General features: G+C 50.2%; 59 protein-coding genes, 1 pseudogene and 1 riboswitch (2 of these 61 cut by a window edge). Of the genes and pseudogenes, 17 read left to right on the top strand and 43 right to left on the bottom strand.

The annotated features are described in order from the left end of the window. Positions 1-737: the 3' portion of an SDR family NAD(P)-dependent oxidoreductase gene (locus tag AF331_RS16905; RefSeq protein WP_053429243.1), read on the top strand. Its footprint begins 25 nt before the window's first position; 737 of the gene's 762 nt are visible here — the last part of the coding sequence; its start codon lies beyond the left edge, outside the window; it ends in the stop codon at positions 735-737. Between the two features lie 47 nt (positions 738-784). Here AF331_RS16905 and AF331_RS16900 read toward each other — a convergent pair whose 3' ends face one another. Further along, the gene (locus tag AF331_RS16900; protein ID WP_053429242.1) at positions 785-2518 is read right to left on the bottom strand and encodes an ABC transporter ATP-binding protein; all 1734 of its coding nucleotides are present in this window, start codon (positions 2516-2518) and stop codon (positions 785-787) included. 134 nt (positions 2519-2652) lie between these two features. On the opposite strand from AF331_RS16900, the gene AF331_RS16895 reads away from it, so the two are divergent. Genes AF331_RS16895 through AF331_RS16885 form a run of 3 tightly spaced genes read left to right on the top strand, consistent with a single transcriptional unit; the run spans position 2653 to position 7432 of the window. Next, on the top strand, positions 2653-4095 hold the full coding sequence (locus AF331_RS16895) for an ABC transporter permease (protein ID WP_082347020.1): 1443 nt from the start codon (positions 2653-2655) through the stop codon (positions 4093-4095). 13 nt (positions 4096-4108) lie between these two features. After that, positions 4109-5614, top strand: coding sequence for an ABC transporter permease (locus AF331_RS16890; protein WP_053429241.1), 1506 nt, complete (start codon positions 4109-4111; stop codon positions 5612-5614). Positions 5615-5638: 24 nt separating this feature from the next. Continuing rightward, complete coding sequence (locus AF331_RS16885) at positions 5639-7432, top strand: ABC transporter substrate-binding protein (RefSeq protein ID WP_053429240.1); 1794 nt, start codon at positions 5639-5641, stop codon at positions 7430-7432. Between the two features lie 47 nt (positions 7433-7479). Here AF331_RS16885 and AF331_RS16880 read toward each other — a convergent pair whose 3' ends face one another. The 13 genes from AF331_RS16880 to AF331_RS16820 all read right to left on the bottom strand — a co-directional run bounded on the left by AF331_RS16880 (position 7480) and on the right by AF331_RS16820 (position 16481). After that, positions 7480-8181 carry a hypothetical protein gene (locus AF331_RS16880; protein ID WP_053429239.1) on the bottom strand — a complete coding sequence of 234 codons (702 nt, stop codon included), beginning with the start codon at positions 8179-8181 and terminating at the stop codon, positions 7480-7482. Beyond that, a complete protein-coding gene (locus AF331_RS16875; RefSeq protein WP_053429238.1) occupies positions 8178-9047 on the bottom strand; it encodes an ATP-binding cassette domain-containing protein in 870 nt (289 codons plus the stop codon). The genes AF331_RS16880 and AF331_RS16875 overlap by 4 nt, the downstream gene beginning before the upstream one ends. Positions 9048-9178: 131 nt before the next feature. After that, positions 9179-9736 carry an isochorismatase family protein gene (locus tag AF331_RS16870; protein WP_053429237.1) on the bottom strand — a complete coding sequence of 186 codons (558 nt, stop codon included), beginning with the start codon at positions 9734-9736 and terminating at the stop codon, positions 9179-9181. A gap of 37 nt (positions 9737-9773) precedes the next feature. After that, on the bottom strand, positions 9774-10175 hold the full coding sequence (locus tag AF331_RS16865) for a DUF5360 family protein (RefSeq protein ID WP_053429395.1): 402 nt from the start codon (positions 10173-10175) through the stop codon (positions 9774-9776). Between the two features lie 5 nt (positions 10176-10180). Then, a complete protein-coding gene (locus AF331_RS16860) occupies positions 10181-10543 on the bottom strand; it encodes a DMT family transporter (RefSeq protein WP_053429236.1) in 363 nt (120 codons plus the stop codon). Between the two features lie 424 nt (positions 10544-10967). Beyond that, positions 10968-11381, bottom strand: a complete 414-nt coding sequence (locus AF331_RS16855) for an NUDIX hydrolase (RefSeq protein WP_053429235.1) — start codon at positions 11379-11381, stop codon at positions 10968-10970. 1 nt (position 11382) lies between these two features. After that, positions 11383-12642 carry an MFS transporter gene (locus AF331_RS16850; RefSeq protein WP_053429394.1) on the bottom strand — a complete coding sequence of 420 codons (1260 nt, stop codon included), beginning with the start codon at positions 12640-12642 and terminating at the stop codon, positions 11383-11385. Then, complete coding sequence (locus AF331_RS16845; protein ID WP_053429234.1) at positions 12639-13262, bottom strand: TetR/AcrR family transcriptional regulator; 624 nt, start codon at positions 13260-13262, stop codon at positions 12639-12641. The genes AF331_RS16850 and AF331_RS16845 overlap by 4 nt, the downstream gene beginning before the upstream one ends. A 91-nt stretch (positions 13263-13353) precedes the next feature. Then, complete coding sequence (locus tag AF331_RS16840) at positions 13354-13812, bottom strand: GNAT family N-acetyltransferase (protein ID WP_160316578.1); 459 nt, start codon at positions 13810-13812, stop codon at positions 13354-13356. A 19-nt stretch (positions 13813-13831) separates the two neighbouring features. Beyond that, positions 13832-14671, bottom strand: coding sequence for an alpha/beta fold hydrolase (locus tag AF331_RS16835; RefSeq protein ID WP_053429232.1), 840 nt, complete (start codon positions 14669-14671; stop codon positions 13832-13834). Positions 14672-14891: 220 nt separating this feature from the next. Next, positions 14892-15359, bottom strand: a complete 468-nt coding sequence (locus AF331_RS16830) for a hypothetical protein (RefSeq protein WP_053429231.1) — start codon at positions 15357-15359, stop codon at positions 14892-14894. Beyond that, positions 15356-15733, bottom strand: coding sequence for a beta/alpha barrel domain-containing protein (locus AF331_RS16825; protein ID WP_053429230.1), 378 nt, complete (start codon positions 15731-15733; stop codon positions 15356-15358). The genes AF331_RS16830 and AF331_RS16825 overlap by 4 nt, the downstream gene beginning before the upstream one ends. A gap of 181 nt (positions 15734-15914) precedes the next feature. Then, the gene (locus tag AF331_RS16820; protein ID WP_235576423.1) at positions 15915-16481 is read right to left on the bottom strand and encodes a helix-turn-helix domain-containing protein; all 567 of its coding nucleotides are present in this window, start codon (positions 16479-16481) and stop codon (positions 15915-15917) included. Between the two features lie 116 nt (positions 16482-16597). Between AF331_RS16820 and AF331_RS16815 the strand changes: the two genes are divergently transcribed. Continuing rightward, positions 16598-17566 carry a DMT family transporter gene (locus tag AF331_RS16815; RefSeq protein WP_053429228.1) on the top strand — a complete coding sequence of 323 codons (969 nt, stop codon included), beginning with the start codon at positions 16598-16600 and terminating at the stop codon, positions 17564-17566. Positions 17567-17596: 30 nt separating this feature from the next. Here the strand turns inward: AF331_RS16815 and AF331_RS16810 are convergent, their stop codons facing one another. Further along, on the bottom strand, positions 17597-18022 hold the full coding sequence (locus AF331_RS16810; RefSeq protein WP_053429393.1) for a MarR family winged helix-turn-helix transcriptional regulator: 426 nt from the start codon (positions 18020-18022) through the stop codon (positions 17597-17599). A gap of 14 nt (positions 18023-18036) precedes the next feature. Further along, on the bottom strand, positions 18037-18993 hold the full coding sequence (locus AF331_RS16805) for a ring-cleaving dioxygenase (protein WP_053429227.1): 957 nt from the start codon (positions 18991-18993) through the stop codon (positions 18037-18039). Positions 18994-19128: 135 nt separating this feature from the next. Between AF331_RS16805 and AF331_RS16800 the strand changes: the two genes are divergently transcribed. Continuing rightward, positions 19129-20112 (top strand): ring-cleaving dioxygenase, encoded by a 984-nt coding sequence (locus AF331_RS16800; RefSeq protein ID WP_048014567.1) that lies wholly within the window; start codon positions 19129-19131, stop codon positions 20110-20112. 296 nt (positions 20113-20408) lie between these two features. On the opposite strand, the gene AF331_RS16795 is transcribed toward AF331_RS16800, so the two are convergent. Continuing rightward, positions 20409-20957, bottom strand: a complete 549-nt coding sequence (locus AF331_RS16795; protein WP_053429226.1) for a hypothetical protein — start codon at positions 20955-20957, stop codon at positions 20409-20411. A gap of 121 nt (positions 20958-21078) precedes the next feature. After that, positions 21079-21387, bottom strand: a complete 309-nt coding sequence (locus tag AF331_RS16790; protein WP_053429225.1) for a 2Fe-2S iron-sulfur cluster-binding protein — start codon at positions 21385-21387, stop codon at positions 21079-21081. A 180-nt stretch (positions 21388-21567) separates the two neighbouring features. Between AF331_RS16790 and AF331_RS16785 the strand changes: the two genes are divergently transcribed. From AF331_RS16785 to AF331_RS16775, 3 genes are all read left to right on the top strand, one after another. Beyond that, on the top strand, positions 21568-22167 hold the full coding sequence (locus AF331_RS16785; RefSeq protein WP_053429224.1) for a nitroreductase family protein: 600 nt from the start codon (positions 21568-21570) through the stop codon (positions 22165-22167). Between the two features lie 1088 nt (positions 22168-23255). Then, positions 23256-23573, top strand: a complete 318-nt coding sequence (locus AF331_RS16780; protein WP_048007138.1) for a winged helix-turn-helix transcriptional regulator — start codon at positions 23256-23258, stop codon at positions 23571-23573. 24 nt (positions 23574-23597) lie between these two features. Further along, on the top strand, positions 23598-24233 hold the full coding sequence (locus tag AF331_RS16775; protein WP_053429223.1) for an NAD(P)H-dependent oxidoreductase: 636 nt from the start codon (positions 23598-23600) through the stop codon (positions 24231-24233). Positions 24234-24377: 144 nt separating this feature from the next. On the opposite strand, the gene gdh is transcribed toward AF331_RS16775, so the two are convergent. The 8 genes from gdh to AF331_RS16735 all read right to left on the bottom strand — a co-directional run bounded on the left by gdh (position 24378) and on the right by AF331_RS16735 (position 34221). Further along, on the bottom strand, positions 24378-25163 hold the full coding sequence (gene gdh / locus AF331_RS16770) for a glucose 1-dehydrogenase (RefSeq protein ID WP_053429222.1): 786 nt from the start codon (positions 25161-25163) through the stop codon (positions 24378-24380). Between the two features lie 45 nt (positions 25164-25208). Continuing rightward, positions 25209-26069 carry a RhaT/GlcU family sugar-proton symporter gene (locus AF331_RS16765; protein WP_048007141.1) on the bottom strand — a complete coding sequence of 287 codons (861 nt, stop codon included), beginning with the start codon at positions 26067-26069 and terminating at the stop codon, positions 25209-25211. A gap of 526 nt (positions 26070-26595) precedes the next feature. Next, the gene (locus tag AF331_RS16760; RefSeq protein WP_053429221.1) at positions 26596-27735 is read right to left on the bottom strand and encodes a glycerate kinase; all 1140 of its coding nucleotides are present in this window, start codon (positions 27733-27735) and stop codon (positions 26596-26598) included. 19 nt (positions 27736-27754) lie between these two features. Next, positions 27755-29020, bottom strand: a complete 1266-nt coding sequence (locus tag AF331_RS16755; protein WP_053429220.1) for a GntP family permease — start codon at positions 29018-29020, stop codon at positions 27755-27757. Positions 29021-29146: 126 nt separating this feature from the next. Beyond that, a complete protein-coding gene (locus AF331_RS16750) occupies positions 29147-30205 on the bottom strand; it encodes a CdaR family transcriptional regulator (protein ID WP_053429219.1) in 1059 nt (352 codons plus the stop codon). Positions 30206-30218: 13 nt separating this feature from the next. After that, a complete protein-coding gene (locus AF331_RS16745) occupies positions 30219-31820 on the bottom strand; it encodes a putative polysaccharide biosynthesis protein (RefSeq protein ID WP_053429392.1) in 1602 nt (533 codons plus the stop codon). A 66-nt stretch (positions 31821-31886) separates the two neighbouring features. Continuing rightward, a complete protein-coding gene (locus tag AF331_RS16740; protein ID WP_053429218.1) occupies positions 31887-32633 on the bottom strand; it encodes a class I SAM-dependent methyltransferase in 747 nt (248 codons plus the stop codon). 340 nt (positions 32634-32973) lie between these two features. Then, entirely contained in the window at positions 32974-34221 is a 1248-nt protein-coding gene (locus AF331_RS16735) for an MDR family MFS transporter (protein WP_053429217.1), read from the bottom strand. A gap of 98 nt (positions 34222-34319) precedes the next feature. Here AF331_RS16735 and AF331_RS16730 point away from each other — a divergent pair, with 98 nt between their 5' ends. The 5 genes from AF331_RS16730 (at position 34320) to AF331_RS16710 (ending at position 38907) form a co-directional block, all read left to right on the top strand. Continuing rightward, positions 34320-35966 carry an ABC transporter substrate-binding protein gene (locus tag AF331_RS16730; RefSeq protein WP_053429216.1) on the top strand — a complete coding sequence of 549 codons (1647 nt, stop codon included), beginning with the start codon at positions 34320-34322 and terminating at the stop codon, positions 35964-35966. 83 nt (positions 35967-36049) lie between these two features. Beyond that, positions 36050-36427: a DUF3221 domain-containing protein gene (locus AF331_RS16725; RefSeq protein ID WP_053429215.1), complete on the top strand. Its 378-nt coding sequence runs from the start codon at positions 36050-36052 to the stop codon at positions 36425-36427. A gap of 85 nt (positions 36428-36512) precedes the next feature. After that, the gene (locus AF331_RS16720) at positions 36513-37379 is read left to right on the top strand and encodes an ABC transporter permease subunit (RefSeq protein ID WP_053429214.1); all 867 of its coding nucleotides are present in this window, start codon (positions 36513-36515) and stop codon (positions 37377-37379) included. Next, entirely contained in the window at positions 37376-38383 is a 1008-nt protein-coding gene (locus AF331_RS16715) for an ABC transporter permease (RefSeq protein ID WP_053429213.1), read from the top strand. Before AF331_RS16720 ends, AF331_RS16715 begins: the two co-directional genes overlap by 4 nt. Positions 38384-38397: 14 nt before the next feature. Continuing rightward, positions 38398-38907 carry a GNAT family N-acetyltransferase gene (locus AF331_RS16710; RefSeq protein WP_327205425.1) on the top strand — a complete coding sequence of 170 codons (510 nt, stop codon included), beginning with the start codon at positions 38398-38400 and terminating at the stop codon, positions 38905-38907. A gap of 44 nt (positions 38908-38951) precedes the next feature. Here the strand turns inward: AF331_RS16710 and AF331_RS16705 are convergent, their stop codons facing one another. From AF331_RS16705 to kdpF, 7 genes are all read right to left on the bottom strand, one after another. After that, positions 38952-39599 (bottom strand): prolyl hydroxylase family protein, encoded by a 648-nt coding sequence (locus AF331_RS16705; RefSeq protein ID WP_152915683.1) that lies wholly within the window; start codon positions 39597-39599, stop codon positions 38952-38954. Positions 39600-39837: 238 nt separating this feature from the next. After that, entirely contained in the window at positions 39838-40029 is a 192-nt protein-coding gene (locus AF331_RS16700) for a hypothetical protein (protein ID WP_160316577.1), read from the bottom strand. A gap of 91 nt (positions 40030-40120) precedes the next feature. After that, positions 40121-41239, bottom strand: coding sequence for a KdpD-like non-kinase potassium sensor (kdpDN, locus tag AF331_RS16695; RefSeq protein WP_053429210.1), 1119 nt, complete (start codon positions 41237-41239; stop codon positions 40121-40123). A 22-nt stretch (positions 41240-41261) separates the two neighbouring features. Then, a complete protein-coding gene (gene kdpC / locus AF331_RS16690; RefSeq protein ID WP_048007153.1) occupies positions 41262-41831 on the bottom strand; it encodes a potassium-transporting ATPase subunit KdpC in 570 nt (189 codons plus the stop codon). Between the two features lie 24 nt (positions 41832-41855). Next, positions 41856-43940 (bottom strand): potassium-transporting ATPase subunit KdpB, encoded by a 2085-nt coding sequence (gene kdpB / locus AF331_RS16685; protein ID WP_053429209.1) that lies wholly within the window; start codon positions 43938-43940, stop codon positions 41856-41858. 16 nt (positions 43941-43956) lie between these two features. After that, on the bottom strand, positions 43957-45624 hold the full coding sequence (gene kdpA, locus AF331_RS16680) for a potassium-transporting ATPase subunit KdpA (protein WP_082347018.1): 1668 nt from the start codon (positions 45622-45624) through the stop codon (positions 43957-43959). A 16-nt stretch (positions 45625-45640) separates the two neighbouring features. Then, on the bottom strand, positions 45641-45709 hold the full coding sequence (gene kdpF / locus AF331_RS23205) for a K(+)-transporting ATPase subunit F (protein ID WP_353852463.1): 69 nt from the start codon (positions 45707-45709) through the stop codon (positions 45641-45643). 389 nt (positions 45710-46098) lie between these two features. Then, positions 46099-46235, bottom strand: a riboswitch (cyclic di-AMP (ydaO/yuaA leader). 232 nt (positions 46236-46467) lie between these two features. On the opposite strand from kdpF, the gene AF331_RS16675 reads away from it, so the two are divergent. Next, positions 46468-46833 carry a Na-translocating system protein MpsC family protein gene (locus tag AF331_RS16675; protein WP_053429208.1) on the top strand — a complete coding sequence of 122 codons (366 nt, stop codon included), beginning with the start codon at positions 46468-46470 and terminating at the stop codon, positions 46831-46833. 39 nt (positions 46834-46872) lie between these two features. On the opposite strand, the gene wrbA is transcribed toward AF331_RS16675, so the two are convergent. The 3 genes from wrbA to AF331_RS16660 are packed head-to-tail and all read right to left on the bottom strand — an operon-like array spanning position 46873 to position 49117. After that, a complete protein-coding gene (wrbA, locus tag AF331_RS16670) occupies positions 46873-47535 on the bottom strand; it encodes an NAD(P)H:quinone oxidoreductase (RefSeq protein WP_048007156.1) in 663 nt (220 codons plus the stop codon). A gap of 33 nt (positions 47536-47568) precedes the next feature. Continuing rightward, entirely contained in the window at positions 47569-48162 is a 594-nt protein-coding gene (locus AF331_RS16665; RefSeq protein ID WP_053429207.1) for a flavin reductase family protein, read from the bottom strand. 16 nt (positions 48163-48178) lie between these two features. Further along, the gene (locus AF331_RS16660) at positions 48179-49117 is read right to left on the bottom strand and encodes a ring-cleaving dioxygenase (protein ID WP_053429206.1); all 939 of its coding nucleotides are present in this window, start codon (positions 49115-49117) and stop codon (positions 48179-48181) included. Positions 49118-49843: 726 nt separating this feature from the next. On the opposite strand from AF331_RS16660, the gene AF331_RS16655 reads away from it, so the two are divergent. Both AF331_RS16655 and AF331_RS16650 read left to right on the top strand, forming a co-directional pair. Then, a complete protein-coding gene (locus AF331_RS16655; RefSeq protein ID WP_053429205.1) occupies positions 49844-50797 on the top strand; it encodes an ABC transporter ATP-binding protein in 954 nt (317 codons plus the stop codon). Further along, positions 50794-52311 (top strand): ABC transporter permease/substrate-binding protein, encoded by a 1518-nt coding sequence (locus tag AF331_RS16650; protein WP_053429204.1) that lies wholly within the window; start codon positions 50794-50796, stop codon positions 52309-52311. Before AF331_RS16655 ends, AF331_RS16650 begins: the two co-directional genes overlap by 4 nt. Before the next feature lie 141 nt (positions 52312-52452). Here AF331_RS16650 and AF331_RS23050 read toward each other — a convergent pair whose 3' ends face one another. From AF331_RS23050 to rfbA, 7 genes and pseudogenes are all read right to left on the bottom strand, one after another. After that, complete coding sequence (locus AF331_RS23050) at positions 52453-52587, bottom strand: hypothetical protein (protein WP_268787059.1); 135 nt, start codon at positions 52585-52587, stop codon at positions 52453-52455. An 87-nt stretch (positions 52588-52674) separates the two neighbouring features. After that, positions 52675-54270, bottom strand: coding sequence for a glycosyltransferase (locus AF331_RS16645; RefSeq protein WP_082347033.1), 1596 nt, complete (start codon positions 54268-54270; stop codon positions 52675-52677). Then, positions 54253-54918, bottom strand: a pseudogene (locus tag AF331_RS23200) (class I SAM-dependent methyltransferase); the annotation flags it as partial. The gene AF331_RS16645 and the pseudogene AF331_RS23200, both read right to left, overlap by 18 nt. 66 nt (positions 54919-54984) lie before the next feature. Then, the gene (gene rfbD, locus AF331_RS16640) at positions 54985-55806 is read right to left on the bottom strand and encodes a dTDP-4-dehydrorhamnose reductase (protein WP_235576430.1); all 822 of its coding nucleotides are present in this window, start codon (positions 55804-55806) and stop codon (positions 54985-54987) included. Between the two features lie 5 nt (positions 55807-55811). Then, positions 55812-56798, bottom strand: a complete 987-nt coding sequence (rfbB, locus tag AF331_RS16635) for a dTDP-glucose 4,6-dehydratase (RefSeq protein WP_235576422.1) — start codon at positions 56796-56798, stop codon at positions 55812-55814. Then, positions 56791-57333 (bottom strand): dTDP-4-dehydrorhamnose 3,5-epimerase, encoded by a 543-nt coding sequence (gene rfbC / locus AF331_RS16630; protein WP_053429201.1) that lies wholly within the window; start codon positions 57331-57333, stop codon positions 56791-56793. Before rfbC ends, rfbB begins: the two co-directional genes overlap by 8 nt. Continuing rightward, on the bottom strand, positions 57330-57671 hold the 3' portion of the coding sequence (rfbA, locus tag AF331_RS16625; protein ID WP_053429200.1) for a glucose-1-phosphate thymidylyltransferase RfbA. 525 nt of this gene lie beyond the right edge of the window; only the last 342 of its 867 coding nucleotides appear in the window; the start codon falls outside the window, past its right edge; its stop codon occupies positions 57330-57332. The genes rfbC and rfbA overlap by 4 nt, the downstream gene beginning before the upstream one ends.

The following is a 57671-nucleotide window of genomic DNA, read 5'->3' as shown; positions in this document are numbered from 1 at the left end:
CAAGCTCCGGCATCGGCTATGAGGCAGCTCTGGCATTTGCAGCTCGGGGGAAGAATCTGATTCTTGCCGCCAGAAGGAAAGAGAATCTTGAAGAGTTGAAGGATCGCATCCTGAAAGCCCATCCTGACCTGGATATCAAACTTTTCTCCACCGACCTATCCGTCACCTCCAACGCTCATTCCTTCTATGAAGAAATCAAGTCATTTGAACTGGAGACATTTGTGAATAATGCCGGTTTCGGTAATTTCGATCCCGTCGGCGAGCAAAATCTGGACAAGATCGAACAGATGATGAGACTCAATATCGAAGCCCTCACGATCCTCTCCACCCTGTACGTCCGCGACTTCTCACATGTGGAAGGAACGCAGCTCATCAATATTTCATCAGGCGGCGGCTATACGATCGTTGCCGATGCGGTCACCTACTGTGCCACAAAATTCTATGTGAGTGCCTTCACGGAAGGACTTGCGAGAGAGCTATCCGAATCCGGTGCGAAGATGACAGCGAAGGTTCTTGCCCCTGCCGCTACGGAAACGGAATTCGCCCAGCGTTCCATTGATTCCGATCAGTTTGACTACGAAACATCCGTACCTCAGTACCATACTGCGAAGGAGATGGCGCATTTTCTCCTCGATCTGTATGATGGGGATCATGTTGTTGGGATCGTGAACGGCGAAACCTATGAATTTTTCCTTCGTGATCCGATCTATCCATACGTATCAAGAACTAGAAACTAACATCAACAAAAGGGTGTCCCGAAACGTCGGGACACCCTTTTGTTGATTTATGCGCCTGCTTCCACCGGCACTGCCACCCAGTGGCCTTTGGACACTTCCACAAGCTCCGATGCTTGCAGCCCGTAGTGATCTGCATCCGTTTGTTCCTCCAGAAGGACTCGCTCCTTCTTCTTCTCGATCGTTGGATCCGGAATCGGGATGGCAGACAGCAGGGACTGAGTGTACGGATGTTGAGGGTTGGTGTACAGTTCCTCGCTTTCGGCAAGCTCGACGATCTTCCCGGCATACATCACGGCCACCCGGTCACTGATATGCTTCACCATGGATAAATCATGAGCGATGAAGAGGTATGTGAGCCCCAGACGCTTCTGAAGATCTTGAAGAAGCTCCACGATCTGTGCCTGAATCGATACATCAAGGGCCGACAAAGGCTCATCGCACACGATGAACTTCGGTTCCACGGCAAGTGCCCGTGCAATGCCGATCCTCTGGCGCTGTCCACCGGAGAACTCATGGGGATAGCGCTTCGCGTGGTCCCGCTGGAGCCCGACCAACTCAAGAAGTTCCTCCACTCGTCGCTTCCGGTCCTGTTTCGTTTTGCACAGCCCGTGAATATCAAGTGCCTGGCCGATGATGTCCATTACTTTGAACCGGGGATTGAGTGATGCATAGGGATCCTGGAAGATCATCTGCATATGCCGCCTCATCGCTTTCATCTCACGCTTCGTCATGCCGTTGACCGACATTCCTTCATATGTGACGACGCCTCCGGTCGGTTCATTCAACCGCAAGATCGCCCGACCCGTCGTTGACTTGCCTGAGCCAGATTCTCCCACAAGCCCCAAAGTTTCGCCTTCACGGATGAAGAAGGAGATATCATCCACCGCCTTCAAGGTATGGCCTTTTCCAAGGTCGAAATGTTGCCGCAGGGACGATACGTCAAGAAGTGGCGGCTTATCTGTTGAATGATCCTTTTTGGGTTTTTTCGGTTCATCGAGACGCGGCAGGGCATTCAGGAGCTTCTTCGTATACGGGTGCCTTGGTGAGGCAAAGATTTCTTCTGTTGTCCCCCGTTCCACGATTTCTCCTTCTTTCATCACCACGACAGCGTCACACATACCGGCCACCACCCCAAGGTCATGGGTGATGAGGATGATGGACGTTCCGAACCTCTCCTGCATATGTTTCATGACATTCAGGATCTGCTTCTGGATCGTGACATCCAGGGCCGTCGTCGGCTCGTCGGCAATCAGGAGGGTCGGTCTGCAGGCAAGGGCGATGGCGATCATCACGCGCTGGCGCATCCCACCGGAGAACTCATGGGGATATTGACTATACCGCTCCTCGCTATTGCGTATGCCCACCTGTTTCAGGATATCGATGGCTTCCTTCTTCGCCTGTTCCCGTGTCAGGTCCTGATGTTTCATGAGGCTCTCGGCAATCTGGTTCCCGATCCGGATCGTCGGGTTGAGGGATGTCATAGGGTCCTGAAAGATCATGCCGATGTCACGACCGCGTATGGACTCCATCTCCTTCTCGGTCTTCTCCGCGAGATTCTCCCCGAGGAACGTGATCTCCCCTTCCTTCATATACGAGGGTGGCGATGGCAGCAGCCTCATGATCGACCGTGCCGTCACGCTTTTCCCGCTGCCCGATTCCCCTACAATGCCAAGGGTCTCGCCTTTTTTTACTTCAAAACTCACACCGCGCACTGCATCGAATTCTTCTTCCTTTGATTGGAATGAGATATGCAAATTGTCTACTTTAAGAATTGATTCCACTATTTCCACCTGCCAGGACGATTTGTTAAATTTTCTAAAGTTTACATTGATTTTTCAAGAATGTGTATTTAAAATATACTAAACAGATCGGAATTATGCAATTTGAATTTTCATAAAGGAGGGCAACGCTTCACATGGAAACGGTGAAAGCTACTGGCACCTATGCACCAACCCCGATGTTCCAAGATACCTATCAAAAGATGCAGCGACGGAATCTTTATCACATCTTCATTCTGATTCTCGGATTACCGGTCCATCTCGCCGTCTTTTTCCTCTACCTTCACAGGAAGAGAAACGACCCTTATCAGAAACTCCTTCACGAAATGAAGCAGGGACTGATCGAAGAAGGAGTAAAAGCCACTTACTTAAAACGCGCAGAAGAAGAACTTCAAAAAAAGAACATCTTCTTCAATCAACGGGCATCATCATCAGCCATCAGAGCGAAGGCAGAACGCCTCGCCCAGGAAAGATTGGATGAAACCGCTGAAGAGCGGACGGTTAAACAGCTCACCCTGCAGGACGAAGGGAAGATCACGTATAAAGAAACCTTCGGGTCCCTACTCCAGAACCCGACGTTCTTGATCCTGTCTGCTTTGCCTGGTCTCCCTATGTATCTACTACTGCTCTTATACAGCAATCATTTTGTAAAATACATATTCGAACGCCTCGTCATGAGCTTATTCGTCATCGTAGGGGTCGCATTCCTTGTCTTTACCATCCTGTATCTTTCCCCGTTCAATCCGGCAGCGAACATACTCGGGGAGACCGCGACAAAGGATCAGATCGCTGCATTCAATGCCATTCACGGTTTGGATCAGCCTTATCTCGTCCAGCTTTGGAACACGATCAAAGGAATTGCCACCTTTGACCTCGGCTCTTCTTTTACAGGAAATGAAGAAGTCGCCTCGAGCATCGGGAGGAAGTTCCCCATCACCCTGACACTGGCCATCATTTCATTGATCATGGCGATTGTGATTGCCATTCCGATCGGGATCGTTTCTGCTACGAAGCCTCGATCATTCTTTGACTATACGTTTATGTTCGTGGCGTTGATCGGCCTGTCCATCCCGAACTTCTGGCAGGGGCTGATCTTCATCCTGAACTTCTCGATCAAATGGAAGTGGTTCCCGGCAACCTACACCCCGGGCAACTGGCTGTCGATCGTGATGCCGGCCGTCGTCCTCGGAACCGCTTTGACTGCATCGATTGCACGGATGATGAGGTCCTCCACCCTGGAAGTGATCAACGAGGACTATATCCTGACGGCAAAAGCGAAAGGATTGAACAAGCGGCAGGTGCTCTGGAAACACGCAGTGAGTAACGCCATGATCCCCGTCATCACGGTCATCGGTCTCCTCTTCGGTGGAATGCTCGGAGGTGCCGCCGTGACCGAGAAAGTCTTCAACATCAGCGGGATCGGAAGCTACATCGTCGATAAGCAGTTCATCCCCGATATTCCCGCCATCATGGGAGGGGTCGTCTATATTGCCATCACAATCTCCCTCGTCAACCTATTGATCGATATCCTGTATGCGTTCTTCGATCCGAGGATCCGATCAAAGATGAAACAATACTAAAGCAGGTGCATGTATGACAACCAACGTGGAAGTACCGCATTACAAAAAGAAATTCGCACTGAAAATATCATCTGAATATACACAGTCCACCTTCACATGGGTGCTGTCCCTGGCCATCACGCTCATCTTCCTATTCAACAGTTTCGACCTGTCAGATGGGTCCATGAAGCCGGTGGCATTCACGTTCTTCGCGGCCTATGCGTTCTTTACCATCGTGCAGCTGGTGATCACACGGCTGATCAAGCGGGACCTGAACAGGGACGGGGTCATCCGGAAAAGTACGAGGCGCCTCGGCTATCTCCAGCTCCTAAGCCTGTTGACGGCCAATGTCTTCACCGTCAGCGCCGCCTTCCTTCTGATCAAGGAAAAGAAATCTCCCGAATACACATTCTCGGTTTATATGATTATGACGCAGATCTTCGTCATTGGCGTATCGGCTCTGAATCTATTCAAACCGTACGTAGCGGATACGTTCCTCCTGGGGATTTTCCTGCTACTTGCCATCACCGTGTTCCACCTCGCCGTCCTATGGATGGTGATCACGTTCGGTGAACGCCTGCCGAAATGGACCGGCGTTGTGGCGGTTCTATTGATGCTCACGGGATTGACGGGCAATCTATTCGCGATATTCCTCGGGTGGAACCTCCTCATGAAGTCCCGTGGAGGACACCATCCCGTCACCGGTACATGGTACCGGGTGTGGGATAAGGTGACCGGCAATATGACATCCATGCTCGGGTTGTTCTTCATTGTCTTCCTGTTCTCGATTTCCGTCTGCAGCTACCTGACGTTCGATTATGCCCTCGCCGTAGAGAATAATTACTCGGCGATCCTGCAGACGCCGAATCTTGCCTACCCCCTCGGAACCGATGATTATGGAAGGGATCTGTTCTCCAGGATCATCTTCGGGGCGCGGATATCCCTTATCGTCGGGTTCCTTTCAACGTTGATCCCGTTCATCCTCGGCGGCATCCTCGGGGCGATTTCGGGCTATTACGGTCAGCGGACCGACAATATCATCATGAGGCTCCTGGATGTCCTCTATGCGATTCCGGGGATCCTCCTCGCCATCGTCATCATCGCGGCATTCGGGTCCAACACGACGACCCTTGTCCTTGCACTGAGTGTCGGATCGATCCCGACCTATGCCAGGACAATGAGAGCCAATGTGCTCATGGTATCAAACTATGAATATGTCGATTCCGCCCGCGCACTGGGCACAGGGAATCTCGAAATCATCTTCCGGCATGTGGTGCCGAACTCACTGGCGCCCATGATCGTCAAATCGACCCTCACCATCGGGGGGGCGGTGATCGCCACGAGCAGCCTGAGCTATCTTGGACTCGGTATCGAGCCGCATATACCCGAGTGGGGAAACATCCTGAAGATCGGCAGCACGTATCTTGAAACACATTCCTATCTCGCCATCTATCCGGGTCTTGCCATCATCCTCCTTGTCCTCTCCTTCAATTTCCTTGGAGACGGACTTCGGGATGCCCTTGATCCGAAGTTAGACTAAAACCAACACCTTAGGAGGTCATTCATTTTGAAAAAATCCATTTTCGCCGTGTTCCTTGCGCTTGTCCTGTTTGCTGCAGGCTGCGTGAACACAAAATCAGATGTAGCAGAAGACAGCAAGAACGATGGGAAGAAGCCGACCATTGAAATCCTCGGCATGAGTTCAAGCGAATCCGATATCAATATCCTTCGCGACCAGCTTGTGAAAAACGGCTTCGATGTGAAGCTGAATGTTCAACCGGACTATGGAAGCTTCAAATCCCAGCAGGATGCAGGGAACTATGACGTCGCCCTCTCCAGCTGGACGACGGTGACAGGTAACCCTGACTATGCCGTACGTTCCGTCTTCAAATCCGGTGGAGATTACAGCACCATCGCCGATGAGAAGGTCGACAAGCTGATTGATGAAGCAAGTATGCAAACGCCTGAAGAATTCACCAAAACGTACAAAGAACTGGAAGACCGCCTTGTATTCGAAAAAGCGTATATCGCACCGCTCTATATCTCATACAAAGCACAAGGAATCAACAAGGACGTTCTGAACACCGATACCGTCCGCCTTTCCAAATCCCGTGCCCTGGCGTGGGAAACGATCGACTTCAATGACGAAGCGAAACGTGCTAACGATCCACTGATCATGCAGCAAAGCATCCCGACCCTGACGTCCCTTGACCCAATCAAAGGGAATGACGGATCCATCAATACGATCAACACGAATATGTATGTAAGGCTTGTGAATCTGACCGATGATGACAACATCACGGCTGACGGTTCCCTCTCCCGCAACTACACGATCGGCGAAGGAAATTCAGAGTACTACTTCCTGCTGCGCGATGATATCAATTTTGCCAAAGTGACAGACAAAAAGGCCGTCGATTCCGGTGAGCGCGTCGGTGCCGACGATGTCATCTTCTCCCTGAACCGTGCAAAGGATAAGGATTCCGTTCCTGATCACCGTACGTACACCCTCCATGAGCATATCAAGGATGCAGAAGTCGTGACCGACCTGAAGGAACTTGACGGGAAGACCAATGACGGAAAAACGATCCGTGAAAGCCTGGAGAATGGCCTTGATCAAAAAATCTCAAGTCTTGTAGACGATAAAAACGACGCAGATAACGGAAGCGGAAAATACCAGGTCGTGAAAATGACAACGACTGAACCATTCCCTCAAGTATTGAACTACCTTGCCCATCAATCGGCCGGGATCGTATCGAAAAAGCAAGTGGAAAGCATCAACACGTATGATGTCGCATCCTTCGATGTGAAGAAAGACATCCCGTACGGTGACCAAAACACCGTCACGGAAGGCGACAAATACGATAACAGCCTTTACGCAAGCGGACCATACATCATGACGTACAAAAACGATTATGAAGCCGTCTTCCAGAAGAACCCTGCCTACATGAAAGGCACTGAAAACGAAGCGAAGATCAGCAACATCAATGTCCGCTTCATCGCAGAAGCCGACAGCGCCCTGTCCGCCCTCCGTAACGGGGAAATCCATTTCTACTACGGAGTCCCTGAAACGAAATACGAAACAGTCGAAAAAGACGACAAACTGAAGCTGCAGCGCATCGAAAGCAACGGCGTATCGTACCTGCTCTTCAATTCCAAAGGCCGTGACGTTTCCAAAAGCGACGACCTAAGAAAAGCCGTCCTGTACTCCATCAACCAGGATGAGTTCATCGACTACTACCAAGGCAACAAAATCAAAGCCGTCTCCACCGTCAGCCCCCTTGTCGACACAGGCAACGAGCTGAAGGCCGACAGCGATAAAGTGAAGGAATTCCTGAAGAAATATAACGAAAGTAAGTAACAGGAAAGAGCCTGCCGGAATTGGATCCGGCAGGCTCTTTCTTTGATTCATTTTCGTTTCCGGTACAGCAGGATAAAGTAAACGCCTATGAGCATGACGCTATAGAAAAGGATCCACCCATAGTTTGGGTAAACAGACGCCGATATGGAAGACAGATCATCGCCCATACCCATGATATCCAGCGAGCGATAGAGGGGTGGAAGGAACCACATCACCACCGGGGCAAGCCATTTCCCCATAGATGCCAACGCGAGTGTGAGGATGAGCACCGAGAGCGTACCCCACCATGTGTTCAACGGATTCCTCATCCATTCCCTTGTGAAGAGGGCCGACAAGGAGATGGATAAGACGCTCAGTGAGAAGTGGGCAAGCACCCCCATAATGATATGATATTGATTCACCCCTTCTCCAAACCCTCCGATGACCAAAGGATACCCGACCGACAGGATGCTGAGGATGAAGCCATTAAGCAGGGCAATGATATAAAGGGCTGCATGATAGCGCCATACCGGCCTCGCATGCATGAGCGTCACTTCTTTTTGACCCTCGTCCTCCGCATGGAAGATGGTGATCGTGATCCACCCCATGATGAAGAACAGGGCGATGGACGTAAAGGAATAGCTGTCCAAAATTGGATTGGGCGTATACGTGTAATTCAGCATCAGAACGAATAGGTATATGAATAATGGCGGTATAGATTTAAAGGTACGCAGATGAACAAGGAAGGAATAGCGGAACAGTGCCGTCATGACCGGACCCCCCCCTTTTCCATGATCATGGACGGGTATGCCCCTACTTCTTTGATGGACGCTCCTCTTTGCAGAAGTGCCAGGAGCACCCCGTCCAGTTCATCCTCACCCAGCATCGCTTCCATGCGCAACCGGTCATCGGTTAGTTCGAGTGATTTTTTCATTTCAAGAAGAGGAGTTACATGATCCAGTTTTGTTGAATGAATATCAAAGACAATCCTGAATTTCCCCCTGAGTAAACGCTCCTCTTTCACCAGTCCCTTGTCTTTTATAACAAAGATCTGATCGGCAAGCCTGCTCAGCCTTCTGGATTCATGACAGGTGAAGACGATTCCCACCCCGGTTCCTTTCAACTGCCCAAACAATTCCTCTAACTCCTGCTGTGCACGGGCATCAAGTCCGGACAGGGGCTCATCCATGATAAGGAGATGCGGCTCTTCCAACATGGCCTGCATGATGAGGACCTTTTGCTTCATCCCTTTGGAAAAGGTGGAGATACGCTGATTTTTGACGGACTCCAGCCGAAAATCTTCCAGGAGCCTGGTTATCCGCATTTGAAGCAATCCATCTTCCATCCCGCGGATCTTCCCCATATGAGTCAAGTATTCTACCGGAGTGAATGGAATGCTCCCCGGCGTGATTTCCGGCACATAACTAATAGTCAGAGGCATCACGTCATGATAGATGGTTCCATCATCCACCTTGCTCATGCCAGCTACCAATTTCAATAATGTACTCTTACCTGCCCCATTGTCTCCCCGGAGCATGACGATTTGATTGCTGTACAAAGAGAATGATATCCCTCTTAATACTTGGTGATGTTTATACTTTTTTGAGATATTCACAGCCGTAAGCAGTGCAGACACGCTCTCTACCCTCTTTCACTTCTTTTGGAAATATATTCTTATTCATTATTACAGAAATACCCATCTGTTTCCATAAAAAAAGCGACTCCCTTCCCATTTAGAAGGAGTCACTTATTTACTGTATGCCCGGATTATCTGTACTGATCATGCGCCGGGATGAACAGATCCTCTTCCGATCTCCTGACCATGGCAAAATGCTCGACGTTATAATGGCCGTGAAGCGTCGCATTATGATGCGCAATGATCTTATCCGCAGGGAGTGCTTTCGAGTCAGAAGTGGTGTGACCATCTCCAACAAGTGTCACGTCAAATCCGTTGACCGTCGCTGTCCGGACCGCCGTATCAATGCAGTACTCCGTCTTGCAACCCATCACCACAAGGTGACCGATGCCGGCATCCTTCAAATGGGCGAGAAGCGGGGTACCGTGAAAAGAATTCGTCGCTGCTTTATCAAAAATCACAGCGTTCTCGGGTACATAGATCTCCTTGTGGATCTCAAATCCAGGACCCTTTCCTTCCGCCACATCCACATCGCGGATGAAGACCATATCAACCTGTTCCTCTTGCGCTTTGGCAATCACCTGATTGATTGTGGAGATGACCCGCTCCTTTTCCCAGACCGGCACCTCGACTTCGCTACCGTCCATGAGATCTTGCTGACAATCGATGATTAATAATGTCTGTTTCAACTCATCTTCCCCTTTATGTATGGCATCCTTATCCCTTCTATATTATCATACTATTCGGATATCTTTCTTTGTTTTTATGAGTCCCGGGGATGAACAGGAAGGGGTAGAGTAGTAGATACAGATTAAATCCCCACCATGCCGCATCAAAGTCCTTCATCCATGCCCAGAACGAAACCGCCTGCAGACCGGAACAGCTGGTGAGCACATGGGAAATCAGGGCAATGCCCTTCCAAGATGGATAGCCTCTCTTCAGCAGATAGAGACTGGTTAATCCGGTTGCGGAAATCAAAAGATCCAGTGGGAGGAACGACCAGTTCCAGGCCACGATATGGGGATCATCATAATCCTTGAACGCCCATTCCTTTGGAATCCACCCCATGAATGTCACGAGCCAATAGATGATGAACCCGATGTCTGTGATGAGGAAAAAACCTTTCATGGCCCTCAACTGTTCGTTTCCTCCCCAATCTGCGGAGCATCTGCCGTACTGTGACCACCTGCCACATTCAGGATCACGACTCCCGCTATGATCAAGATGATCGCCACCGCCTTCAGCCAGGTGATGGTCTCACCGAAGTAAAATATCCCGATGAAAGTGATGATCACAATCCCCATCCCCGACCACACGGCATACGCAAGGGATACGTCCAAGCCCTTCAAAGCAAGCGTCAAAAATGACAAACTCGCAATATAGAAAACCATCAATAAAATGCTCGGTCCCACTTTCGTAAAGCCCTCCGACGCCTTCATGCTCGACGTCCCCGCGACCTCGAACAATATGGCCGCGATGAGATAGATCCAGTGCATGATAGATCACTCCTTTTGAATAGGGGGGTGTTTGTGCCTGGCACCTTTCGCCTCTTTTGTGCCTGGCACCTTTTCCTCTTTTTGTGCCTGGCACCTTTCGCCTCTTTTGTGCCTGGCACCTTTCGCCTCTTTTGTGCCTGGCACCTTTCACCCTTTTTGTGCCTGGCACCTTTCGCCCCTTTTGTGCCTGGCACCTTTCGCCTCTTTTGTGCCTGGCACCTTTCACCCTTTTTGTGCCTGGCACCTTTCTCCCTTTTTGTGCCTGGCACCTTTCACCCCTTTTGTGCCTGGCACCTTTCACCCCTTTTGTGCCTGGCACCTTTCACCCCTTTTGTGCCTGGCACCTATAATGGCACCTATAAGGAAGCTCTTTTAAGCACGAACTGCGGAAGTCCAAATTCCCGTTTCAGTAGCTTCATGCATTTTAAAGGGATGACTTCTCTATCTCATCATATAAACTCGTAAGGAATGGAAGATCCTCGGGGTACTGATGATCGAGTATGCTGAGCTCATCAAACGAAAACCAGGCGGCTTCTTCCACTAACTGATCGGGGTCGTTCAGGGGCTTCGGGCTGCCGTTCACCTCTACAAGGAAGTAATGAATGCAGACGTCGTAGCCTTTGACGACCGTCGTTTTGATCTTCAGTTTTTTCAGGATTTTCACGGGGTATCCCGTCTCCTCCATCATTTCCCTTACGCAGCAGCCTTCAGGCGTTTCCCCTTTTTCGATTCCGCCTGACGGGATCGCCCACTTGGTGGAGTTGAATCCTCTTATTAGAAGGACTTCACCTCTATCATTGAAGCAGACACCTGCCGAACCATTCCATGTTTTTGTCATTTTACATTTCCTCCGTTTTCAGTATGACTTCTTTCGATGCAGCTCCCGACATCCTGGCGGTGAGGATACCGTAACACAGTGATCCACCAAGGCCGATCAGGAGCAAGAGGCCGCCCATGTAGACCGGTGACAGCCACTCGCCGACGACGATGAGAAGGGAAGCAATGATCATGGCTCCGTAACCAGTGAGGCTATAGAAGGCCATGTAGGTACTCCTCCCGTTCTCGGGGGCCAAGTCACCGATCATCGCCTGTTTGATCGGTACATACATCAGCTCTCCCACGGTCCCGAAGAACATGAGGATGAAGAGGAACAGGATATTGTTGGTGACCGCAAAAGCACTGAAACAGATTGTAAAAACAATAAGGCCAGTAAGCAGGGTGGTCCGGTCCTTCCACTTCCTGAACACGAGCAGAACGAGGGCTGATAGTGCCACGACCAGGAGTGTATTTTCCGTCCGTAGAAATCCAAGGAGCCGGGTCCCGTCGAGTTCAAAGCTTAAACCGAATACGCTTCCTGTCTGCTGCGGAATATCCCGCTCAAAACGGATGCCGATGTAGTTTGTGAGGGACTGTTCCAACGTAAGGATCAAAATGCCCCCGACGATGAAATACATGAACAGCTTATCTTTCAGCACGCTGCTGTATCTGATGGATACAGGAGGTACATCTTCATGGGAATCCTGAGGTGAATAGCTTTCCGAGATGAACAGGATGGTGACCAATAAAGACATAAACGTGATGGACGTGACACCGATGAAGAGTTGAAACAGGTAGTCTTTGAAGAGAAATGCCCCGACGACACCTCCGATGGCATTGGCAAGATTGGCAAGCCAATAGCTGATGGTGAAGACGGTTTTCCGAGAAGCGGAGTCTGTAACGTCGATGATCATAGCTTGTGCTGCGGGACTGAACAGACCACCAAAGAACATATTGAAGATGAAGAGAAAGGCTGTTACATAGGGAAGATCGAACCACGGTGAGTTACACAGGGTGATGAAAACATAGGAGACCAGGAGCCCGAGCTCCCCGTACACCATGATCTTCTTACGTCCAAGCTTATCGGAGAGGGAGCCGCCGAGGAAACCGCCGGCAATGCCACTCAGGATCACGACCACCAGGACGATACCCGTGATCGTAGCCCCGAGCTTACCGGCAAAATAGATTGCCAGGAACGGCATGACGGCCATGGAGACAAGTCCGCCGAAAAACTGCATCACCAGCCGGAATTTGACGTTTGGATGGATTTCCTTCAGTTTCACCATTTCCTCGCACCGTCGGGGTGATGATACGGACCGAAGAGGCGTATGGCTTGTATCTTCAACGCTTCCCACAGTCTGAGATTACTTGGGTCGTCTATGTAGGTGAGGCGCATTCCATTCAAAGTCGACATATAGGAGTGGGCCAGAAGGTCATGCGGGTCGGGATAGAACACCCCCATTTTCTGCCCTTCCTCCAGTACGGGACTCACCGACTCAATAAAATCGGACACAAAGCTGTCCAGCTCCTCGAACAAGGCCGGATAGCGATCGAGCCTAGCCAACACCTGCTGGACAAGGCGGAGGAATTCACTTTTCTCAGAAAAGATCGTGACATGACGGTCGACCATGGCCGTAATGATTTCCATGGGGTCACCGGTAAACGTCCCCTGGATGTCGAGGAAATGCGGTTTGATCTCCTCAAGCTGTTCCAGAATCACGGTCTCATAGAGCATTTCCTTCGTCTCGAAATAAGTGAAGACCGTTCCGAAGCTTACACCTGCTTCCTTTGCGATATCCGCTACAGTCGTCTCGAAATAGCCCTTTTCGCTGAAGATTTTGCTTGCAGCACGAAAGATCCGGTCGCGTTTAAGCCTCTTCTTTTCCTCCATCGATGGTTTCATGGCGTATCTCCCTTAAAATTGATTGATTGATCAATCAATAATATACACCCAAATATTTCCACCGTCAACACATATTTTCGAAAATTCAGAATCAAGAAGACAACAGCCATTCTTCCCTGGTCAATGCATAAATCGCCTGTCTCGCCCCGAATCGCTCCACTTCTTCTTCCACTCTCATCCCGAGATTTTCCAATAGCCTGCATGATCGGTCATTCAACACTTGGGTTTCAGCCACGATGCGATGGAGCTCCAGCTTCTGAAAGCCATGAGTCAACACTGCAGCCACGGCTTCCTTGGCATATCCCTTCCCCCAGTGCTCCGGTAAAAACTGATAGGACACCTCCGTATCCTGGCCATTGTGATGGGTCGAAAGGGATACTCCTCCAAGAAATGTACCGTCCTTCAAATCGCGAACAGCCCAGTGGAGCTGCTGTCCCATCACTGCCATCAACCCTTCAAAATCCAGATCGGTCCTGACTCCGCCAAGATATCGCCTGACCTCTTCGTCTGCATATAACCTCCTGATGGACGGGATATCCTTATCCGTCATACGCTCGATTGAACATCTCTCAGTTCTCATCATCTTTCTTACCCCAGCTTTCCCTGATTTCGTTCACGATGACATCCGGTCGGTCCCAATGAATCAAATGGGATGCCTGAGGGATATCCTTCACAATCGCCTTGGCACCATCTTTAAACAACGTAGCCATATGAATCCGGTTTTCCTCACGATGAGGCGGCAGTGTTGCACGCAAAAGGACGATCCCCCATGGCAATCGATCATAATGCTCAAGGACTTCATGCCGGTGCATGGCCATGACGTATGCTGCACCCGTTTCCCCCCGTGCGTGCCAGTAATATCGCCCATCCTTCATCAAAGCAAGATCTTCTCCTGCGCGGTCCAGAGCTTCTGACCTCCTGGTTCCGCTGTATACCGCTTCATTCAGGAACTCTTCCCATGTACTCCAAGAATCTTCAAAATCCTTGCGGTAATACGCGGCTTCATCGGCTTCACTAATACTTCCAAGGCTCTTCGCCTGGTAGCCTCCGTCAATCAGGATGGAGCCCCTTACCTTGTCACGGTTCTTCAACAGATAGAATAAATGGGCGAAACTTCCCCAGGAGTGGGAGAGAAAATAGAAGTCTTCCAGTTTCAGTGCTTGGATGACCCCCTCCAGCCACTGAGCCATCCTTGGCATTTCATAGTCTTCCGGATTTGCAAAAGGGGCAGTCCGGCCATGACCGGGTGCATCAACGGCGATGATCCTGAATTCATCTTTTAATTCCTCAGCAATTTCAATGAAACTGAGAGCCGTACTGCCGAGGCCGTGCAGGCAGAAAATCACAGGTCGATCTTGTTGCCCCCATTCCGTGATATGAATGGCATTGTCTATCCAATAATCTCTCATCTCGCACCTCCAATGGCATTTTTTTCTATTATATTTTACCAAAAAAGTGCCCAAAAGGAAGGACCTTTTGGACACTCTGGACTTTATACGTTTGCATTGATGGTTTTCACGTTTTTCAAGATGAAGTCTGTGCTTTTTCTTAGATAGTGGATACGGCTTACCTCATTAAAGAAGGATCAAATCGCAATGACCTGGCCCTTCTTACTATCATGGTTGCTTTTTATTTCTTGAACACCTTATCAATGATCTCATCCGTCGTCATGCCGCTCTCGACTTCGAACGTTCCTGGACGAAGATCGTTCTCGAGTTTACGCTTTTCGACGCGCTTGTAGAAATCGAGTCCGTCTTTGATAATATTGGCTTTTTCAAGGGCGTTCCCTACATCAATGCTGGTCATCCCATCTGAAACAGTCAGGACGGTTTTATATACGATCTTTTCTTTTGCAGGCTGATCGTCAGCTTTTTCTGCTTCCTGCTTCTCTTCATCACCTTTATGGATGGCGAATCCTTTTGAGGTCAGATGCTGGATCATTTCGTCATCCGTCATCTTTTCCTTGACGGTCTTGGTCTCGGGTTTCGCTGTCGTCGTTTTTGCTTCCGGCTGATCGGTGAAAAAGTAGACCCCGCCGGTCACGGTTGCGGCGACAAGAAGGCCAGAGGCAAAACTGCGCAATGTATTGGGTCTCATTGGGCAACCATGCTCCTTTCAGCCTTTTTTGTCATATATGGTGTAAGCATGCGTTCGACTTCTATGGTCGGGAGCTGTTGCTCTGATGCAATGCTTTCAATGGAGTATCCACGCTTATGAAGATCTAACATTTCCCGGAGCACGCGGCGTTCATCGGATGTTGCCGGTACTGCACCTGCCTGCTGTGCGGTAATTTCCGCGTCCAGCTGCATGGCGCGCATCTGCTTTTCCAATTCGTGCACCTCATTCATCACCGAAATCGACATGTGCTCAACCTGTTGTTCGAGCTGAGATTTCGACTGGCTCGTCTTTACAAACGATAAAATGAGCAGCACAACAGCCGCACCAAACAAAATGGCGATTATCCATCCCATCTTATGTTCCTCCTTCTATGTAACAATTTATCAACCTAAATTATACCCTGAACCCTGTCACAATTCGATTTTTATCGACAAAACACGACTTTGATCCTGTACCTATACCATTATATAACAACCTCATTGGGATTTGTATCCTGTTTTTCTTTACAAGTTTATGACGATTCTTTTCCCTATTTCACGAATAGATCATGACGAAATGCAGGACGGCTTCGGATTCTTCCGGGTTCGAATAGCCGTGGGGTTGATCGGCAGGGAATTGGATGGAATCGTATTGTTCGAGGGAATATATCCGGTCACCCACCCTCACCTCCACCCTTCCTTCCATGACGGTGACATATTCCTTCACTCCCGTCTGATGGGCGTCGGCCATATAATGACTGTGTGGCTTAAGGAAAGCCCTGTGGGTTTCAAGCGAACCATAATGAGAGGTGGAAAACATCGGTTCAAGGGTCAAGGAACCATCAGCACTCAATACCTTGTTTCCTTCATTCTTCCTCGACACCTTCACCTGCTGCTTTTCCATCAGTAAAGAGGAAATCGGGATCGACAGGCCATTGGCGATCTTCCAGATGATCGTCAGTGACGGATTGGCCTCCCCACGCTCGATGTTCCCAAGGGTCAGCTTGCTGACGCCTGTCAAATCGGCAAGTGCCTGCAAACTTAAATTCTGTTCCCCGCGTACGTCCCTCAGGATGGTACCGATATGTTTGGCAAGAGATTCAGGATTTTCCCATGTGTTCATACTCATTTCTCCTTCCATTGTCGGAAAATTTCATCAACCAACTGGTTGTCGGTTTGTAATTGGTATATTATAGTTATCATATAGTCTACTATACTTAACCAAAGGGTGACTGACTCATGAAAGAACTTCTTCTTGGCATTGTCTCGTCCATGTTCTTTGCCGTTACATTCATTTTGAATCGCTCCATGGAGCTGTCCGGGGGGAGCTGGATGTGGAGTGCGTCCCTCCGTTTCCTGTTCATGCTTCCGTTTTTCCTTCTCATTGTACTTGCAAGGAAGAATATGAAACAAGTATTTCTTGAACTCAAAGCGAATCCTGGTGCGTGGCTGCTTTGGAGCTTTTTCGGTTTCGTCCTGTTCTATGCCCCATTGACCTACGCCGCCACCTATGGACCGGGCTGGCTCGTAGCGGGCACATGGCAGTTCACGATCGTAGCGGGGATCCTGCTCGCACCTCTCTTTTTCACCACCGGGCCAGACGGAAGCAAACAGCGCCACCGCATCCAAAAGAAAGCACTGATCATTTCCCTTCTCATCCTTACAGGTGTGATCTTCATCCAGCAGCAGCAAGCTGCCGAGCTGACACCCATCCAGATGTTGATGGGCATCCTGCCGGTTCTCGTAGCGACCTTTGCCTATCCGCTCGGTAACCGTAAAATGATGAGCTTATGCAACGGACGGCTGGATACGTTCCAGCGGATCCTTGGCATGACGATTGCAAGCCTCCCCTTCTGGCTGATCCTGAGCGCGATCGCCATATGGAAAGCGGGAGTGCCGAGTGGTGGGCAGGTGACCCAATCCTTTGTAGTAGCGGTGTGCTCAGGCGTGATTGCCACTACACTGTTCTTCATCGCCACGAACCGTGTCCGTCATCATCAAGGAAAGCTCGCCTCAGTTGAAGCGACGCAGTCGACCCAGGTCCTTTTCGTCATGGCCGGTGAAGCCATCTTCCTGTCGAGCCCGCTTCCGACCGGCATTGCAGCCGTCGGGATCCTGTTGATCATCGCCGGGATCATCGGTCATACATTGAATATGAAAAAGATGAATGCCCCCCGCCCCGTCGCCCTTCAGAAGAGCTCTCCATAAGAAAAAGCGTCCTGCCCGGGACGCTTTTCTTCATAATGACTCCATATTCTTTTGAACTTTCTTCAATAACCCCAGCAGCTGATGCTGTTCCTCACGATCGAGACCATGAAACTGTGAGGCTTGGACCTGCTCCTGCTGTGGCACCACTTCGTCGTACAGCTCCCGCCCCCTTGCTGTAAGGGTGATGGTTTTCGTCTTCCACTGCTGTTCACGCTGCACGTATCCCAGTTTCTCCATCTTCGTGATGAGCTGCGTGATATTCCCCTTGGTGACGAACAATTTCTCACCAAGCTCCTTCTGTGTGAGCTTCCCGTGCACCCCCACCTGGGTCAGGCAGTCGAACTGGGCGCTGGTGAGTCCCCATTTCTTGAGGTGATCATTGTTTTCCTTGATGCTGTGATTGTATACCCGTGAGAGACGGAACCATAGCATCAGGCCAAGGCGTTTTTCCTTCATGGATAGTGGTTTGCTCATTTTCCTTCCTCCCTTCGTGCCTCTGGAAGGGGCTTGATCTTTGATTCGATTTCCTCTCTTCTAGCTTCGAGGAACGGCGGCAGGGAGAGCTTCCTGCCTAGTCGGTCCCTGGTTTCATCAGTTTCGAACCCCGGTCCATCGGTGGCCAATTCAAAGAGGATGCCGCTCGGATCGTTAAAATAGGTGGAGCTGAAGTAATGGCGATCGATCAATCCCGACGTTTTGACCCCATGACTCTCCAGATGATCGATCCACTTATCGAGCTCCTCCTCATCGCTCACACGGAATGCGACATGATGGACGCCACCGCGTCCTTGGCGTTCTTTGGGTCCATCTTGTTCGAGAAGATGCACCTCAGATCCTCTCCCGCCGGATCCTGTTGTGAACATCCGAACCTTCCCTTCATCCCAGGTGTCCTTTTTCACAAACCCAAGTATCTCTTCCAGGAAGCGCTCGGTCGCTGCCGTATCCTTTACCGTTAGCTGCACAGGACCGAGGCCACTGATGGCATACGCCTGAGGAACCGTACTCCCTGACCACGCATTCCTCTCAGAACCCGGATCCGACAGCAACTGCATCCGGTGACCATCGCGGTCCCTGAACCCGAGGACGCTATATCCATACCTATTGGAAATCCCGTCATGCTCAACCCCGAATTCTTGGAACCGGCTTCGCCAATAATCCAGTGCTTCTTCTGACGGCACTAGTAATGACACGAGGGAGATGCTGTCCGTTCCAGCATGATTCTTAGCCAGGTTGGGGATTTCAAAAAAGGTCAGCTCCGAGCCAGGACTTCCCGTTTCGTCCCCATAGAATAGATGATAATAAAAGGGATTGTCCTGGTTCACCGTCGTCTTTACGAGGCGCATGCCGAGGATGTCACGATAAAAAGGCAGGTTTCCTGCCGCATTGGCTGTAAGTGATGAGATGTGATGGATTCCTTTGAGTTCCATGATGCGTCCTCCCTGAATGTTTCTTGCTTGCATCTTTTCTTGTGATTATGTATTATCAGTTTAGTACTAAACTTAAAAACCGTCAAGCATGCGGCCCAGCCGTATCCAATATGAAGAAAAAAGGAGAGATCTGCCTTGAACCATTTAAAAGGAATCCATCACGTGACCGCCATCACGAGCAGTGCAGAAAAGAATTATGAATTCTTCACCTACGTCCTCGGGATGCGCCTTGTGAAAAAGACCGTCAATCAGGATGATATCCAGACATACCATCTTTTCTTTGCCGATGACAAAGGAAGTGCCGGAACCGATATGACGTTCTTTGACTTCCCTAACATTCCACGTGGGGTACACGGAACGAATGAAATCGCCAAAACTTCCTTCCGCGTACCGAGTGATGAAGCCCTTGACTACTGGGTCAAACGCTTCGATCGCTTGAAGATCGACCACAGTGGCATCACGACACGCTTCGGGAAAAAGACCCTTTCTTTCACCGACTTCGATGATCAGCAGTACCAATTGATCTCGGATGAGAAGAACGAAGGCGTCCCTGCCGGTACCCCGTGGCAGGATGGGCCGGTTCCATTGGAATATGCCATCACCGGTCTGGGACCGATCTTCATCCGCATCCAGGACTTCGACTACTTCAAAAAACTGATGGAAATGGTCCTTCAATTCAAGGAAATCGGTCATGAAGGAAGCTTCCACCTATTCGAGGTCGGAGAAGGCGGAAACGGGGCACAGGTCGTCGTCGAGCACAACACCGTCCTTCCGAGCGCCCAACAAGGCTTTGGTACCGTCCACCACGTGGCCTTCCGCGTCGAGGACCGTGCTGTACTTGATGAATGGACAAAACGCATGGAAGAGTTCGGATTCCGTACGTCCGGGTATGTGAACCGCCACTTCTTCGAATCACTCTATGCCCCTGTGGCACCACAGATCCTGTTCGAGTTTGCAACAGATGGACCCGGATTTATGGGAGACGAGCCATACGAAACCCTTGGGGAGAAGTTATCCCTGCCTCCATTCCTCGAGCCGAAGCGCGAACAGATTGAAGCGCTCGTCAGACCGATCGATACGGTCAGGAGCACAAGGGATATCCAAAAAGAGTATGAGTGACCAAATCTCCGAATTCCCACAAGAAAAAATCTGGGATAGATTGTTTTAATCATGGTAAAACCCGAATTCATTTGCCTGCGATAGGGCAAATGAATTCGGGTTTTTAGTTTGTTTCATGACCAAGTTTATAGCGGTTGATTGAAGTGCAAGACGAAGACTCCTACGAGAAGAGTAGCTGATGTGAGAAGGTCTGCCGAGGAGGCTCACGAGCTACCCCCGGAAAGCGTAGTCTTGCACGGAGATCATGAGTGGTATATAGAATTGATACTGATGATGTTTGTATGTAAATGGTACCTTCAGAATGTCACTTCAATCGCTTCATCCTTATAAGGGGAATGAAAGATCACCTTATGGTCGCCGATCCATTCAACATCGTTGATCCCCAGAACGGTCAGATCGTCTTCAAGTCCATCGGTATGCCTGGTCATGATTGACACTGAGTCTCCTTTTTGTTTTTGCACCACCATTGGAATGCTGGTCGACCGGTAAAACGTATAAAAATGAGATGTTTCACCATGTGTAGCATTCCGATATTCAATCATGACCGTCGCCCCTCCATCTGGGGATTGGATATCATGATAGGAATGCTTTAAAAGGAGATGAAGGAAGATGACCACCACTGAAAAAACAAGGAATATAACCGACACAGTAATCATCACATACCTATTGATCTTATACGCCCAGGCTACGATGTATAACGCCACGATCGTAAGGAACCACGGCACCAAAAGCCCTGTCGGCTTTAAAAAACTCACGTAATAATTGTACTTGTATAAAAAGATAAGAAGAATATCGATTCCGACGATGACTAATAACAAGATCATGGCTATGGTTTTCTTTTTCATTGCATTTGCCCCCTCCACGTGTGTGCCATCCTTATTTTAACATATCGATTCCACTCAGATTCAAAGGTCTGAAGAATAAAAAAACCTACCAGTTCATACTGATAGGCTCGCAAATTCATGCTTAATCGGCCGGTCTTGGACCAGGCTTTTTCCCAGTCGATTCCACTGTCAGGACCGGACGGACAGTGGCATCACCTTCGACTCTGATCTGGCAGGACAAGCGAAGGCGATCCTCATACGTCATCTCTGTCTCACCCGACGACAGCTCACAGAAATCCCCGTCATGAATTTCGACCCTGCACGTGGTACAGCGTGCGTTGCCGCCGCATCGATGCAGGATGTCCACTCCGTTGTCCTCCAGGGCCAGAACCAGCTTCGTACCCTTTTCAACCGTATATTTCCCGTAGCCGATCACTGTCAACTTTGGCATGGATCCCGCCTCCTCATTCCTCATAGTGTAACCATTCTACGCTCATTTTTTCCGCATTTGTGATGTTTTGATTAAACTTTATTAATTTTCAAATAATTGTTTGACTTCGTGTGTTGAGACGATTATAATTACCCTATGTTTAAAATGTTTTAATTCGAGATAATTTGAGGAGGAAAAAATATGGCCGTTGATTTTTATGAAAGCCTGAAGTCCCGCCGTACGTATTATGGTATCGATAAGCAGGTAACTGTATCAGACGAACGGGTTAAAGAAATCGTTGAGTTTGCAGTAAAACATACGCCTTCTGCGTTCAATTCACAGACTGCACGTGTTGTCGTCCTTACTGGAGACGCTCATGACAAGCTATGGGATCTCACCACTTCCGCACTGAAAAAAGCAGTGGGTGAAGGAGATTTCACTGGAACCCAACAGAAGATGGATTCTTTCAAAGCAGGCTACGGCACAGTCCTGTTCTTCGAAGAGGAAAGCATCGTCAAGTCCCTTCAGGAACAATTCGCCCTCTATGCCGATAACTTCCCGATCTGGTCCCACCAATCCTCCGGAATGCATCAGCTCGTTGTCTGGACCGCCCTTGAATCAGAAGGCCTCGGCGCCTCCCTTCAGCATTACAACCCGCTGATCGATGAAGACGTGAAGAACGAATGGAGCCTCCCGCAAAGCTGGAAGCTCATCGCCCAAATGCCATTCGGTAATCCAACAGCCGAGCCGGGTGAAAAGCAGTTCCAACCCCTGGATGAACGCGTAAAATTCTATAAATAAGACAGAAGCACAGCGATACGCATGATCGCTGTGTTTTTTATTTAAATCCCTAGCCATTTTCATGCTGACTAACACAGGTTGTGCAGATGCTGCAGAACCGAATCATCCAGATGAATCCTCCCCACCCTCAATGGAACGGTGATGATGAACGGCGCAGAATATCCGATAGAGAGAGGAAATTACCAGTGGGAATTCAAAAGAGGCAAGAACCGCCCTATCCCCTTCCAAAATAGTATGGAAGTAGCAGCGCAGGACGGACGATTCCTTTGGGGACCAGAGGCAAGGTTGAGACCCTGTTGACGTCAGCCAAAACGGCTCATGATGATTCCCCGTTGGAAAAAGGGCGACCGCAGCGGAAAGGCACGAACTTAATCAAATAGTCTATGAACTAGAAAATATTTTTTGCACCTATCATAAGGAAGGATGTCGAACACAGCATTCTACCTATCACCACAAAGTGCCTTGTAGCGGAGGCCACCTGACTCCTACGGGAATAGAGGGTAGCTTGAGACCCTGCAGGCGCAGCCGAAGCGGCTCAACACCCTCCCCGAGGAAAGCAGGTGGCCGCAGCGAAAAGGAACGAACCCAATCAAATAATCTATGAAGTAGAAGAGCATTTTCTCACCCATTAAAAGTTATGTCGAACACACCATCCTCCCTACCACCACAAAGTGCCTTGCAGCGAAGGACGGCCGACTCCTTCGGGAATAGAGGCAAGGTTGAGACCCTGCAGGCGCAGCCGAAGCGGCTCAACTGACTCCCCGAGGAAAGCGGCCGACCGAAGCGAAACGGAACGAACTTCTCCCTCTTTCTCCCCCATTAAAAGGTGGCCGGGATTCCTGGCTTAAACCCTCCATGCATGTATCCTCACCCCAGAAAGCACCTGCCGAATCTAGACGGAGACCCCTTCCTCCCTCCTCACTTACTAAAAAATATGCAAACTCACTTAAATCCCCGATTTAAAGACATACTAACCGAAACACCCCCATCCGATTGAATGGACAAAATTCGCCAGCCACCACGATTTTCTGTTACAATAAGTACATAAGTTATTTTTTTATACAACCGTTTGAAAGGGGTTACATATAGTGGAGGACCGACAAGAACTTCACCCTAAAGTAGAGAAAAGCTTCGAACTGATCGGAAAAAAATGGACCGGCTTGATCATTTATGTTTTAATGAGTGGACCAAAGCGCTTCAGCGAATTGAGCGAAGCCATCCCCGCCCTGAGCAGACGATTATTGACCGAGCGCGTCAAAGAGCTTGAAGAACACGGGATTGTCATCAGGGAAGTCATAGCGGATCGGCCGATACGATCGGAATATTCACTCACACAAAAGGGAATCGAACTGGGCAACATCCTCGGACCTATCAGCAAATGGGCAGAAAGCTGGGTCCATGACTAACCTCTAATAGAAAGGGTTGACATCATGACCAACGTTCTCTATATCACCGCTCATCCACTCAGTGAAACTGAATCCCTCAGCATGGCTGTTGGCAGAGAATTTTTCGATACATACAAACGATCTCATCCCGAAGATGAAATCGTTCACCTGGATCTGTATCAAAGTGACATCCCGTTCCTCGACAGGGATGTCTTCGACGGATGGGAGAAACTCAGGTCAGAGGCTTCGCTTACAGACCTTACCACCGCAGAGCGCCTTAAAGTCGGACGCCTTGCCGAACTTGGCGGTCAGTTCCTGCTGGCAGATAAATATATCTTCGTCACTCCCATGTGGAACTTCTCCATTCCCGCTATCATGAAGGCCTACATCGATGCCGTCACCGTATCCGGTAAGACGTTCATCTACACAAAGGACGGAATCCAGGGAATGCTTGCAGGTAAAAAGGCCATCCATATCCAGTCACGGGGGGATATATACTCCGAGGGACCGGAAGAACCGCGTGAACTTGGGCATCGCTATATGGAAGTGATGATGGAATTCTTCGGAGTCGCTTCCTTTGAGAGCATCATCATTGAAGGCCAGATGAAATATCCTGAAAGAACGGAACAAATCAAGGCCAAGGCGATGGCAGAGGCTCATGAGAAGGCTCAAACGTTTTAATGGACGAAAAACACCCGGATCGGGTGTTTTTTTCTTAATGGGTTCCTTGATTGCCCTCCGACCATTCCCGTGACAGCTGGTACTGAAACAAAAAAATCCACAAAAAAACGGGAGGCATAATGCCCCCCTTTTTCGTTTTTCCTATTAACCTCTTCCTGCTTGGAAAGAAGGATATTTTGTCATACCACCATCTGCGAACAGTGTGATACCAGTTACATAGCTAGCTTCTTTAGAAGCAAGGAATGCAGCAACGGATGCTACTTCTTCCGGTTTACCGATGTAACCCATTGGGATCATGCTTTCAACGTCAGCGCGTTGTTCTGGATCGTCGAATTTCTCAGCGTTGATAGGTGTATACATCGCACCAGGTCCGATGTTGTTCACGCGGATGCCTTTAGGTGCATATTCAAGGGCAAGTGTTTCGGTCATCAATTTGATTCCGCCTTTACTTGCTGCATAGTGGACGAATAGCGGCCAAGGAATCATTTCGTGGACAGAAGACATGTTGATGACGTTCCCTTTGATGTCGTTTTCTACCCAGTATTTGATTGCTTCACGGCTACCAAGGAAGGCACCAGTCAAGTTTGTGTTGATGACTTTGTTCCAGTTATCAAGAGAAAGCTCGTGAGATGGAACAGGGTTTTCGATACCGGCATTATTGATCATGACGTCAAGTGTACCGAATTCTTTTACAGCTGTTTGTACAAGGTTGATGACGTCTGCTTCTACTGTTACATCACCTTGAACGATGATCGCTTCCCCACCGGCTGCTTCTACTTCGTTTTTCGCTTCGATTGCTTCTTCTTCATTCACATAGTAGTTGATGACGACTTTCGCTTGTTCTTGACCGAAACGGACAGCCATTGAGCGTCCAAGACCAGTGGATCCGCCAGTGATGGCAACTACTTTACCTTTTAAATCTTCATACATAATGAATTCCTCCTTAGATTATGTTGATGCTGTACCTATGGATGATTATTGGCTTTTCGTGATTCCGAGAAGGACACCACCGATGATGATCAGGATGATACCGAAGATGATACCGACCATTTGACGTTTGGTTTTCTTCTCACCTAGAAGGAAGATTCCTCCGAGTGTTGAAATAACGATACCCATTTGTGAGAGGGAGAAGCTTGTTGCGACTCCGACTTTCGGTTGTGAGATGAAGAGGAACATATTCCCCGCAGCCCAGATCAACCCTGGAATGATGTTTTTGATTGCATATTTGTTGAATGGCTTATGTCTGTAAGTAAGAATGATTCCTCCGATGAACATCCCGATTGCTTGTGGGAATAGGGCTGTCCAACCATCAACGTCGAATAGACGTGCAACGACAACATATACAAGGTAACCAATGGTTGAAACGATAAGCGTGATGATCGCTTTCTTGAATTGTTTTGAATTCTCTTCGTTCTTTTGTTCCTTGCTCTCCAGTGATGTCAGTACGATTCCGACGATGATACAGATAAGGGCAATGATTCCTAATATGACAGTGACCGCAGTGGACCACTCATTAAATACAATGACACCGAACAATGCAGTTGAAACAAGCTGCATACCGGTTGAAATCGGCATTGTTTTGGAAACACCGATATATTCGATCGTTTTGAGCTGGTTACTTTGACCTACGGCCCAGAATAGACCCGAAACGATTCCGACGATAAAGATGGTTGGTGTTAGAACCGGATGAACAACCAAGAAGATGACTGCTGAGAAGATCAGCGCACCGATTGTTGTTCCTAGTGTCTGGCTATAAGCGCCTCCACCGAGTTTCACATTGAAAAGTACAATGCTCCCCCAGAATATCGCAGGAAGGATGGCTAAGAAAATATCCATGAATGTGAACCTTCTTTCCTAAACTGTTGATGTATTTGTGAGCGACTATTTGTTCACTCAATGTTACTAATAGTAACTAGGTAGAAAAAAATAGTCAATCGATTGAGCTCCTTTTTTTTCTTACCCATTTTCGTAAAAATAAACCCTTTCATTTGTGAAATGTTGAGCGTACGCAACAAACCTTGTCATGCTAAGTAATTCAGGATTTGTCAGAAAAAACGGTGATTCCATTTACTTACATAAATGTGATAATACACGTAATACTCTGACTACTTTAAGTAACCGTTTTCCTTGAAACGGCGCGGTTTTCAGGGGATTTCAAAGGGTTCGACCCTCCAGGAAAAACGTGAAATGTAAGCGTTCGATTCTGTCACAAATGAAAAAATCCACACAAAAAAACGACCTTTTTTGGAAGGTCGCTACTCTGAAAAAATTGAATTTTTTTGATGTAGAGGATGATTTTACACATGATTCACACGTTTATTCGGACTGATATGGCTTGGCAATGTGATTGGTTTTCAAGGGTTCATTTACTGATTCCGATCCCCATTTTCAGAACAGAAGCCATATTCCTCGATGCACGTTCCAGAAGTCGAGGAGCCTGACTGAATGCCTCGTTCAGGTCGATGATTCCGGGAACGATGGAGAAAAGTGCATCGATGCCGTGTTCATAGACGACCGTACTGTCCTCCGTGAGTGATCCCGCGATGCCGATCACGGGTATTCCGTAAACCTTGGCAGACTTCGCCACCCCGATCGGTGTCTTCCCGTAGATGGTCTGTCCGTCGATCCGCCCTTCTCCCGTGATGACAAGAGAAGCGTCCTTGACTTTATCACTGAAATTGACGGCCTTCAGGACAATGTCGATTCCACGATTGAGTTCGGCTTTTAAGAACGCGAGGAGGGCAAAGCCCAATCCGCCTGCGGCCCCTGTGCCTGCTATACTAGCGACCTCACTTCCGCCAATAGTAATAGAGGCAAGGTGGGCAAGGTTTCCGTCAAGCATCCGGACCACTTCCGGAGTAGCTCCTTTTTGTGGTCCGAAGATCGCAGAGGCACCGGTGGGACCTGTAAGGGGGTTGGTGACGTCGCATGCCACTTCAAGCTTGACGGAGTCCAGCCTGGAATCCAGCAGACTCAAGTCAATGGATTTTATAGCAGAGAGTGCTCCGCCACCCGGACCGATTTCCTCCCCTTTTTCATCCAAGAACTTGCCTCCGAGAGCCTGCATCATACCCACACCGCCATCGTTGGTGGCACTGCCACCGATCCCCACGATGATATGGCTGACGCCTTCATCGAGAGCTGCACGGATAAGCTCGCCGGTTCCCCTGGAGGTCGTGAGCAGGGGATTGCGTTTTGCCGGCTCCACTAGATGAAGACCTGACGCTGCTGCCATTTCAATGACAGCCGTTTTCCCGTTACCCAATATGCCAAAGAAGGCCTGGACCGTCTCACCAAGGGGTCCTGTGACGGAACGTTCCCTGATGGTGCCATCAGTGGCATCCACAAGGGATTGAACGGTCCCTTCCCCGCCGTCAGCCATGGGAAGGAGCTGATACTCCGCGTCCGGGAACACGGCTTTCATGCCTTTCTCAATGGATTGCGCCGCTTCCAGCGCAGTCATGCTTTCTTTGAATGAATCAGGTGCAATGACGATCTTCATCATTTTCTCTCCTCTCAGGTTAACCGAAAATCTTGAATACGCCGAACACTAAAGTTGACAGAATGGCCAATGTGAGTCCGACAAGGGATTCATAAGGCATGAGTTTAAGACGTTCTTTCATGCTCATATTCACGCTACCTGCCGTCGCATGGAAGAAGCTTCCGTGGGGCAAATGATCCAGTACGGTGGCTCCTGCATGAATCATGGCCGCTCCGGCCAGGGCGGACACACCCATTTCAAGGATGGTCCCACTGAATACGCTACTTGCAACTGCGGTACCAGCCGTTGTCGATGCCGTTGCTGCCGACATGAAGATCCCAGATGCCGGTGCGAGGAGATATGCTGGCAGACCCGATGCACTGAGGCCATTGATGATGACATCCTTCAGGGTCGAATTCGCAATGATACCGGCAAGCGTTCCCGTTCCAAGGAGCATGATCGCCACTCCCGACATTTTTCCAAGGCCGGATACCGCGTAGTCGTTGATCTTTCTTGTCTTCTTCATGGCAATGGCCCCGATGATCCCCCCAATCGGCAGGGCCACCATCGGATCGATATTGATATCGAACAGAGGGCGAAGGGCCAATAAGAGGATGGCTACAAGTGGTGCTACAAGAGCTGTAATGAAAAGAGGCATGTTCGAGGCGTCAACCACTGCGCTCTCTTCTTGGATGAAAGTTCCTTTACGGGCAAGCTTCTTGGCCACCATGTAGGTGACTGCGAGACCGAATAGGGCCGGAATGATCCCTGCCATCATAATGGATGTGAGGGGAACACCGAACGCATCCGATGCCGCGATGGCATTCGGGTTCGGTGACATGATGTTCCCTGCCTTCCCTCCTCCGATCATGGCAAGGAGAATGGCCGTCCTGGACAGCTTTGCCCGTTTTGCGATGGCAAGGGCAATCGGTGAAACGGTGATGACGGCAACATCTACAAATACTCCGACTGCTGTCAGGATCATGGTGGCGAGGGCAAGGGCAAGGAGTGCCTTTGATTCACCAAGCTTCTTCACGATCGTCTCGGCAATGGACAGTGCAGCGCCTGACTCGATCAGGACACCGGCGAGCACACCGGCTGCCATGATACGAAGGACGGCAGGAATGATTCCCTTTGCTCCTTCCATCATAAGATTGACGGTATTGGCTATATCCACTCCGCCGATGAGACCACCGATCAGCGCGCCGGCAACCATCCCATAAGCGGGCGGGACTTTTTTAAGTATTAATACGATAGCGATGACAAGGGCACTCACTGCTCCTAAAGCGCTTACAGTAACATCCATTTCTGCTCCCCCTCAGACGAATTATTCTCTATGTAGTTAATTGTAAGCGTTTTCTAATACCTGTTCATTAGGCAAACGAACAAAAAAATCCAAATATCCTGACTGGATATTTGGACACATGCACAGTTAATGTGATTCGTAAAATAGCTTCGCTATGTAGAGCTCCATCAGATCCCTGATCTTACGGGGATCCTTGCCCGTCCACTGGTGAATCTTATCCAACCGATAGCGAAGCGTGTTGCGATGAATAAAGAGGCGCTCAGCTGTCCGATTGAGTTCACCGTTTTCCTGGATATAGGCATCCAGGGTTTCCATCCCTTCTTTATGTTCCATCAAGGGGATATAAAAAGAAAAGCGCTCCAAATCTGGATTCCGCTCCATCATTTGCAACAAGAGGACCTCGATCCGGAACTCTTCGTAGGAATAAACCGGCAATCCCGGGCGCGATCTCCGTCCCAATGCAAGGGCATGCTTTCCTTGCTCATAGGATCGTCGCCACTCCCTTGAACTGCTTGCCACCCCTCCGATCCCGACACCTCCCGCTACCGACCTGAGACGCCGCGGAACCTTCAGACCCCTTTCCGCCACTTTGAAAAGGATGATTTCATTAGAAGGAGTGACGCCGAGAACATCTCCTTTGTCGAGCTCGAATTCGATAGAGCGAAGGAGTTCCTGCCCCGTCGGATCTGTATGTGCTTCCATCACAATGGCAGCACGGGGAAGATCCAGGTCTATCCCCAATGAACCTGCCTTTTCCACGACGGAGTCCCCGCCTGTGCCTGTAATCAGTTGGGTGATCATATCGTTTTGAATCCTTTGCTTCCATTGAAATTGTTCAAGAAGGAAAGACTGCTCAAGGACGAGTTCCGCTGACATCTTGATCAGCTCCGCAAAGGCTTGAATCTCTTTCGGCTCACCGGTGATACCCACGACCCCGACAATTTGGCCGTTAAAGGATATGGGAAAATTGATTCCCGGCTTTACGCCTTCCCTCTCTTCCTTCACTTCGATCTTCGTTTTCTCCTGAAGGACAAGAAGTGCACCTTGGTGGACATCCCCGATTCTGTTCATATCACCTGAACCGATGATCACACCTTCTTCATTCATCACGTTGATATTCCAATCAAGGATGGCCATCGTCCTGTTGACGATTTCCTGAGCCAGTTCACGGGTCATGACAGCCATATGTTTCACTCCCTTACTTCTTCTTCCTTGCACTCACAATACCTTGCACCACCGGGAACCGCCAGCTTCCTGCAATGAAAACAACCATTCCGACAAGGATCCCTGCGGAGGTGACAATCAGATCGATTCCTTTTTCCCCCATCGTAGAAGGTACAGCTGCCTCTACACCTTTCTCGACTACCAAGACGACCGCAGCCATGACGGCAGTGACGAGTGCGATGGGAACCAACGAAAGAATCAACTTCCTGAAAGAGAGCCCGACTGCCTTCTTGATATGAAGGAGTGTATACAAGACCGATACGCCCATCCCCGCATAGGTCGCCAGGATCGGCCCGATTTCTTTGAACGGTGGCACAAGAAGGATGTTCAGTCCGACTTTTACAGCGATTCCGACAGCAATGGCCCAAACGACTTTCTTCTGCTCATTGATTCCCTGCATGGTCGCAGTCGTCACCGTAAACAGGGCAATGATGATGGCCGCCGGCGCATACCATTCAAGAATGATGCCACCGAGGACAGCATCGGATGAGGAAGGAAACATCAGCCTGAAGAGATGGCTCCCCACCACACTGAGTCCGATGGCTGCAGGGAAGGTAAAGAACAACACCAGCTGGAACGACTGATCGATGCTATCCCTTACTTCCTGGATCCTCCCGCTTTCAAACGATGACGTGATCCTTGGAATCAAGGTCATCCCAAAAGCAGTCGCCAGTGAGACGGGAACAAGGACGAGGATCTGGGCGATCCCGATATTCCCATTGATAACCTCGACTTTTGAAAAGGCATAGCCGATGTTCATGAACAGGCGATTGATCGTGAACGTATCGATGTTCTGATAAATCGGGATCGTCAAGCCCGTGATCACAAAGGGGATGGCATATCGCGTCAGCTCCTTGAACATAGGAAACACTGCAATCCGCGCATTGCCTACACTTTCATCCATTTGCCTGCGGATCAGGCGGCGTCTTTTCCAGAAAACCCATAAAAGAAGGACAAGGGAGGCCAGCCCCCCGATGAAGGCGGCAAATGTGGCAATGCCAACGGCCCCTTTTACCGTCCCATTCAACACGTTCAGGATGAGGTAGCCCCCGGCAAGGATGAAGGCAATCCGTACCACCTGCTCGATGACCGTACTCATGGCCGATGGCCCCATGGAATCACTCCCCTGGAAATACCCTCTCAGCAAGCTCATGGGTGGCACGACGAGCAAGGCAAAACTGACCAACCGGACAACGTAGACCATGTCATCCCGTGAGTTCCCTCCTCCCCCTTCACCGAATGCCACCACCACCCAAGGTGCAGAGAAGTATAATAGTAGAAACGAAACGATTCCGCTGATGATCATGGCAATCAGGCCATAACGGAGCAGGTTCAGCCCTGCGAGGTAGTTGCCCCTTTCGTTGTATTTCGCCACGAACTTGGAAACGGCAAGGGGCAAGCCGACCGTCGACAGGCTGAGCAGGATCGTATACGGTCCGTATGCGTATTTGTACAGGGCGTATCCCGTATCCCCTACCAGCAGGGTGAATGGGATGATGAATAGAAACCCGATGATTTTTGAGATAAAGGTGGCAGAGGTCAGGAAAAATGTCCCCCGCATCATCTTCTTGTCCATATGATACTCCTTCTGTGCTCTCATCATGAAAAAGGAAGCCCTCCGCAAAGCGAAAGGCCCCCTTTCCTAAATCGCTTCCGCTTTGATGACGAAGCGATGCTGACTGGCATGAAAATATCCATCTTTCTCAATCGTGCGATGGATTTCCTCCAGTTTATCCTGAAATCCCTCTACTGTAAATCCCGGGACCTGCCACGGGATCGCCTTCAAATAATAGTGAAGGGCACCAATATCATAAAATCGCTGGCCGGCGGTTTCTTCCCGCTTCCAGATCACCCTGAAGCCGTTGGATTCTAGATCATTAACAGCCTGCTCCAGGTTCCAGCGGGCAAACTCCGGATTCAACGGTACCGCGAATGCATCGTTCAATTCAAAGCAGTCACAGCCTCCGACCTGCTGGGTAAAGAAAGTGCCTCCGGTCCTGATCACCCTTCTCACTTCACGTGCAGAAAAGGATTCGTGTTGATTGATAATCAAGTCAAACTCTCCTCCGTCAAACGGAAGATCATCATCAGAATCGTAAGTACGCACGTCCACTCCGAGCGGTTCCAGTCTCGCTTTCGCCACGGGTACGTTCGGCGAGTAGCCTTCCGTTGCACATATCCTGGGTGGGAATGGCTTCAGCATAGAGAGGAACTCTCCTCCGCCGGTCCCCATATCAAGCATGGCCGAAGCCTCCCGCATCAAGGGAAGCACCAAGCTCCCATATGACCAGGAAAGTCCATCACTCTTCATTCGTCCCGTTTCGGTTATATAAGAAAAATCCCAGCCTTCAAAGGCCTCGTCCTGTTTCATCCATTGTTCCATCTTCATATCAGATTCCCTCCATTTTTTTATTTATTCCGGTTCATTCCCCGGCCTTGGAGGTCCTCTGATCCATAAACAGCGTTGTTATGGCTCGTACTGATTCGGCATATTGTTCGCTCCTTACTCACGATCATTTTTTGCTATAAAGTCCGTTCCTTTCCGCTGCGGGAGGCCGCTTTCCGCGGGGCGTGCGGTGAGCCGCATCGGCTGCGCCTGCTGGGTCTCACCAGCCCGCCGTTTCCGCAGGAGTCGGCCTCCCTCCGCTCCAATACACTCTATGGTTAAGGATCGGTAGACGACTTGAACAATTTACAATATTTAGATAAATGATATCATTCCTATCCGGTTAACTCAAGACCGATTGTCTCATTCGTTTTTTGGCTTTAAGGCCGAATAGTCCGGTATAAACCAAGGCCGTACCGATCATGACAAGCGCACCCATGTAGACCGACATCATCGTCGGGATCAGGAAGGCACCGAGTATGATGGTGGAGCGGGCGATTAGGTCGGCTCCGCTGAATGAAAGGTTTGAGAAAGCGGAGTAAGAGCCACGCTTATCGTCAGGGATCATATTCGCCTGCTCGGCATTCCGGATCGGTGAATAGATCAGCTCTCCAATCGTCGCAATCAGATTGAACAGGATCAGGACATACCATGTGTTTGCAGATGTGACCACGGCATAACCCAATCCGTAAATCAGAAGACCGATCAGGATACCCTTCTGCTTCGAAACCTTATCCGTCCAACGGTTGATGAAGAAGGTCAAGCATACGACAAGGAGCATGTTCTCGATATTCAAGAAACTGAGCATCCTCACCCCCGCAATTTCAAAGCCACCGACCGTGACGCTTCTGAACTCTTCAGCAAGACGGATACCGATATAGCTGTTCAGTGAAAACTCTGCAGCCAAGATGAAGGTGGTGCCTGCGACCACTTTTACGAACGCAGAATCTTTGAAGGCAATCCGATAATTGTTGATGAGGTCGACCAGGACATTCTTGTGTTTTTTTTCCAAGAACCCTTTGAACTCGTCCTTCAGCCAGATGCCATAAGCGATGGGGATGATGGTTGAAGTGACGGTCAGCATGATGAACAGTTCCTGCTTATGATGAAGGTATAGCAGGCCTCCAAGGGCGGCGCCGATTGCCATGGATAGGTTGATGAGCCAGTAGTCGAGTGCATAGACCGCCTTCCGGTTCTCGGGAGTCGTTGAATCGATGATGATGGCATGCATGGCTGGCCTTCCGAGACTGCTCGTGATGATGAATAAGATGTAGGCTCCTGCGAATACGATGATCCACTTCTCTTCAGGGAAGAGGCTGACGGTCATAACCAGGAAGCAGGCTGCATTCAGCCACGATGTCACGAGGAGCACCCGTTTACGCGGGAAGCGGTCAGACACGTATCCACCGATCAGATTGACGATGAAGCCGATGATGACGGTGGAGATGAGAAACATCCCTGCCCATACTTTACTCATTTCTGTAGCGAAAAATAGAGCCATGAACGGCATGACCGCCGATGAAACGGCACGATTGAAAAACGAGGCAATCATCCGTACCTTAATATTCTGTGGATATTCCTTCCAACCCATATTGTCCCCTCCTCTTCTTTCTTGTATAGTAAACAAGACAAGAAAAATTAAAAACGGACAGTTTTCTACCCACATGTCCCCTTTTAAGGAGGAAACCGATGAATCAGCTCTTATTGAAGCTATGGAGGGCCTGCCCCACGGGGGAAGTCCGCATAGAAAAAGTAGCAGATCTTCTCGAACTTAGCCGCAAGCAAACGACGAGGAAGATGAAAAAATGGGAAGAAGACGGTTTCCTGACGTTTTCTCCGGGTAAAGGACGTGGACATCTTTCACAAATCGAGTGGAAAGTGAATGTGGAAGAGAGCTTTGAAAAGGAAGCCATGAATCGAATGGAGCATGAACCGATGGAGAGCTTGTCGGCGTACTTCACGTACGACTGGTCACCGGATACACGGCACCGCCTCATGGACCTATTCGCGGCAAGATTCGGGTATAGCCGGGAAGGGCGGGACAAGCTGATCATTCCGAGAAGGCATCTGTTCCGCTCCTTCCATCCCCTGGAGGCCGCCGATGCCCAAAGTGCGCATCTCGTCGCCAATCTCTATAACCGCCTCGTATCCATTACAGAAATGGGAGAATGCCTGCCGGAGCTCGCACACAGTTGGGATGAGCTTCCGGATAGACTTCGTCTTTATCTGAGGAAGGACGTACGATTCCATGATGGATCGACTATGAAAGCAGAGGATGTCCAGCACTGCCTCGAAAAAATGGGCAAGCATCCCATCTACCGGGAATTATGGATTCCTGTGGAAGATATCACGATTCCCGGACCCCTCATCATCGAGATCCACCATCCCGCAGGATGCTCCTATGTGTTGCAGATGCTGAGCATGATGTGCGCAAGCATCTATAAGGAGACCGCAGAGGGACCTGTAGGGACTGGATGTTTTTATCTCGGTGAAGATACATTTGATAAGACCGTTCTTCTTGCTTTCAGGGATCATTTCAGGGAACGGCCGCTCCTGGACTCTGTGGAATTCGTCAAGGTGGAGCCGGACTTCCCTGTCCACTACCAGTCTCAAATGGAGGATCCTGCATCCATTGAAGTCGAGAGTGATTCCGGCTTTGGCATCGTTGTCATGAACGCTTACAGGGATTCCGCCATCCGCCACAAGGATGTCAGGACCTACCTTCATCACATATTGGCGAGGCATCGTGACCGGATCGTGGATTTCCATCCCAGGATTACGCCGATTCGAGGCGGCTGTCTGAAAGGACATGAAGTGAATCCTGATCTACCAGAAGTTCCACGTCCTGAGTTCGAGTCTCCTCTTATCATCAGGGCAACAGGCTATACAACAGACTCCACCCGCTGGCTTCAGCAGGTATTCGATGAAGAGGAAGTACCCTATGAGGTGCGCTGGTTCACTTTTGACGAGGTGGTGACCAATCATCCACGGGCATTGGAGTCGGATCTTTTTATCCACGGCGAGATCTTCGAAGAAAATGAGGATCTTTCTTTCTACCATTTTCTTATCAATGGATACTCCCCACTCCACCCTGTTCTAAAGCCTCTTGGAGAATGGAAGGAGAGATTGGACGTATACCGCCAAACCCCTTTCAAGGAATGGAGGGCACTACATGAAGAGAACGAGAGGAAGCTCATGGAAGATTCCCTCATGATCCCACTCTACCATGTGAAGCGGGCGATCCCTTTTTCGACGGATCTTATGAATATCCACATCCGGCATTTCGGGTATGTGGACTTCTCCAAGATGTGGGTACGCCCCGGTGCAGAGGCTTGATTGTTTCCAGAAACATAGCATTTTCCACCCCCAGGAAAACGTGATAGATTGGACATACACTATCTAAATAGGAGCGATGAAACGTGAGAGCACTACTTATCACCCTTCCCCTTGCCTCCCTCCTCTTCACCGGAGGCTGCGGCATCTTCAAAGAAGGGGAAGAACCGGCGGAACCGATTGTAGAGCAGGAGCTTCAGGAAGCCGAAGGGGTACTGTTCTATGAAAACCCGAAAGAGAAAAAAGCCCTCATCGTGGATGAATCATTTGATGAAAACGAATTGGACCTTCCATTAAAGGAACTCAAGAAAAAGTATGATCTATGGTATATCACGATTAAAGAACCAGTGAAGCTTGAGGATCTGCCTTCTGGCTCTCACGTGAAGATCCGCTATCAGGAGATGCTCGGGTCTGATCCGAAAGCGACCGTAGCCGAGGAAATCGAGGTCACGTCAGGCTCTTAATAGCGTATACAAAATAAAACCTTCATTCCTTTCTCGATTTTGGTATAATTTAACTAAAATTGAAAGGGGTGGAGGTTTTTTGCGTTTGTTCCAGATCCTAAAAAACTTCTTCATCTCCATTGCAGGAATCTGGCTGATCGGCGGACTTCCCGTCCTTCTCGCCGGCCTATATGTCGGCTCGTTCCGGTGGAAAGAATATTGGACTACCATCCTTGATATCTTATTGGCTTTCATCCATCCTTCTCAGCTGAAATACACAATCATCGGCGGACAGAAGGAACGTGATCTCTTCCCCTATCTGTGGGAACCGATCCAGTACTCGCTTACGATCCTGTTTGTGGCCTTTGCACTCGCCATACTGGTTGCCCTTTGTCTCACCATCATGACGATGCTCTGTAACGAGCGTATAAGAATACGGATCAAATTCACCTTTTACCTTCTCGAGACGCTTCCCGATCTGCTCATCATCCTGTGCGCACAATTCACCATGATCGCCTTCTATCATCAATTCGGAACCATTCCCATCGGGATAGCAGCAACCGATGAGAGCAAGGTATATCTGCTTCCCATCGTAATCCTCGCGATCCTTCCCACTATCCACCTGTTCCGCTTATCCATGCTGACATTTGAACAGGAGGAACGGAAGGACTATGTGTTATTGGCACGCTCGATCGGGCACGCTCCCTTTTTCGTCCTGGCCGTCCATGTTCTCCGCAATGCCATCATCTCGGTCTTCTTTCAATCAAAGAAAACAATGTGGTTCATGCTGTCGAATCTGTATGTTGTCGAGCTTCTTTTCAATATCCCGGGCATCACGCGGTTCCTGATGTCCACACTGGATCCTCGCCTATTCACCCTGGCACTCTTCAGCCTCTTTGTTCCGCTATTCATCTTCTACAATGCCGGGGAATATCTTCTGTCCCGCCATGCCAATAAGGGGGAAGCACTATGACCCGTTCATTATGGAAAGATCCCTTTTTCCTTACAGGTTTCCTCTATCTGGCCGTCCTGATTTTGGCGAGTTTTTCTTATTATCTAATTTGGGATAATGAAATCCGGAGTCTGTATTTTATCACTAAGGAAGATGGGAGCATGGCAGGAGCCCCGCTCCCACCCATGTGGTCCTACCCGTTCGGGACCGACGCCCTCGGACTCGACATGCTGGGGAAAATCCTGATCGGGGCAAAGTACACCATCCTTGCCGCCATCGTTATTGCCGCTTTAAGGGTCGCGATTTCCCTGCCGATCGGGTTCATCATCGCCATCTATTTGAAGCCATTCAAACGCTCCATCAACGGGGTGATCGACTCGTTTCATTACATTCCCCTGGCGATCCTTGCGTATTATTTCCTTCATCCCATCCTTTGGATGCCGTTTGAAGGGTTCTCCACTTCCCTTTATGAACGTTTGGCGATTGAGGTGCTCATTCTTACCCTCTTGATCGTCCCGATCCTTTCTTCGTTATTGGGGAATGAAATCGCGAAGATCCACCGGGAAGAATTCATCCTCAGCGCCACGGTGCTAGGGGCAGGAAAGTTCAGGATCATGGTGAAGCATATCCTGCCTCTGATGAAAGACAAACTTGTTCTCATCTTTGGACAGCAGATTCAGCAAACCCTGATTCTGTTTATCCATCTTGGTTTGTTGACACTGTTCCTGGGAGGCACGTTCGTAGATTATTCAATAGTGCCTGATCCACCATCTTCCGTCACCCTGGAATGGTCCGGGCTCATCGGGGATTCCTTCCGTTTCCTCTACACTGCACCGTGGATCCCCCTTACGCCCATCCTGTTCTTTGCGAGCGTCATCCTGGCCGTTTCCCTCATGATGGAGGGATATGTGCGCGCTACATCAGGGTATTCATATTACAAAAAGAGATTCAAGGACCGCTATGAATCTGCTAAACTCAAGGAAACCAGCCTACACAAAAGCGACTTTAAGCGCATGGATGTATAGAAAGGGGATCGATGATGGAAACCATTGAATTAAGGGAACTGCGGGAAACGGACTGGCAGGCGGTGCACCGGTATGCTTCCATGGAAATTGTTAGTCGTCATCAGCCATGGGGGCCCAATAGCGAGGAAGAGACCAGGCAGTATGTGGATGAGGTTCTGCGGGATGCAGCGAAGAAAGACCGGACACGTTTTACCTTTGCCGTCATTCTGGAAGGTGAGCTGATCGGATGCGGGGAGCTTACCATTTGTGACCGCTCCAACCTTACTGGGGAAATCGGCTATATCCTCCACCCCGAGCACTGGGGGAAAGGGATTGCGACCCTCCTGGCCAAAAAGCTATTGAACATCGGATTCCACCAACATGGACTGCACCGGATCCAAGCCACCTGTGATCCGGCCAATACCGGCTCCATGAGGGTGTTGGAGAAATGCGGAATGACACGCGAGGGCAGGATAAGGGATCACCTTAAGATGAATGACGGATGGCGGGATTCACTTCTATTCGGCAAGCTGGAGCACGAATAAGGCTGCGCACCCATGGGTGCACAGCCTTTTATTCTTCTATACGATCAATCGATCCGCTGCCTTCTCATCCACTGGGTAGCGGCCCATTTGTCACCGATGATGACGGGTCCTCCACCGTGAAGGGTCATGTCATTGAGCTCCTGGTTATCATAGAAGTACTCGAAGTAGACCGCCATCCCTTTTTGCGGGGACACGGAAAGATTCAGTTTAGGAAAATACGTTTCTCCCCCTTGTTCCACATCGTTCAAATACATCACAAGGGTACTGATCCGAGGATTCTTCACCGGTCGTGATGAAGAGAAAAAGTCAAAGTGGGCCTTGTATTCCTGGCCGATTTGATAATTGAGGATCTGTAACCCTTCTCCGTGGCTTTCAGGGATGTTCATGATCTGGGACACGCGTCTTGACACCCGTGAGACCACTTCATTCTCCCCTTCTTCAAGGAAAGTACTGCTGCTCGTGCGGATTTGATCCACTTCACGGACCTTCCCGATCTTGGACCTGTCCATCCGGTCCTTCGATACGTTGATGAGTTCATCGCATTCTTCATGGCTCAGGACGTTCCCAAGGATGACGACAAGCGGCTCTTCTACTCTGGCAATAATGGAAATCTCTCTGTCTTCTGTTACGATCTTATTCCCTACATGAGGGAAGATCGTCTGTTCTTTAACCCCTATTTCCTTTGTGTGCATGATCATCGTTCTCCCTATTCAAATTTCACAAAGACGGCACGCCGCTTTACTAAAGCGCTTTCAATTCCAAGTTGAAAGCAGGCCTCGATTCCCCTCTATACAGGAGGGTAGAGATTAACTTTATTTTACTTCTACCGGAAGATTATGACTATGGTTTTCTTTAAAATAATCAATCACACCAGGGATTGCTCATGAAGTTGTAACATTTCCAATGTAAAAAAGCATGGGGGACCCATGCTCATTCTTTGCACTCACCACTCCACTCGCCAAACCATCCGCCTTCTTTTTCAATACTCGGTAATTTGTCGCTGCTGTAACAAGCATCGGCAAAGGCATCTATTTCCTTATGGACCGTATAACTATGGAAAAAGGCATTTCCCATAAAAAACAAGATACCCAAGGAAAGGACCAATCCCCATTTCTTATCCATTCTCCACTTAGTTGGTTTGATCAAAACCATCATCCTCCACTATTTATGGATATTTATCCCATCATAACATAATGGCACCGTCTATGAAACATTATCTTCCATCTGCCACGATGTGAATATCCATGTTGGAGGACTCCCTCATGATGCGATTGATGATGGACCCTTTGCGGATTTCCTCCCATCGGGATCGGGCTGATTGGCCTAGCAGGATCTGGGTGATGTTGTGTCGGAAGGCTACGTCCACGATGACGGTCGCTGCGTGTCGTTTCCCTCCATCTTCCACGATCATGATGGCTCCGAATTGCTTGGCAAGGGTATGCCACTCCTCGATTTTCTTTTTCTGTTGTGGCGAGAGGGTACTGGCTTCAACGACTGTGAGGATGACCAATTCTGCCTTAAGGCGATCGGCCATCCTCCAGCCCCTTCTGATGAGTTTTTCTGCTGTCGGACCATAGTGAACACAGACCAGGATCCGTTCATGGACGCCGGTCGGGGCACTCCCCCCTTTCATCCTTCCGTCCACATCATCCGCCAGCTCTCGAAGAGACAGTTCTCTCAGTGCTGATAGATTAGAAGAAGTAAAGAAGTGCGACAGGCTTTGTTCGATTTTCTGCGGGGGGTAGATCCTTCCTTCCCTCATGCGCTTCCTGAGCGTCTCAGGCGTGATATCGATGAGCTGGATTTCCGCCGCCTGCTGAATGAAGGTGTCCGGCACCCTCTCCCGGACCGTGATGCCTGTGATCCTCTGAACGATGTCGTTCACACTTTCAAGATGCTGAATATTCATGGCGGACCATACATCGATCCCTGCCTGAAGGATTTCTTCCACATCCTGATACCGTTTCACACGCCTTGCACCCGGGACGTTCGAATGGGCCAACTCATCGATGAGGACGATTTCCGGCTTACGCTCCTTGATCCGGGCGACGTCCAGTTCGTGGAACACTTTCCCTTTATACTGGACTTGCTTAAGCGGTACCTGCTCCAGGCCCCCGATGACGTCAGCCGTTTCCTTGCGGCCATGGGTTTCGATAAGGCCGATGACTACATCCCTACCGTCCTGCCTCCACTGGGCAGCATCCTGAAGCATCTTGAAGGTCTTCCCCACACCGGGTGCAGCTCCCACATAAAGCTTCAATCTTCCCAGGGTGGAGCGGTGGATCTCCTCAAGGATTTCCTCCGGTCTCTTCTTCCTGAAATATGGATTCATACGCTTCCCTCCATCAGGATGGTCATTCCTTTTTCAGTGCCAGGTTCAATAAGAGCACGTTCACCCGCCTCTCTCCCAGGAACCCCCACTCTTTTCCTTCTGTGTGATCCACTATCAGCTCTTTAAGCCTGCTTTTGGATATGGATGTAGCTTCTGCGATACGATCAACCTGGGCCAGGGCCGCTTCCGGACTGATATGGGGGTCAAGGCCCGATCCGGAATCGGTCATAAGATCCATCGGGACCTGATTGAGCGGCACGCTTGGATTCTCCTTTTTCCATTCTTGCAGGGTCCCCTCTACCCGCTTGATCAGTTCCGGATTGGAAGGAGCATAATTGTTGGAGCCGGATGCCGCTGCATCATATTCAATAGCCGATACCCGGCCGTGAAACAATGCGGGATCTTGAACATTTTGGCCGATGAGCGCAGAGCCTACCGGGTGGCCGTTTTCATAAATCAAGCTTCCATTCGCCCTTTCAGGCATCAAGAGTTGGGAAATCCCTGTCGCGGCAAGGGGATAGAGTAGCCCCCCAAGGATCATCGTCATGATGCTGACCCGGATGATCGGGCCAGCCAATCGTTGTTCTACCATTTTTCACGCCTTCTTCCGAATAGATTAGATTACGAGGGACATCATCAAGTCGATTACTTTTATTCCGGCAAATGGAGCCAGCATCCCACCGATTCCATAGATCAACAGATTCCGTCTCAACAGGATATCTGAGCGCACCGGCTTATACGCCACCCCTTTCATGGCCAAGGGCACGAGAAGGGGAATGATGATGGCATTGAAGATCAGGGCTGACAGGATGGCTGTGACGGGAGACGATAGCTTCATGATATTCAGTGCTTCCATCTCCGGGATGGCCGTCATGAACATGGCCGGGATGATGGCAAAATATTTGGCCACATCATTGGCGATGCTGAAGGTCGTCAAGGCTCCCCTTGTCATGAGCAGCTGTTTGCCGATGGATACCACCTCGATGATCTTCGTCGGGTCAGAGTCCAGATCCACCATATTGGCTGCTTCTTTCGCCGCCGTGGTCCCGCTGTTCATGGCGAGTCCGACATCGGCCTGGGCGAGGGCAGGCGCATCATTCGTCCCGTCCCCGGTCATGGCGACCAGCTTGCCCTGTGACTGTTCAAACCGGATTACCTCGATTTTATCTTCCGGTTTACACTCGGCAATGAACTCATCCACTCCCGCTTCCCTGGCGATCGTTGCCGCCGTCAGCGGGTTATCACCCGTACACATCACAGTCTTGATCCCCATCTTCCTGAGCTGCTCGAATCGTTCCTTCATACCAGGCTTCACGGTATCTTTCAAATAGATCAGTCCGTAAATCCGATCATCCATGGCAACGGCAAGGGGAGTCCCCCCTTCCCCGGCTATGGCTGTCGATTTCGCCTCCAAATCAGCTGGGATGGATCCACCTTGGGCTTTCACCCAGGCCTTCACCGCATCGACGGCTCCTTTTCTTACCCTACGGCCGTCTGGAAGATCCAACCCGCTCATCCTCGTCTCAGCCTTGAAGTCGATGAATGTACCGCCTGTGACCTCGGGGATGACGACTCCTCTTCCCTTCAAGAGCTCCAGCACCGATCGTCCCTCTGGTGTCTCATCTTTCAGGGAACTCATTCCTGCCCAGTAAGGAAGCTCTTCTTCCCCTTCCCCAGTCGGAATGATATCACTTGCCATCCGGTTCCCGAATGTGATCGTCCCTGTTTTATCAAGGATGATGGTGTTGATATCCCCGGCTGCTTCCACTGCCTTACCCGACATGGCCAGCACATTGAACTGTGTGACCCGGTCCATCCCGGCGATTCCGATGGCCGATAACAGCCCCCCGATTGTCGTCGGGATCAGGCATACAAGCAGGGCAATGAGGACTGCGGTATCTATCTGGAACCCAAGGTAGTTCGTGAAGAACGGGAGGGTCATCACCACGAACAGGAAGATCAATGTCAAACTGGTCAGGACGGTATTCAAGGCAATTTCATTCGGTGTTTTTTGTCGCTCGGCCCCTTCTACAAGGGAAATCATCCGGTCCAGGAAGGATTCTCCCGGGTTGCTCGTAATCCGGATGGTGATGCTATCACTGACGACCCTCGTTCCTCCCGTCACGGAGTTGAAGTCCCCTCCTGCTTCCTTCATCACGGGAGCTGACTCCCCGGTGATGGCGGATTCATCCACCGATGCGATGCCTTTGATCACTTCTCCGTCCCCCGGTATCCATTCCCCCTGGGAAACGATGACAATATCGTCGACTTTCAGTTTGTCAGAAGGCATGTGGCGGATCGATCCGTCCTTCATCCTGACGTTAGCGATCATATCCTGCTTGGATTTCTTCAATGCCCCGGCCTGGGCCTTCCCCCTCCCTTCGGCCAAGGCCTCGGCAAAGTTGGCGAACAAAACCGTAAAGAGCAGGATGAGTGCGACCGAGAGAGAGAACCATGTTCCCGTCCCCCCTGGTCTTTGTGGTAAAAACACCTGGATGAAGGAGATGAAGAACCCGATTTCCACTATGAACATGATGGGATTCTTGACCATCTTTCTAGGGTCCAGCTTCACGATTGATTCTTTCAGTGCGTTCCATAATAACGATGAGCCCTTGCTATTCTTTTCAACAGAAGGCGACGGCACCTCTCTTGCCGGTGAGATGATGTCCTCCTCCTGATCCTTCAACAAATGGTTTCCCATTTCTTATCCCTCCAGCTTATAGTGTTAAATATTCTGCAACAGGTCCCAGCACGAGGACCGGGAAGAACGTCAGCGCTCCCACGATCATGATCGTCCCCACGAAGATGGTGCCGAATAGGGGAGAATCTGTACGGAAGGTTCCGATGCTTTCCGGAGCAAGCCGCTTCTTGGCCAGGGATGCAGCGACAGCGAGCATGGTAATAACTCCGAAGTACCGCCCGATGAACATGACGATCCCCGTGGAAATGTTCCAAAATGGCGTGGCATCCCCCAGGCCTTCAAACCCTGATCCATTGTTGGCAGCAGACGACGTGAATTCATACATGACTTGCGTCAGTCCGTGGAACCCTTGATTGGAGATGGCATCCGTCCCTGCATGGACGTAAAGGGCGATGGCCGATGCACCCAGTATGAGGAGCGGTTGGATCAGCATGGTGACGGCTATGAGCTTCATCTCGCGGGCTTCGATCTTCTTACCAAGGAACTCCGGAGTCCTGCCGATCATCAACCCCGATAGGAAAACGGCGATCAGGACGTACATGATGACATTGAGGAACCCGGCACCCACACCACCGAATACGGCATTGAGGAGCATATTGGACAGAGCCAGCATCCCGCTCAAAGGCGTAAGCGTATCATGCATGGTATTGACAGCACCCGTCTCTGAAGCCGTCGTCACCATGGCATACAGGATCGACTCCCCGGGACCAAACCGGACTTCCTTCCCTTCCATACTCGCTCCATTGATTCCGAGAGCATTCAATGCCGGGTTACCATGCGATTCCGCCACCATTGACAGGGAGAGCATGACAACGAACATCATCATCATCGAGACGAATAAGAGGCGTCCTTGCTTCTCATTCCCGATCATCCTTCCATACGCGAAGGGAATCGCCGTAGGCAGAAGGAACATCAAAAGGATCTGGAGCATATTGCTGAACGACCCCGGATTCTCAAACGGATGAGCCGAGTTGACTCCGAAGAATCCACCACCGTTGTTCCCGAGCTCCTTGATTGATAAGAATGAGCCTACGGGACCCCGTGCTATCTCCTGACTCCCACCATCCACGGTCTGCACGGTAACAGATGGTGAAAGCGTCTGTGGTACCCCAAGGGCCACGAAGATCAAGCCGGTGATGAAGGCGAGGGGCAATAGCACCCTGGTGATGGAACGGATGAAATCAACGAAGAAATTCCCCGCCCCCTTTCCGGCTAACAACCGGATAAAGGCCATCACCCCGCTCAACGCGGTTGCAGGTGCAGCGAACATCATGAAGAGAACGCCCGCCATCTGGGCGAGATACGACAAACCGGTTTCACCGCTGTAGTGTTGAAGATTGGTATTCGTCATGAAGCTGATGGCCGTATTGAAAGCAAGGGACGCATCCATCCCTTTGATCCCTGCCGGATTCAGGGGAAGTATCCCCTGAAGTCTGAAAACCAGGTACACGAGCGCGATCATGAATACGTTTGTCAGAAGCAGGGAAGCAGCATACCTCTTCCAAGTCTGATTGATCGCCCGGACACCGCCGAGCCGGAAGAGGATGTTCTCTGCCGGGAGGAATACCCGGTCAAGGCGCGTCCGCTCCGTATTGAATGTCTGTGCAAGATAGAGCCCTACAGGCTTTGCCAATAGAATGACAATGAATATGATAAGTACAACTGAACCAATCGTGGAAACCACTTTCCTTCACCCCATATCAAAATTTCTCTGGATTTAGCAACACATAACACAGATAGACCACCAGGATCAGAGCGATCGCCAACATCATCATTTCTCTTCATCCTTTCCCGGTTCTACAATGGATCCGGACCATTTCAATAGTCCTGCCATCGCCATGGTAAGCAAGCCCATCATGACCATCATCCAAACATCCCACATCTTGATTCCTCCTTTACTTTTTGGCCCAGACCGAAAAAAATAGACCAACGCACACTTCTTCCCCATGTGAAAATCATGAACATGATCTTCATAGAATTGGAGAAAAAGCACACATTGGTCTACTTAATGCCCAGCAGGCTTCATGCCTTCTTTGCATTCTGTCTTCCACGTATTCTTTTTCGTATAGGCATAATAAAAAGACCTACATACACAGGCTGCCCCTCACGTCACAGATGTCTGCAACAAGAGATGCCCCCTGATTAAGGCGGTCTTGTGGACCTCCTTCGCTTTAGCCGACGAAGTTAGCTGACGGGTAGGATGGCGAAAGAGTTTTCTCATCCCTTCTACACAGTAGAATTAACCCCAAAAAATTGGTTCCTCCGCTCTCTTTCGAGATTAGGCCGGTTGATGCTGTTGTTTATGAAATTGATATTACTCCGAGTTCATTCCGTTGTAAACGACGAAAAACCAGAGAAAACAATCATATTCAATCAAAATACTAAAAATTAACTTTATTTACTCCGTATTACTCACTCAATCTCATTATTTCTATTCTTATAAAACAAAAAAATAGGATTGACTTCCCCTACCTTATGGACGTACGATTGTCGTTGAAAAGACGCACGCGGAATTCAGGAGGATCATATGGCAACGAAAAAACGATTAGAGGCCGAGCTGAGCGAAGCCTTCATCAAGCTCCAAAGGGAATTGATCGGGAGGGGACCACAGGAGACGAGGACCTACATCGTCGAAGATATGGTGATTGCACGGTTCAAGGGCGTCCTCACCGTAGAAGAAAAGCATCTGGTGGAACATGATAATGGACGGAAGCTCGTGAAGCAGATGAGGCAGATCCTCCGGGAGATGTACGGGGAGAAGTTCGAAGACGTCGTAGAAAAGCTGGCGAACTGCCACGTCCTTACAAGTCATAGCGATATCAGCACCAGGTCCGGTGAAAGGATCGAAGTGTTCGTCCTTGACCGGAATCTCGAGAAGGAACTGACTCAATAAAAAAAGCCGCAGGGACCCATCCCTGCGGCTGATTCTGCGTTATTGGTTACCTTGCTTCACCCAGCCAGCGACGGTGACGGTACGTTTTGCCTGATGCTTCACGGCAGGCTCCACGTTTTCGACCATATTGCCTTCCTGGTCGACGGTCACACTCGTTCCGTATGGGTTTCCTCCTGTTGTAAAGAGAACAGGATCTGTGTATCCAGGGGATGCCACGATCGCTCCCCAGTGGTGCATCGTCGTGTATAGAGACAGGATGGTTTGCTCCTGGCCTCCGTGTGGATTCTGGGCTGACGTCATAGCACTGACCACTTTGTTGGCAAGCTTCCCGTTGAACCACAGTCCACCAGTCGTATCAATGAACTGTTTTACCTGTCCAGGTACGTTTCCGAAGCGGGTCGGGATGCTGAAGATGATGGCGTCGGCCCATTCAAGATCGGCAAGCGTCACTTCCGGAACATCTTTCGTTGCCTCAACATGTGCTTTCCAAGCCGGATTGGATTCAATGGCACCTTGTGGCGCTGTTTCAGGCACCTTCAGTACTTTCACTTCTGCGCCGGCTTCCTTCGCCCCTTCTTCCGCCCACTGGGCCATTTTGTAGTTGGTACCTGTTGAACTATAATAAATCACTGCTACTTTTACGTTTTCCATCGTTGTTTCCTCCTTTTGTTGTGTTCCGAATAGTTTACTGAAAAATCCCATGTTCATTCTCCTCTGACTCTAGATGTGCTTCATTCAATCCGGTCGTTTGATCGTGAAGGTTTCACCGATCTTGGCATAGTCATTCCCTGCCAGACGGCTGACGGCCTGGAGCTTCTCCTTATCGATACGGCCGTTTGCATACAGGTCCTCACGGATATGGAACTTCACGATCCGACCGATGACAAGATCGCCTCCCCCTGCAGTGACGATCTGCTCCAGCACGCATTCCATCCGTACTTTCGCTTCTTCTACACCCGGTACCCCCACCACCTCACTCTTGGTGGGAGTCAATCCGGCAAGCTCCACTTCACTCTCATCCGGCTTCAAGCTGGCGGCCGTTTCATTGATCTTGCTTACGTTGCCCTCATCCACGATATGGACGACAAATTCCTTTGTTTGTGCGATATTCCTTGCTGTGTCCTTCTGTTCACCTGCTTTGCGCTGGACGGCAATGGAAACCATCGGCGGGTCCGCTGAAACGATATTGAAGAAGGAAAATGGTGCTCCGTTCACCGTTCCCGACGGCGATTGGGATGTTACGAATGCAATCGGCCTCGGGATGATGCTCCCGATGAGGAACTTGTAGTTTTCCTTGGCCGATAGCTGCGATGGATCAATGGAAATCAATGAAATCACTCCCCGATTAGTCTAGCTCTTTCACTTCGATCGGGATCAGGGCCTGCTCGATCCTGTCCCGATGTCCCTCATACTGCTCAGGCAGCATGAGCTTCTCTCCCATTGTTTCCACCGTTTCATCATGTGCAAACCCTGGAGGGTCCGTCGCGATCTCAAACAGGATCTCTCCGTGCTCCCGGAAGTATATGGCGTTGAAGTAGTTTCTGTCCTTCACTTCAGTGACGCCATAGCCGCTTTCGCCGACAAGGCGCTGCCATTGGAGCTGGTCTTGGTCATCTTCCGCCCTCCATGCGATATGGTGGACCGTCCCCACTCCAGAGCGTCCCCGGCCGACGGAGGTTTTCTTCACGTCGACGAGATTTCCGATGTCAGCCGTAGATCGGAAGCGTATATAGTCCCCTTCCTCGCCTACCTTCTCAAGACCCATCACCTGCTCCAGCAATTCAGCCGTTTTTTCAGGGCGTGCAGATAGAAGGATGGCTCCACCGAACCCTTTGATGGCGACGTCGGGTGATACCCCTCCGAACGACCAGCCGTTGTTCTCCCCGCCTTCCCGCTCCACGATTTCCAGGTGAAGGCCGTGTGGATCATCGAACGTCAGATACGTTTCGCCGAAACGCTGTGATTCTTTTGCCTCGATGTTGAACGTCGCCAGGCGCTCTTTCCAAAAAGAAAGGCTTCCTGTTGGTACGGCATAGGTGGTGACACCCACTTGCCCGTCTCCGATGGCGCCTTGGCGGGCACCTGCCCAAGGGAAGAAGGTGATGATGGTTCCTGGATTTCCGCCTTCATCTCCGAAGTAAAGATGATAGGTGCCCGGGTCGTCGAAGTTGACGGTTTGTTTGACGAGGCGGAGTCCGAGGACGCCTGCGTAGAAGTCGATGTTTTCCTGTGGATGTCCGACGATGGCGGTGATGTGGTGGATTCCGGCTGTTCGTTTTTGCATGGTGGATCTCTCCTTTGGTTCGGAATGGTTTATATGGTTTTTTTGTTGTAGGTTCATGGTGGATAGATGGGGCCGTTCGTGTTCGCTGCGGGGTGCCGCTTTCCGCGGGGAGGGAGTTGAGCCGCTTCGGCTATCGCCTGCAGGGTCTCAACCTTCCCTCCTTTTCCGCAGGAGTCGGCACCCCTCCGCTACCACTCACTTTTCGATGATTTAAAGTGAGTGTTCCTAACAGACCTTGATGGGTGTAACTCATTCAAAAACGATTTCTGATTTCTTTTCTGAAATGATCCTGCTCTCCTTCCACTCTTTCGCAACTGAGATGATACCCAGAGTGCATTGGAGCGGAAGGTACTTGACTCCTACGGGAATAGAGGGATGTTCGAGACCCCGCAAGAATGAGGAGGCTCGACTTCCTCCCCGTGGAAAGCAAGTGCCTGTAGCGGAAAGGAACGGTCTTCGTAGCATTTATACTATTTTCAATAGTTTGTTCTTTATTCCATCTTTTACTCTGAATTAAAATATCTTTAATTCGAGATAATTATATGATGGATGCTCTTTCAATGTCAATGGTTTAGGAGAAAAAACTTTTAATTCGAGATATTTTCTTGCATGTTTGCTCCTTATTTACGTTGAAAAGGCGTTTATCTTGTATGAATAAAAGGAATCTTATTAGGTAGGCTCCATTTTAAGGAGTACGTTACTTATTGTATAAGAGGGAGGTAAGAAATGATCCGATTTGAGAATGTCTCAAAAGTATTTGACGGAAATAAGAAGGCAGTGGACTCAGTCAGTTTCACGATTCCAAATGGAGAAATCTTTGTGCTGATCGGTCCGAGTGGATGCGGAAAGACAACGACGCTCAAAATGATCAACCGGCTCATTGAGTTATCTGATGGGACGATTTATATCAATGATGAGAAAGTCAGTACATACAATGTGCACGAGCTGAGATGGAACATCGGGTATGTGCTACAGAATATCGGACTGTTCCCACATATGACCATCGAGGAGAATATCGCCATCGTACCCGAGATGAAGAAGTGGCCGAAAGAAAAGACAAGCAAGCGTGTGGATGAGCTTTTACGGATGGTGGGTCTTAATCCTGCTGATTATAAGGACCGGAAGCCTGGTGAATTATCGGGTGGTCAGCAACAGCGCATCGGCGTTGCACGTGCCCTTGCAGCAGACCCTGAATTCATCCTGATGGATGAACCATTCAGTGCCCTAGATCCCATCACAAGGGAAAAGCTACAGGATGATATCCTGGCCCTTCAGAAGGAAATCAAAAAAACCATCGTGTTTGTCACCCATGACATGCAGGAGGCTCTGAAGCTCGGAGATCGCATCTGCCTCATGAAGGATGGAGAAGTCGCACAGGTAGGGACACCTGCAGAGCTGATCCAGAAACCCGCCAACGAATTTGTCAGGGATTTCATCGGTGGAAAAGGTCATTCTCTTGAGAATGAATTCAACCTGGCCGATATCCTTTCACCGATTGAGGAACCGCTGGATGTGGACCGGGCATATATCCCCATCGACAGTACGATTCACGAAACCCTTTCAGCACTCGCACATGAAGAGATTGCCATCGTGAAAAAAGATGGGACCCCCGTCGGGTACGTTTCAAGGGAAACCATCATCCGGCATCTTGCTGGGACGAGAGCGGGTGAAACTGGATGAACGGATTAATGGATACGTTCAATAACCGCAAAGGCGAATTGCTTAATGACCTCTTACAGCATATCGAAATATCATTCATTGCCTTGTTCTTTGCCCTTATCATATCAATTCCACTGGGCATCTATTTGACCCGGAAGCAAAAGATTGCCGAAGGGATCATCGGCATCACGGCCGTCTTCCAGACGATTCCGTCGCTGGCCCTCCTCGGACTTTTGATTCCCCTAGTGGGTATCGGGACCGTCCCTTCCATTATCGCCCTTGTCGCCTATGCGCTCCTCCCGATCCTGAGGAATGTGTATACGGGTATCAATGAAGTGGATCCCGCCTTGACAGAAGCGGCAAAGGGCCTCGGGATGAACAGCTGGAGGCGCCTGGTCAAAGTCGAGCTGCCACTTGCCATGCCTGTCATCATGGCCGGGATCCGGACGTCGATGGTCCTCATCATCGGCACGACGACAATCGCCGCCTTGATTGGAGCCGGTGGGCTCGGGGATCTCATCACCGTCGGGATCAGCCGTAACGATACCGATCTGATCCTTCTCGGTGCCATCCCCGCTGCCCTGCTGGCGCTTTTCTTCGATTTCCTATTGCGGATCATCGGAAGGCTATCATTCAAGAAATCCCTGATATCGGTGGCATCTGTCATCGTCATCGCCTTCTTGATCATCGGAGGTTCCGCCTTCTTAAAACCGAAGGAAGCCGATCTTGTCATCGGCGGGAAGCTTGGACCCGAGCCGGAGATCCTCATGAATATGTATAAGCTCCTGATTGAAGATGAAACCAACATCACGGTTGAGGTGAAGCCGAATATGGGGCCGACCACCTTCATGTTCAATGCCCTGAGGTCCGGGGATATCGACATCTACCCTGAATTCACAGGGACCGTCATTGCCGATCTCCTGAAGGAATCACCTGAAAGCACCAACGAGGAGGACGTCTATAAACAGGCGAAGGAAGGTGCAAAGGATAAACTCGGCTTCGCGTTACTTGAGCCGATGAAGTACAACAATACCTATGCCCTTGCCGTTTCCGAGGAGCTGGCACAGCAGTATGACCTGAAGACCATTTCCGATTTGAAGGCCATCCAGGGCAGCATCAAGGCTGGATTCACACCGGAATTCCCTGAGCGGGACGACGGCTACCCCGGCATCCAGAAACTTTATGGCATCGAGTTCCCATCCGTGAAGGTCATGCAGCCCGAACTGCGGTACACAGCCATTGATTCAGGCAAGATCAATCTGGCCGACGCCTACTCCACTGATCCTGAAATCGAGAAATACAACCTGAAAGTACTCGAAGATGATAAGGGCCTCTTCCCTCCGTATCAGGGTGCCCCGATCATGAAAGAGGAGCTCCTTGAAGAATACCCAGAGCTTGAGGACATCCTCAACAAATTGTCCGGTAAGATCACGGATGACGAGATGAGGGAAATGAACTATCAGGTTTCCGTCGAAGACCGCTCTGCAAGAGAAGTGGCTGAAGAGTATTTGAAGGAGAATAAGCTGATTCAATAAAATAAATAAAACCGGACGGCCATTTGCTGGCGCGTCCGGTTTTATTATTTCTCTCGCCCATCGGATCGTCTAAATACCGATTCACTCCGGCTTCTTTTTTTCAATGACCGCTATCATATCATCAAGCTTACCCTCAATTGATCATAGTCGCGCTTCTTCGTGACTCCTCTTTTGTTTGCCTTTGATGATGGAGCGTGCGACATAAATGGTGGCAACCACCAATGTCCCAAGCATGATGAGCATGATCAATTGAAATACAATGTCTCCTCCGACCATAAAACACCCTCCTGAAAACGCATTGATGTGTTGATTGTACCATTTTCAGGATTTTTTGTATCAGGTAAATTGAGCGTTGTCCCTCCTTTAAGTCCCTCCCCTTCCCACAACCACCTTCTCCTTACACGAAGCCATGTAAGAAGCATACCGGAGACAGGTTTCCCAATCATCTTCCACTTCCATCGGCCACCACCTGATCGCCCCCATCGGTGCATTGGCCGCGTAGGTTTCCACAAGATGCGGGATCCTTCCGGCGATGACAATCTCATGATCTGAGAATCCGGTTTCCAGGCCTTCCCTGAGTGCTTCAAGAAGAAGAGTGTGATCATACTCTTCTTCTTCATGAGGGATGGGGAATAACAATGAGCGACGATCCTCCCTCTCATGGATGAGATGAGCCGTCTTCACACCGGCATCATCCGTTTTCCGCTTCCAGATCCGGTCATATGGAATCTCACGGGGCAGTTCAAGGGACTCGAGCCTCTCCCCGATCCGGTCCCCATAATAGAGGTAAAGCTGCTGCACGAGAAGCTGGATCTGCTTGTTCCTTGTAAACGTCGTATTGCTCCCACCTGCGTTCCGGTATTGGATATAGAGAAGGTCCGGGATGGCCACGACACGGGTAGACAGGAACGTCCGGACGAGAAGGTCATAGTCATCTGCCACGAGCAGCTCCTCCCTGTGCCCACCGATGAGATGATAGCAGTCCCGCCTCCATGCACGGGGATGGTTCGGAAGGCCGACGAGATGCCTGATGGTCGTTCCATTAAGGGCCGTGTGCTTATTCACGTTCTGCCAGCGCTTCATCTTATGGATCCACACCCGGTAGTACAGGTTATAGCCGTAGCCGCTGTCCCACCCGTACCAATGGGCGTGAAGATTGTCGGCATGGACCTCCGTACAATCCCCATAGGCAAATCCGGCTTCGGGATTCGCCTGGAAGGCCGACACGATTTTCTCCAGACAATCCTCCGTGAGCTCGTCATCATGATCAACCTCCACCAGGATTTCCCCGGTGCACAAGCTTGCCGCATACCGTTTCACCGCTCCGATATATCCGGACGATCCGTCTGGCCGGTAGCGCCTGACTCTTGAGTCATCAAGGCCCACCAGAGCCGTTTGGTACGTCTCATCTTCGTCACCGGAGTCATCCACGATGACCCATTCCCAGTTCGTATAGGTCTGCTTCAAGAGAGATTCATAGGGCCGCCTGATTTTGTTTCCCGACCGGTAGGCTGCCGTGAAGACTGACACGAGGGGCCGGTCGCTGATGGTGGAAGGAATGGAAATCTCCTCCCCTTCAGGCAGGGGATCCGTCCGCTTCAACCAGCAGTGAAAGAGATGATCCGCCTCGATCTCCTCTCCCGACTTCACATGGATCCATCGCCTGCGCTCCTCAAGGGGCAGGCTGTTCAATCCTTTGAATTCCTCCCAGTCCTCCCCTATGGATACATACACACGCGGATGCTTTGGATCTATTTCCGGCTGTGACGCATCGGCATCGCACAGAACGATATCAATTCCCTTTTCCATCAGGCGATTGAAGATGATGTGAAGATAGTGATCGGTATAAGAATCAGAGATATAGAGATAGGCCGTGAACATGGAGGGCTCCACTCCCCCCTCTTCATTGTTCCGCCTGAGGCGTCCGATCCGGTCGGTCCCCCGGTAAACCTCTACCATTTCTCCTTTCCGGATGAGCATATGTTCTTGCTGGGCACTGATCCCTTTAGGGAAGAGGACCCCAAGTCCGTTGCTGTGGGTGAAGTCGATATGAGGGGTCCCCTGTTGCTCCGCCCAGAATTTGTATACGCCAAAGTCCCGGCCCCTCACATAAGTATCGTGGAAGAGGACGACCCCATTCTCCGACAGCTTCGGCAGCCACGTGGTGTAGTCATGGCTGACCGCTTCATATGTGTGGTATCCGTCGATATGAAGAAGGTCAATGGATCCGTCCTCGAACTCCTCGAGGGCTTCATCGAAGGTTTTCCTCAGAAGCTTGCCGATTCCGGGGAACTCCCTTTCCGTCACCGCTTTGACGCCTGCGTATACATCGTCCCCGTAATAGCCTGCGTGAGGATCCCCTTCCCATGTATCCACGGCATGACAGATGGAGGGCATTTCTCCATCCTTCACCGCCTGACAAAAGCTGAAAAATGACGTTCCATATTGAGTGCCGAGCTCCACGATGCATGCAGGAGCAAGGTAGCGTACAAGATCATATGCGAACAAGCGATGACCGGACCACGGGCCATATCGGATGGCACCTGCAGGCAATTCCTCCGCTTCGTCAACGTCAAATGTCGCATAACGATAATCCCAGCCTTTCATCTCCCTCCTCCTCTCAAAAAAACACATACCTCATTACAAGGTATGTGAAAAAACGTGCATTATATCTTAAACCGATATGGATGCTAGATAGCGCTTGACCGCAGTCTGCCACTGCGGGAGGGGCTGCGTTTTATGGTTGCCGAGCACAGAGTACCGTGGCCTGACTGCCTTGCTTGGGTAAGCCTCTGAAGAGCATGGTAGGATCGTTGTCCCACTTCCTGAAAGCCGGATGGCTTCAGCAGCCAGGTCGTACCACGAGCATGCCCCTCCATTTGCGAGATGGAAGGTCCCGAATCGATCCGTTTGAATCAGGCGAAGAATGGCCCCGGCGAGATCTACGGTATACGTCGGGCTGCCCATGACGTCGTCCACGACCTTAAGGGTGTCCTTCGTTTTCGATAAGGTCAAGATCTTCTTGATGAAGTTCGGCCCCGCTCCGCCGAACACCCAGGACGTCCGCACGATATAATGCCGCGAAATCGCCTCCCTAACAGCCTCTTCGCCGGCAAGCTTGGATCTTCCGTAGACGTTCAAGGGAACCGGATGATCCCCCTCCCCATATGGGTCCTTCTTCTTCCCATCAAAGACATAGTCGGTGCTGATGTATACCAACACGGCACCGACCGCACTCGCTGCTTCCGCAATATGTTTGGTTCCCGTTGCATTCACGAGAAAAGCCCGTTCCTGCTCCTCTTCCGCCCGCTCCACATCCGTGAACGCCGCACAATGGATGATGATATCAGGGGAGCACCGGTATACGAAGTCCTTGGTCTGCTTCACATCCGTCACATCGCATTCGGCCCTTTGCGGTGCCAGGAACGGCCGGCCCGCATCCCTCAGCTGCCGGATGATTTCACTGCCGAGTTGACCTGATCCACCCGTGATCATGATCGTCACAGGCCCTCACTCCTTTTCAACACCCATTCCCACCACGGGCGGTGCTCCTTATACCATCGGATCGTCTTCTTCAAAGCCGCCTCAAATTCATATCGGGGTGCCCAGCCCAATTCATTCCTGATCTTATCCGAATTGAGTGCGTAGCGGTAATCATGTCCGGGGCGGTCATCAACATAGGTGATCCGGCTATCATCTAATTCGAGCTCCTCAAGGATGAACCTTGCGACCTCAAGGTTTTTCCGTTCATTGGAAGACCCGATGTTGTAGACTTCCCCTGCAACCCCTTTTTCAATCACAGCGTCGATGGCCGTGCAATGATCGTGCACGTGGATCCAATCCCTTACGTTTTCCCCGTTTCCATAGAGGGGAAGCGGATTCCCTCTCAGTGCCTCGATGATCATCTTCGGAATGAACTTCTCCGGGAACTGCCGCGGTCCGTAATTGTTTGTACAGCGCGTAACATTGACTGGCAGGCCGAATGTATGGTAACAGGCGAGGACGAGGCAATCGGATGATGCTTTGCTGGCGGCATAGGGGCTTCGCGGTGCAAGGGGGGATGCTTCCGTGAAGACCCCTGTTTCCCCGAGGCTCCCGTATACTTCGTCCGTCGAAATGTGAATGAACCGGACCCCGTGCTTCCTCGCTGCATCCAGAAGCATCTGGGTGCCGGCTATATTCGTCTGGATGAAAGAAGATGCCGAGGCGATGCTCCTGTCCACATGGGACTCTGCCGCAAAATGAACGATCAGATTGATGTTGTGCCGCCTGATCAGATCATCGACGAGCTTCAGGTCGTTCACATCCCCCTTCGCGAATGCATAGCGTGGATTCCCCTCCAACTCTTTCAACGCCCCAAGGTCTCCTGCATAGGTGAGGGAATCAAGATTCACGATCCTGTCCTCCGTTTCTCTCAATCTATGGTTGATGAAGTGATGACCGATGAATCCCGCTCCCCCCGTAACAAGGATGGTGTGCTTATTCAAAGTCGGCATCCTCCCAACTCGGCAGACTTTCATCCTTGCCAGAAAGAATCGGCACATCCACCGGCCAGTCGATGGCAAGATGAGGGTCATCCCAGCGGATCCCCCTGTCGGACACGGCGTGATAAAAAGCGTCCGCCTTGTAAAGGACGGTGGTTTCCGCTTCCAGCGTGCAAAAGCCGTGGGCCATCCCTTTTGGAACGTAAAGCTGCCGCTTATTCCGGTCACTGAGGACCGTCCCGAACCAGCGGCCAAATGTCTCCGATCCCTTACGAATATCCACCGCCACATCAAAGATCGACCCCGAAACCACCCTCACAAGCTTTGCCTGAGCATGTTCCCCGATTTGATAGTGCAACCCCCTCAGGACACCCGCCTTCTCTGAAAAGGATTCGTTATCCTGGACGAACCTCGCCGTCAATCCATGAATGCCTGCTGTTCGTTCATTGTAACTTTCGAAAAAATATCCCCGATGATCCCCGAACAAGAGTGGTTCAAGCACCACCACGCCAAGGACATCGGTCTCGATGACCTTCATCCTGCACTCCCCCTTCCAGCCACCCTCATCAAATACTGGCCATATGGATTATTGCGTAACGGATGACCGAGTTTCATCAGTTCCCCTGCTGTGATCCACCCTTTGCAGAAAGCTACTTCCTCGATACATCCGATCTTCACGTTTCTCGTCTCTTCCATCGTTTTGACAAACTGCGACGCTTTGAAAAGGGACTCATGGGTGCCGGCATCCATCCAGGTATCATACTGCCCGAGGAGACGGACCGAAAGCTCCCCCGATTGCAGGTAGAAGCGGTTGATATCCGTAATTTCAAGCTCACCGCGACGTGACGGCCGCAGGCTTTTGGCGACTTCGACAAC

Origin of the sequence: Rossellomorea marisflavi (genome assembly GCF_001274775.1) — a bacterium.
GTDB classification, from domain to species: domain Bacteria; phylum Bacillota; class Bacilli; order Bacillales; family Bacillaceae_B; genus Rossellomorea; species Rossellomorea marisflavi.
The sequence above is the reverse complement of the archived record's forward strand: the minus strand, read 5'-3'. Positions and strand labels throughout refer to the sequence as shown.

Coding starts and splice junctions, on each gene's coding strand:
- AF331_RS16895 (WP_082347020.1), top strand. CDS start 2,653: ATGGAAACGGTGAAAGCTACTGGCACCTATGCACCAACCCCGATGTTC.
- AF331_RS16890 (WP_053429241.1), top strand. CDS start 4,109: ATGACAACCAACGTGGAAGTACCGCATTACAAAAAGAAATTCGCACTG.
- AF331_RS16880 (WP_053429239.1), bottom strand. CDS start 8,181: ATGACGGCACTGTTCCGCTATTCCTTCCTTGTTCATCTGCGTACCTTT.
- AF331_RS16865 (WP_053429395.1), bottom strand. CDS start 10,175: ATGAAAGGTTTTTTCCTCATCACAGACATCGGGTTCATCATCTATTGG.
- AF331_RS16860 (WP_053429236.1), bottom strand. CDS start 10,543: ATGCACTGGATCTATCTCATCGCGGCCATATTGTTCGAGGTCGCGGGG.
- AF331_RS16855 (WP_053429235.1), bottom strand. CDS start 11,381: ATGACAAAAACATGGAATGGTTCGGCAGGTGTCTGCTTCAATGATAGA.
- AF331_RS16845 (WP_053429234.1), bottom strand. CDS start 13,262: ATGAAACCATCGATGGAGGAAAAGAAGAGGCTTAAACGCGACCGGATC.
- AF331_RS16840 (WP_160316578.1), bottom strand. CDS start 13,812: ATGACGGATAAGGATATCCCGTCCATCAGGAGGTTATATGCAGACGAA.
- AF331_RS16835 (WP_053429232.1), bottom strand. CDS start 14,671: ATGAGAGATTATTGGATAGACAATGCCATTCATATCACGGAATGGGGG.
- AF331_RS16830 (WP_053429231.1), bottom strand. CDS start 15,359: ATGAGACCCAATACATTGCGCAGTTTTGCCTCTGGCCTTCTTGTCGCC.
- AF331_RS16825 (WP_053429230.1), bottom strand. CDS start 15,733: ATGGGATGGATAATCGCCATTTTGTTTGGTGCGGCTGTTGTGCTGCTC.
- AF331_RS16820 (WP_235576423.1), bottom strand. CDS start 16,481: ATGAACACATGGGAAAATCCTGAATCTCTTGCCAAACATATCGGTACC.
- AF331_RS16815 (WP_053429228.1), top strand. CDS start 16,598: ATGAAAGAACTTCTTCTTGGCATTGTCTCGTCCATGTTCTTTGCCGTT.
- AF331_RS16810 (WP_053429393.1), bottom strand. CDS start 18,022: ATGAAGGAAAAACGCCTTGGCCTGATGCTATGGTTCCGTCTCTCACGG.
- AF331_RS16805 (WP_053429227.1), bottom strand. CDS start 18,993: ATGGAACTCAAAGGAATCCATCACATCTCATCACTTACAGCCAATGCG.
- AF331_RS16795 (WP_053429226.1), bottom strand. CDS start 20,957: ATGAAAAAGAAAACCATAGCCATGATCTTGTTATTAGTCATCGTCGGA.
- AF331_RS16790 (WP_053429225.1), bottom strand. CDS start 21,387: ATGCCAAAGTTGACAGTGATCGGCTACGGGAAATATACGGTTGAAAAG.
- AF331_RS16785 (WP_053429224.1), top strand. CDS start 21,568: ATGGCCGTTGATTTTTATGAAAGCCTGAAGTCCCGCCGTACGTATTAT.
- AF331_RS16775 (WP_053429223.1), top strand. CDS start 23,598: ATGACCAACGTTCTCTATATCACCGCTCATCCACTCAGTGAAACTGAA.
- gdh (WP_053429222.1), bottom strand. CDS start 25,163: ATGTATGAAGATTTAAAAGGTAAAGTAGTTGCCATCACTGGCGGATCC.
- AF331_RS16765 (WP_048007141.1), bottom strand. CDS start 26,069: ATGGATATTTTCTTAGCCATCCTTCCTGCGATATTCTGGGGGAGCATT.
- AF331_RS16760 (WP_053429221.1), bottom strand. CDS start 27,735: ATGAAGATCGTCATTGCACCTGATTCATTCAAAGAAAGCATGACTGCG.
- AF331_RS16755 (WP_053429220.1), bottom strand. CDS start 29,020: ATGGATGTTACTGTAAGCGCTTTAGGAGCAGTGAGTGCCCTTGTCATC.
- AF331_RS16750 (WP_053429219.1), bottom strand. CDS start 30,205: ATGGCTGTCATGACCCGTGAACTGGCTCAGGAAATCGTCAACAGGACG.
- AF331_RS16745 (WP_053429392.1), bottom strand. CDS start 31,820: ATGGACAAGAAGATGATGCGGGGGACATTTTTCCTGACCTCTGCCACC.
- AF331_RS16740 (WP_053429218.1), bottom strand. CDS start 32,633: ATGAAGATGGAACAATGGATGAAACAGGACGAGGCCTTTGAAGGCTGG.
- AF331_RS16735 (WP_053429217.1), bottom strand. CDS start 34,221: ATGGGTTGGAAGGAATATCCACAGAATATTAAGGTACGGATGATTGCC.
- AF331_RS16730 (WP_053429216.1), top strand. CDS start 34,320: ATGAATCAGCTCTTATTGAAGCTATGGAGGGCCTGCCCCACGGGGGAA.
- AF331_RS16715 (WP_053429213.1), top strand. CDS start 37,376: ATGACCCGTTCATTATGGAAAGATCCCTTTTTCCTTACAGGTTTCCTC.
- AF331_RS16710 (WP_327205425.1), top strand. CDS start 38,398: ATGGAAACCATTGAATTAAGGGAACTGCGGGAAACGGACTGGCAGGCG.
- AF331_RS16705 (WP_152915683.1), bottom strand. CDS start 39,599: ATGCACACAAAGGAAATAGGGGTTAAAGAACAGACGATCTTCCCTCAT.
- AF331_RS16700 (WP_160316577.1), bottom strand. CDS start 40,029: ATGGATAAGAAATGGGGATTGGTCCTTTCCTTGGGTATCTTGTTTTTT.
- kdpDN (WP_053429210.1), bottom strand. CDS start 41,239: ATGAATCCATATTTCAGGAAGAAGAGACCGGAGGAAATCCTTGAGGAG.
- kdpC (WP_048007153.1), bottom strand. CDS start 41,831: ATGGTAGAACAACGATTGGCTGGCCCGATCATCCGGGTCAGCATCATG.
- kdpB (WP_053429209.1), bottom strand. CDS start 43,940: ATGGGAAACCATTTGTTGAAGGATCAGGAGGAGGACATCATCTCACCG.
- AF331_RS16675 (WP_053429208.1), top strand. CDS start 46,468: ATGGCAACGAAAAAACGATTAGAGGCCGAGCTGAGCGAAGCCTTCATC.
- wrbA (WP_048007156.1), bottom strand. CDS start 47,535: ATGGGATTTTTCAGTAAACTATTCGGAACACAACAAAAGGAGGAAACA.
- AF331_RS16660 (WP_053429206.1), bottom strand. CDS start 49,117: ATGCAAAAACGAACAGCCGGAATCCACCACATCACCGCCATCGTCGGA.
- AF331_RS16655 (WP_053429205.1), top strand. CDS start 49,844: ATGATCCGATTTGAGAATGTCTCAAAAGTATTTGACGGAAATAAGAAG.
- AF331_RS16650 (WP_053429204.1), top strand. CDS start 50,794: ATGAACGGATTAATGGATACGTTCAATAACCGCAAAGGCGAATTGCTT.
- AF331_RS23050 (WP_268787059.1), bottom strand. CDS start 52,587: ATGGTCGGAGGAGACATTGTATTTCAATTGATCATGCTCATCATGCTT.
- AF331_RS16645 (WP_082347033.1), bottom strand. CDS start 54,270: ATGGTAGAGGTTTACCGGGGGACCGACCGGATCGGACGCCTCAGGCGG.
- rfbD (WP_235576430.1), bottom strand. CDS start 55,806: ATGATCACGGGTGGATCAGGTCAACTCGGCAGTGAAATCATCCGGCAG.
- rfbC (WP_053429201.1), bottom strand. CDS start 57,333: ATGAAGGTCATCGAGACCGATGTCCTTGGCGTGGTGGTGCTTGAACCA.